Here is a 57,671-nt window from a genome sequence, read left to right as displayed (position 1 = left end):
GGTCGGTGCGCGTCGGCCCCGGACCGCTGGACATCCGTCCTATGTTACGTCGCCCCCTTCGCCGCCGCCGCCCACCGGGTCGTACAAAAGTGTGAGATCCGACCGAAATCCACGTGCTGGGCGGGGCAGGGCCCCGCCCAGGGGTGCACGTATAGGCTGGTGGAGCAACCGACGGCCTGGTGCCCCGGTGGGCACCCCCGAGGGCTTCGACCTCTGGCACCCACCGTCGCGACCGGCCGGTCGCCTGCCCGGCCCCCCGCTCCGCCTGTGAGCGACCGGGTGCGTGCGACGGAATAGTTCATCGGTTGATCTTTGTTGTTCCGACGATGATCCGGGGCCAGGCTCCGGACGGGAAAGAGGTCCGGTGAACGCGTTCGTTCCTGCCAACCAGCCCCTCGAGTGGTCCCCCCTGGACGACCAGGCTGTCAAGACCATCAAGGCCCTCGCGGCAGACGCCGTCGAGAAGGTCGGCAACGGCCACCCGGGGACCGCGATCTCCCTCGCGCCCGCCGCGTACCTGCTCTTCCAGAAGGTCATGCGCCACGACCCCGCCGACTCGCACTGGGTCGGCCGCGACCGCTTCGTGCTGTCCGCCGGCCACTCCTCGCTCACGATCTACCTGCAGCTCTTCCTCGCGGGCTACGGCCTGGAGATCGAGGACATCGAGGCGCTGCGCACGTGGGGCTCCAAGACCCCGGGCCACCCCGAGTACAAGCACACCAACGGCGTAGAGATCACCACGGGCCCCCTCGGCCAGGGTCTCGCGTCCTCGGTCGGCATGGCCATGGCAGCCCGCCGCGAGCGCGGCCTGCTCGACCCCTCCACCGCGCCCGGCGAGAGCCCGTTCGACCACCACGTCTACGTCATCGCCTCGGACGGAGACCTGCAGGAGGGCGTGACCTCCGAGGCCTCCTCGATCGCCGGCCACCAGCAGCTCGGCAACCTCATCGTGATCTGGGACGACAACAAGATCTCGATCGAGGACGACACCGACATCGCGTTCACCGAGGACGTCCTCGCACGCTACGAGGCCTACGGCTGGCACACGCAGAAGGTCGACTGGACCCAGGGCGGCACGGGCTACGCCGAGAACGTCGACGACCTCGCCGCGGCCGTCGCCGCCGCGCAGGCCGAGACCGGCAAGCCCTCGATCATCGCGCTGCGCACGATCATCGGCTGGCCCTCGCCCACCAAGCAGAACACCGGCGGGATCCACGGCTCGGCCATGGGCACCGACGAGATCCGCGGCCTCAAGACCGAGCTCGGCCTCGACCCCGACAAGACGTTCGACGTGCCCGCCGAGGTCCTGGCCTACACGCGTGCCGTGGGCGAGCGCGGAGCCGAGCTGCGCGAGCGCTGGGACACCGCGTTCGAGGCCTGGAAGGTCGCCAACCCCGCAGGCCACGCGCTCCTGCAACGCCTCGAGGCCCGCGAGCTGCCCGCCGGGTGGACCGAGTCCCTGCCGACGTTCGAGGCCGGCAAGGACGTCGCGACGCGCGCCGCCTCGGGCAAGGTCCTCTCGGCCCTGGCCGACACGCTGCCCGAGCTCTGGGGCGGCTCGGCCGACCTCGCCGGGTCGAACAACACGACCATGGACGGCGAGCCCTCGTTCGTGCCCGCCGAGCACGCGACCAAGAAGTTCCCCGGTCACGAGTACGGCCGCACCCTGCACTTCGGCATCCGTGAGCACGCGATGGGCTCGATCCTCAACGGCATCGTCCTGCACGGCGGCACCCGCGCCTACGGCGGGACGTTCCTCACGTTCTCCGACTACATGCGCCCCGCAGTCCGCCTCGCGGCCCTCATGGAGATCCCGTCGACGTTCGTCTGGACGCACGACTCGATCGGCCTGGGCGAGGACGGCCCCACGCACCAGCCCATCGAGCACTTCGCCGCGCTGCGCGCCATCCCCGGGCTCGACGTCGTCCGCCCCGCGGACGCCAACGAGACCGCGTGGGCCTGGCGCACGATCCTCGAGCACACCGACCGCCCGGCCGGCCTCATCCTGACCCGCCAGAACGTCCCGACGTTCCCCCGCGGCACGGACGGCTTCGCCGACGCCTCGGGCACCGCGAAGGGCGGCTACGTGCTGCTCGACACCGAGGACACGCCCGACGTGATCCTCATCGGCACGGGCTCCGAGGTCCAGCTCGCGGTCGAGGCGCGCGAGCAGCTCGCGGCCGAGGGCATCGCGGCGCGCGTCGTCTCGCTGCCGAGCCGCGAGTGGTTCGACGCACAGGGCCCCGAGTACCGCGAGAGCGTGCTCCCGGCCGCCGTCAAGGCCCGCGTCTCGGTCGAGGCGGGCATCGCCCAGGGCTGGCGCGACCTGGTCGGCGACGCCGGCCGCTCCGTGAGCCTCGAGCACTACGGCGCGTCCGCGGACTACAAGATCCTCTACCGCGAGTTCGGGATCACCTCCGAGGCAGTTGCGGCCGCCGCGAAGGAGTCGATCGAGTCGGCTCGCACCGGCGCCGCTCCCGGCGGTGTGGCGATCCCCTCGGTCGGTGGCACTGGCGACCAGCTCTGACCATCCGTAGATTCCAGGAGGGGGCGGGTCCCGCCCGCCCCCTCCTGGGACGTCCGTGAGGACGGACGCCAGACGACGAGAGGGAGAACCGTGACCGTGCACCACAGCGCAGCACCAGCACCCGTCCGCGAGCTGTCGGAGGCAGGTGTCTCCATCTGGTTGGACGACCTCTCCCGCGAACGGTTGCGCAGCGGTGGGCTCGCCGACCTCACCACCTCACGCGCCGTCGTCGGCGTCACGACCAACCCCACGATCTTCGCGGGCGCGCTCGCGACGGGCGACGCCTACGACGCCCAGCTCGCCGAGCTCGCTGCCGCCGGGACCGACGTCGAGGCCGCGGTCGAGCAGATCACGACGGACGACGTGCGCGCCGCGGCCGAGGTCCTGCGGCCCGTGCACGACGCGACCGACGGCGTCGACGGCCGCGTGTCGATCGAGGTCGACCCTCGCCTGGCGCGCGACGCCGACGCCACCGTCGCGACCGCCGTCCGCCTGTGGCGCACGGTCGACCGCCCCAACGTCCTCATCAAGATCCCCGCGACCGTCGAGGGGCTCGACGCGATCGAGCGCACGCTCGCGCAGGGCATCAGCGTCAACGTGACGCTCATCTTCTCCCTCGCCCGCTACCGCCAGGTCATGGACGCGTTCCTGTCCGGCCTCGAGCAGGCGCGCGACGCCGGGCACGACGTGACACGCATCGCGTCGGTCGCGTCGTTCTTCGTCTCGCGCGTCGACTCGGCCGTCGACTCGGCGCTGACCGCGATCGGCACCCCCGAGGCCCTCGACCTGCGCGGACGCGCCGCGATCGCCAACGCACGGCTCGCGTACGAGGCGTACGAGCAGGTCGTCCAGACCGACCGCTGGCGCGCACTCGAGGCCGCGGGCGCCCACCCGCAGCGCCCCCTGTGGGCCTCGACGGGCGTCAAGAACCCCGACTACCGCGACACCATGTACGTCGACGAGCTCGTCGCCCCCGGCGTCGTGAACACCATGCCGCAGGCCACGCTCGACGCGTTCGCCGACCACGGTGTCGTGCTCGGGAACACCGTCGCGGGCACCTACACGGCCTCGCGCTCGGTCCTGGAGACCATCGAGTCGTTCGGGGTCTCGCTCGTCGAGGTCACCCAGCGCCTCGAGGACGAGGGCGTCGAGAAGTTCGAGGCGAGCTGGTCCGACCTGCTCGCGACGGTCGACGACGGCCTGGCCCGCGCGGCCCGCGGCGCGTCGTGACCCGCACCCTCCACCCAGGCCCCTCGACGGTGGACACGGTCGTGGACGCCCACGGACCACGTACCGACCACCGCCTAGGCTCTGTCCCGGTCCCTCGGACGGACCTTTCGACCATTCCAGCCCACGCCGACGAGAACGGTGACATCAGTTGAGACCGGCAAAGATCAGCGCAGAGCACAACCCGCTGCGCGACCCGCGTGACCTTCGACTCCCCCGCATCGCCGGGCCCTGCGGCCTGGTCATCTTCGGTGTCACGGGTGACCTCGCCCGCAAGAAGCTCATGCCCGCCGTGTACGACCTCGCCAACCGCGGGCTCCTCCCGCCCGGCTTCGCGCTCACGGGGTTCGCCCGGCGCGACTGGGAGGACCAGGACTTCGCCCAGGTCGTCCACGACGCCGTCAAGCAGTACGCGCGCACGCCGTTCCGCGAGGCGACCTGGAAGCAGCTCGCCGAGGGCATCCGGTTCGTCCAGGGCGAGTTCGACGACGAGCAGGCGTTCGAGCGCCTGCGCGCCACGGTCGAGGACCTCGACAAGGAGCGCGGCACGGGCGGCAACCACGCGTTCTACCTGTCCGTCCCCCCGAGCGCGTTCCCGCTGGTCTGCGAGCAGCTCTCGCAGTCGGGCCTGTCGCGCTCGAGCGAGGACGCCTGGCGTCGCGTCGTCATCGAGAAGCCGTTCGGTCACGACCTGCACAGCGCCCGCGAGCTCAACGACGTGGTCTCGAAGGTCTTCGACCCCGACTCGGTCTTCCGCATCGACCACTACCTGGGCAAGGAGACCGTCCAGAACATGCTGGCGCTGCGGTTCGCCAACCAGCTCTACGAGCCCATCTGGAACGCGCACTACGTCGACCACGTCCAGATCACCATGGCCGAGGACATCGGCATCGGTGGCCGTGCGGGCTACTACGACGGGATCGGCGCCGCGCGCGACGTCATCCAGAACCACCTCGTCCAGCTCCTCGCACTCACCGCGATGGAGGAGCCCGTGTCGTTCGACGCCGAGTCGCTGCGGGCCGAGAAGCTCAAGGTGCTCTCGGCCGTGCGCCTCCCGCGCGACCTGGGCCGTCACACCTCGCGCGGCCAGTACTCGGCTGGGTGGCAGGGTGGCGAGGAGGTCGTCGGGTACCTCGAGGAGGACGGCATCTCGCCCGACTCCGCGACCGAGACGTTCGCCGCGATCCGCGTCGACATCGACAACCGTCGCTGGGCCGGCGTGCCGTTCTACCTGCGCACGGGCAAGCGCCTGGGGCGGCGCGTGACGGAGATCGCCGTCGTCTTCAAGTCGGCCCCGCACCTGCCGTTCGAGTCCTCCGCGACGTCCGAGCTCGGCAAGAACGCGCTCGTGATCCGGGTCCAGCCCGACGAAGGCGTCACGATCCGCTTCGGCGCGAAGGTCCCCGGCACCGCCATGGAGGTCCGCGACGTCACGATGGACTTCGGCTACGGGCACGCGTTCACCGAGTCCTCCCCCGAGGCCTACGAGCGCCTCATCCTCGACGTCCTGCTGGGCGACCCGCCGCTCTTCCCGAGCCACGAGGAGGTCGAGCTCTCCTGGAAGATCCTCGACCCCATCACGGCGTACTGGGAGTCCAAGGGCTCGCCGGACGCGTACCGCTCCGGGACGTGGGGTCCCGAGTCGGCCGACGAGATGATGGCCCGCGACGGACGCACCTGGCGGCGACCGTGACAGTGAACGCACCGACCTCCCGCCTGTCCCGGATCCCCGGCCGGACCTCGAACTGGAGCCTCACCCCATGATCATCGATCTCCCCGAGACGACGACCAATGCGGTCAACAAGCGCCTCGTGAAGCTGCGCGACGAGGGCGGGGCCGTGGCCCTCGGCCGCGTCCTGACCCTCGTCGTCCTGGCCGAGGAGGCCGACGTCGAGGACGCGGTCGCCGCGGCCAACGGCGCCTCGCGCGAGCACCCGTGCCGCGTCGTGGTCGTCGCGCCCGCGAACAAGCGCACGTCGGCCCGGCTCGACGCCCAGATCCGGATCGGCGGCGACGCGGGTGCCAGCGAGGTCATCGTCCTGCGCCCGTCGGGCCCGCTCGTCGCGCACACCGACACGCTCGTGATGCCCCTCCTTCTGCCCGACGCACCGATCGTGGCCTGGTGGCCCCGGGAGACGCCCGACAACCCGTCCGCGGACCCGGTCGGCCAGATGGCCCACCGCCGCATCACCGACGCCGTCAACGCGGGCAAGTCGCTCCAGACGCTCCAGCGGCTGAGCAGGAGCCACCACCCGGGCGACACCGACCTCGCCTGGACCCGCGTGACCCTGTGGCGCGGCCTCATCGCGGCAGCGCTCGACCAGCCGCCGTACGAGTCCGTCACGGCCGTCGAGGTCGAGGGCGAGGAGCACCACCCCTCGGTCGACATCCTCGCCGCGTGGCTCGCCCAGCAGCTCAAGTGCCAGGTCAAGCTGGTCCGCCGCCGCGGCGTCTCGGGCATCACGAAGGTGACCCTCGAGCGCAAGGGCGGCCCGATCGTGCTGTCCCGGCCCGACGGCCGCATCGTGACGCTGACCCAGCCGGGCCAGCCCGACCGACGCATCTCGCTGCCGCTGCGCCAGCTCGAGGAGTGCCTGACCGAGGAGCTGCGCCGCCTCGACCCCGACGAGGTCTACGGCGAGGTCCTCACCAAGGGTCTCGCGAGGATCGTCGAATGACGGCCGGCGCAGGGGCCGACGCTCGCGCGCACGGGGCGCGCCTCGTCGTCGTGCACCCCGACGCGGGTGTCCTCGCCGAGGCCGTCGCGGCCCGGCTGCTGACCCGCATCCTCGACATCCAGTCCGTCCGCACGCCCGTCCACGTCGTCCTCACGGGCGGCACGGTCGGGATCCGCTCGCTCGCGGCGATCGCGGCGCACCCCGTGCGCGACGCCGTCGACTGGACCGGCGTGCACCTGTGGTGGGGCGACGAACGCTTCCTGCCCACGGGCGACCCCGAGCGCAACGAGACGCAGGCGCGCGAGGCCCTCCTCGACCACCTGCCGACCCTGCCCCCGCACAACGTGCACGTGATGCCCGCGCCGGGCGACGGCGTCGGGACCCCGGAGGAGTCGGCCGCGCTCTACGCGGACGAGCTCTCGCGCTTCACGCCCGACGGCGGCGCGCACCTCGCGTTCGACGTCCTCCTGCTGGGCATGGGCCCGGACGGGCACGTCGCGTCGCTCTTCCCCGGGAACGCGGCGCTCGACACCGACGGGGCGACGACCGGGGTGCACGACTCCCCCAAGCCGCCGCCCGAGCGCGTCTCCCTGACGTTCTCCGCGATCCAGGCGGCCCAGGAGGTCTGGGTCGTGGCCGCAGGGGCCGAGAAGGCCCCCGCGGTCGCCTCCGCCCTGGCGGGCGACCCCGTGACGACGACCCCGGCCGCCGGGGCCGTGGGCACGCAGCGCACGCTGTGGCTCGTCGACCTCGCGGCGAGCCAGCACCACGCGCTGAGCCGCTGAGCCGCGGAGCCGCTGCCGGCGCTGCGCAGGGCAGCAGACTCAGCCGGAAGCACAGCGGGCCCCGTCCGGGAAGGACGGGGCCCGCTGTGCTGTCACACCTGCCCCGGAGGGCTGTTGCTGTGGGTGCAGACCGTTCACGGCCGCACGGGCGTCCTAGCGGCCGCGTCGCGCCCGGAGCGCGGCGAGCGCCTCGTCGAGGAGAGCCACCCCGTCCTCGTCGCTGCGACGCTCCTTCACGTAGGCGAGGTGCGTCTTGTACGGCTCGTTGCGCAGCGCGCTCGGCGGGTTCGCCGGATCCTGCCCTCCGGGGAGCCCGCAGCGCGGGCAGTCCCAGGTCTCGGGCGTGACGATCTCCACCTCGGACGAGAAGCTCGGACGCGTCTCGTGTCCGTTGGCACACCAGTAGGAGACCCAGGTACGCGGGGCGACGTCGCCCCGCTCCGTCTCTCCCAGCGGGCCGGCACCGACGCGCGACCCCTTGATAGCACTACCACCAGCCACGACTTCACTCCCCTGACTTCCGACCGCCCGCGTACCGGAACGGTTCCACACCCTGTGCCGACGGCGTCGGCGCCGGGTCAGCTGACCTTCTGGATGAGCCCCAGAAGGACGATCACGACGGTCCAGGTGATCGCGAACGTGATGGTGATGCGGTTCAGGTTGCGCTCGGCCACGCCGGAGCTGCCGGCGCTGCTCGAGATGCCGCCACCGAACATGTCGGAGAGGCCGCCGCCCTTGCCCTTGTGCATGAGCACGAGGAGGGTCAAGAAGCCGCTGGTGATGACCAGCAGGATCTGAAGGATGATGCGCAGCGCGTCCACGAGTACGTCCTTGGCTCTGGGTCCACGCCCGAGAAGTCGAGGGCGGACCGCAACGGGTGTCCTGGACCGACCTGAGGCACAGGTACGGCACCGAGGACAAGGGTAGGCGACGCGGGCCCGATCCGACGAACCGTTCCGCCCGGTGGTCGATGCTGCCGGTCGGGACAGCCCGCCGGACGGGCTACCGCGAGAAAAGGCCACCGCTCGCGCGGTGGCCACGCTGCCGGGCCGCGCCGTGCGGCGCGACCCGGCAGCAGAGGGACTCAGGCCCCGTGGTGCGACTGGAAGCGTGCGATCTTCGCGAACTCCTCGGGGTCGAGGCTCGCGCCGCCGACCAGAGCACCGTCGACGTCCTGCTCCTTCATGAGCTCGGCGATCGACGAGGACTTGACCGAACCGCCGTAGAGCACGCGGACGGCGTCGGCCACCTCGGCCGAGTACAGCTCGGCGAGACGGGCACGGATCGCGCCCGCGACCTCCTGCGCGTCCTGCGGCGTGGCGACCTCACCCGTGCCGATGGCCCAGACGGGCTCGTACGCGATGACGACCTTGGCGGCGTCCTGCGCGGACAGACCCTCGAGGGCACCGTCGACCTGCGCGAGCGTGTACGAGACCTGCTCGCCCGCCTTGCGGATCTCCAGGGCCTCGCCGACGCAGATGATCGGGACCAGGCCCTGCGCGAGCGCGGCCTTCGACTTGGCGTTGACGAGCGCGTCGTCCTCACCGTGGTACTGGCGACGCTCCGAGTGGCCGATCGCGACGTAGGTCACGCCCAGCTTGCTCAGGAACACGGGCGAGATCTCACCCGTGTAGGCGCCCGAGACGTGCTGCGAGACGTCCTGCGCGCCGTACGTCAGCTCGAGCTTGTCGGCGTCGACCAGCGTCTGCACGCTGCGCAGGTCCGTGAACGGGACCAGGACGGTGACCTCGACGGCCGAGAAGTCGTGCTTGGCGTCCTTGAGGGCCCAGGCGAGCTTCTGGACCGTGTGGATGGCCTCCTGGTGGTCCAGGTTCATCTTCCAGTTGCCCGCGATGAGCGGGGTACGTGCATCAGTCATGGTGTGTCTACCTTCTGTGAGCCGAGAGGCTGCGGTGGTGGGGTCAGGCCTCGAGGACTGCGAGCCCCGGGAGGGACTTGCCCTCGAGGAACTCCAGGCTCGCGCCGCCACCGGTCGAGATGTGGCTGAAGCCGGCCTCGTCGAAGCCGAGGATGCGCACGGCCGCGGCGGAGTCGCCACCGCCGACGATCGTGAACGCGCCGTTCGCGGTCGCATCGACCAGGGCCTGCGCGACGGCACGGGTGCCGCCGGAGAACGCCTCGAACTCGAAGACGCCCGCCGGGCCGTTCCAGACGACCGTCTTGGCGTCCACGATCTTGCTCGCGAAGAGCTTGGCGGACTCCGGTCCGATGTCCAGACCGATCTTGCCGTCGGGGATGGCGTCCGCAGGCACGACCTCGTAGGGAGCATCGGCGGCGAACGAGTCCGCGGCGAGGATGTCCGTCGGCAGGACGATCTCGACACCCGCCTTCTCGGCGTCCGCGAGATAGCCCTTCACGGTGTCGATCTGGTCCGTCTCGAGGAGCGAGTTGCCCACCGAGTACCCCTTGGCCGCGAGGAACGTGAAGACCATGCCACCGCCGATGAGCAGGCGGTCCGCCTTGGTCAGCAGGTTGGCGATGACGCCGAGCTTGTCGGAGACCTTCGACCCGCCGAGCACGACGACGTAGGGGCGCGCGGGGTCCTCGGTCGCCTTCTTGAGGGAGTCGACCTCCTTGAGGACCAGCTCGCCGACCGCGGACGGCAGCACCTTGGCGATGTCGTAGACCGATGCCTGCTTGCGGTGCACGACGCCGAACCCGTCGGACACGTACGCGTCCGCGAGGGCCGCGAGGTCCGCGGCGAGCGACTCGCGCTCCGCGTCGACCTTCGAGGTCTCGCGCGCGTCGAAGCGGATGTTCTCGAGCAGCGCCACCTCGCCGTCGCCGAGCGCGGCGACCGTGGCCTTGGCGGACTCACCGACGGTGTCGCCCGCGAGCGTCACGGGAGCGCCGAGCAGCTCGCCCAGGCGGGCTGCGACCGGGGCGAGGGAGTACTTGGCGTCGGGCTCACCCTTGGGACGCCCGAGGTGCGCGGTCACGACGACCTTCGCGCCGGCGTCGGTCAGCCGCTTGAGCGTGGGGAGCGCGGCGCGGATGCGGCCGTCGTCCGTGATGGTCGTCCCGTCGAGGGGGACGTTGAAGTCCGAGCGGACGAGCACGCGCTTGCCGCGCAGGTCGCCGAGGGAGTCGATGGTCTTCATGAGCACACTCCTGGTCTGAACAGGGTCGAAACAGGTCACGTCACACATGACTGCGTCCGCGTGCATGGGCGGCCAACCGGGCCGGCCACGCACGCGGACGCAGAATTCACCTCACGTCACGAAGGACGGAGATCAGAGACGAGCACCCACGTACTGCGTGAGCGAGACGAGCGAGCTGGAGTAGCCCCACTCGTTGTCGTACCAGGCCACGACCTTGACCAGGTCGCCGCTCACCTTGGTGAGCTTCGAGTCGAAGATCGAGGTGTGCGGGTCCGTGACGATGTCCGAGGACACGATGTCGTCGTCGACGTACTTCAGGACGCCCTTGAGCGGGCCCTCAGCGGCAGCCTTGACCGCAGCGTTGACCTCCTCGACCGTGACGGTCTTCGAGGCGGTGAACGTGAGGTCCGTGGCCGAACCGGTGATGACGGGGACGCGCATCGCGAAGCCGTCGAGCTTGCCCTTGAGCTCGGGGAGCACGAGGGCGACGGCCTTGGCCGCACCGGTCGAGGTGGGGACGATGTTCTGCGCGGCCGCACGGGCACGACGCAGGTCCTTGTGGGGGCCGTCCTGGAGGTTCTGGTCACCCGTGTACGCGTGGATCGTGGTCATGAGACCGCGCTCGATGCCGATCGCGTCGTTGAGGGCCTTGGCCATCGGGGCGAGGCAGTTCGTGGTGCACGACGCGTTGGAGATGATGTGCTGCGTCGCGGGGTCGTACTGCTCGTGGTTCACGCCGACGACGAAGGTGCCGTCCTCGTTCTTCGCCGGAGCGGAGATGATGACCTTCTTGGCGCCGGCCTCGATGTGAGCCTTGGCCTTGGTCGCGTCGGTGAAGAAACCGGTCGACTCGATGACGATGTCGGCGCCGAGCTCGGCCCAGGGCAGGTTCGCGGGGTCGCGCTCCTCGAGGGCACGGATGGCCTTGCCGTCGACGATGATGTTGTTCTCGTCGAAGTCGACGCTCAGCGGGAAACGACCCAGGACGGTGTCGTACTTCAGCAGGTGCGCGAGCGTCTTGTTGTCCGTGAGGTCGTTGACACCCACGATCTCGATGTCCGCCCCCGACGCGATGATGGCGCGGAAGAAGTTACGTCCGATACGACCGAAGCCGTTGATACCGACGCGGATGGTCACAATGCCCTCCTCAGGGCGCGCCGGTGTTTCCGACGCACACGGTTGATGCCGAACGATCACGTACTACGGCGTACGTAGGTGGTAACGGCGAAGTACTCCCCCACTGGATGCCTCGCGGCGTGGACTCCGGGGATCTCGCAGGGTCACAGCGACAGCTGCGACTCAACAGGGTCCCGAAGACCTCAGTGAAGGAGCACGTCTTTGTCACCTGACATCCCCGATCCTATACCCAATGCTCCCCATCCCGTGACCTGGAGACGGATCTGAGACGCCCCTGGACGCACCGTGGGAATGTGACCGGGGTCAGAGATCGACGTCACACGGGGGCACCGGTCGCGACCGCACGAGGGGCGCGCGCCGTGCGGCGCGCGCCCCTCGTCGGCGTGTCGTCCGGGCCTCCTCGCGTCGGCGTACAGCCGGCGGACCTGGGCTCGTGCGTGGCTCGTGCGTGGCTCGTGAGTGCCGAGCAGTCAGACGTCGAGCAGGTCCGGGCTCAGGCCTGCCTCGGTGTCCGGGATCCCGAGCTCGGCCGCCCGCTTGTCCGCGGTCGACAAGAGCCTGCGGATGCGGCCCGCCACGGCGTCCTTGGTCAGCGGCGGCTCGGCGAGCTGCCCCAGCTCCTCGAGCGAGGCCTGCTTGTGGGCGAGCCGCAGCTCTCCGGCCTCGCGGAGGTGGTCCGGCAGGTCAGGGCCCAGGATCTCGAACGCCCGCTCGACGCGGGCCCCGGCAGCCACCGCGGCACGCGCCGACCGGCGCAGGTTGGCGTCGTCGAAGTTCGCGAGGCGGTTGGCCGTCCCGCGCACCTCGCGGCGCTGGCGCCGCTCCTCCCAGACGACAACGGTCTCGTGAGCCCCCAGCCGCGTCAGCATCGCGCTGATGGCCTCACCGTCCCTGATCACGACCCGGTCCACGCCACGGACCTCGCGCGCCTTCGCGGCGATCCCCAGGCGCCGCGCGGCGCCGACGAGGGCGAGCGCGGCCTCAGGCCCGGGGCACGTCACCTCGAGGGCCGACGAGCGACCGGGCTCGGTCAGCGAGCCGTGCGCGAGGAAGGCGCCGCGCCACGCCGCCTCGGCCTCCCCGACCCCGGCGGAGACGACCTGCGGAGGCAGCCCGCGCACCGGACGGCCACGGTTGTCGAGCAGGCCCGTCTGCCGGGCGAGCGACTCGCCGTCCTTGACGACCCGCACGACGTACCGGCTGCTGCGGCGCAACCCTCCGGCCGAGACCACGATCAGCTCGCTCGTGTGTCCGTACACGTCGCTGATCGTCTGCCGGAGCCGTCGGGCCGCGATCGCCGTGTCCAGCTCCGCCTCGATCACGATGCGCCCCGAGATGATGTGCAGCCCTCCCGAGAACCGCAGCATGGCGGAGACCTCCGCCTTGCGGCAGGAGGTCTTGTCCACCTTGAGTCGCGCGAGCTCGTCCTTCACCTGTGCCGTCAACGCCATGCCGACATCCTCCCATCAACGAGCAACGATCGTGACCGCCTTCTGCCAGGCGCCGCACCGCGGCACGGCGCCACGCCGACCGCACGGCCGACCGCTCGGACACCTGCATAGGGTGCCGGGGGCCCTGTGGTCTGACGAGGCCCGGTGGTCGTGGCAGCGGCCTGCTCGGAAGGGTTCGCGCGTCCGGGCGAGTCTCAGCGCGACGCGGGCCCCACGTCCCCCAGGACCCCGTCGAACACGTCGCGCAACGCCGCCGCGAGCCGCAGCGCGTCGTGCCGCGGCGTGCCGTCCGAGCGCCCCACCTGGCGCAGCAGCAGCCGGGCGCCGGTCCGGGCCGACTCGTCCGCGAGCAGGCCGATGTCGTCGACCGCGCTCGGGTCCGTGAGCACCGCGTCGATGCGCAGGCTGGGTGCGTGCTTGTGCAGCGCCTCGAGGTGGTCGGTGGCGGTCATCCCGTAGGTCTCACCCGCGGTGTTCGAGAGGTTGAGGACGACGCAGCGCCGGGCCGTGGTCTCGTGCAGTGCGCGCGCGAGCTCGGGCACGAGCAGGTGCGGCATGACCGAGGAGTACCAGGACCCCGGCCCGAGGACCACCCAGTCGGCCCCCATGACGGCTTCCACGGCTTCGGGGCAGGCCGGCGGGTCGGGGGGCACGAGACGCAGCTGCTCGATGCGGTCGTGCGTCACCGCGACCTTGCTCTGCCCGACGATCGTCGAGAGGCCCTCGTCCGTCCGGACGTCGACCTCGATGCCGAGGGGCACCGCGGCCATGGGTAGGACGCGCCCCCGGGCGCCGAGGAGCTTGCCGACCCAGTCGAGACCTGCGACCGGGTCGTCGAGCAGCTCCCACAGCGCGACGATCAGGAGGTTGCCCACCGCGTGCTGGTCGAGGTCGCCGCTCGAGGAGAACCTGTGCTGCAGGACCGAGCTCCACGTCCGTCCCCACTCCGAGTCGTCGCACAGCGCGGCGAGCGCCATGCGCAGGTCCCCGGGCGGGAGCACGCCGAGCTCGGTGCGCAGCCGACCGGAGGACCCGCCGTCGTCGGCGACCGTCACGACGGCCGTGATGCGGTCGGACATGAGACGCAGCGCCGAGAGCGTCGCGGACAGACCGTGCCCGCCACCGAGCGCGACGACGGCCGGGTTGACGAGGGTCACGACTACTCCTTGCCGAGGTCGCGGGCCGTCACCGTGACGCGTTGCCCCGCGGCGCGCAGCCGCTGGGCGAGCACCTCGGAGATGGCGACGGACCGGTGCTTGCCGCCGGTGCAGCCCACGGCGATGGTCACGTACCGCTTCTCCTCGGCCAGGTATCCGGCCAGGACGGGCTCGAGCGCGCTGACGTACCGGTCGACGAACTCGAGGGCCCCCGGGCGGGCCAGCACGTAGTCCCGTACGGCGCGGTCTCGTCCCGTGAGGTGTCGCAGCTCGGTGATCCAGTAGGGGTTGGCGAGGAACCGCATGTCGACGACGTGGTCCGCGTCGAGCGGGATCCCGTACTTGAACCCGAAAGAGACCACGTTGATGCGCAGCGTGTCGGGCGTCCCCTGGGCGACGGCGGCGCGGACCTCTCGGGCGAGATCGTGGACGTTGAGCTCCGAGGTGTCGATCACGACGTCGGCGCGCTCCTCGACGCTCGCGACCAGCCGCCTCTCCTCCGCGATCCCGTCCAGGATGCGCCCGTTGCCCTGCAGCGGGTGCGGACGACGGACCTGCTCGTAGCGACGCACGAGGACCTCGTCGGACGCGTCGAGGAACAGGATCCGGTAGAACACCCCGGCGTCCCGCAGATGCTTGAGGACGTCGAGGAGGTCCGTGAAGAACCCGCCCCCGCGCACGTCGACGACGGCCGCGATCCGCTGCACGCTCGACCCCGCGCGGGTCATCATGTCGACGAGCGGCACGAGCATGCGCGGCGGCATGTTGTCGACGACGTACCAGTCCAGGTCCTCGAGCACCGCGGCCGCTCGCGAGCGACCGGCGCCCGACATCCCGGTGATCACCAGGACCTCGGCGTCGGACCGCTCGGGGGCGTGCGTGGTCGCCTCGATCGCGGGGATGCCCTGCGGGACGGTCGTCGGGGAGGGTTCGCTGCTCATGTCACCAGCATGCCAGCCCGGTCGCGGAGCCCTGGTCCCGTGGGCCGTGGTGCGCGTCCCGGGCGTGTCCGGACGTGTGTTCGGGCCCTGCCTCCGGCCCGACGACGTCGCGCACCCTGCGCGGAGCGGTCCCCGCGGACGAGGACGCGCCCTGAGCCGTCACGCCGGCGCCGTCTCCCCCGACGTGCCGGTCACGGGGGCAGCCTCGGAGCTGTCGGTCGGGGCGTCGCCGGACGTCGCATCGGCGGGCGACGGCGTCGCGGGCCCGAGCGCGGACACGACGGCCGCCGCGGTCGCGGCGCCCATCCCGGGGACGGTCGCGATCTCTTCCGCCGACGCGGCACGCAACCGCTTGAGCGACCCGAAGTGGGTGAGGAGCGCCTTCTTGCGCGCGGGCCCGAGGCCCGGGACGTCGTCCAGCACCGAGGCGGTCATGGCCTTGCCGCGCTTCTTGCGGTGGTAGGAGATCGCGAACCTGTGGGCCTCGTCCCGGACCCGCTGCAGCAGGTACAGCCCCTCGGAGCTGCGCTGCAGGATCACGGGGTAGTCCTCCCCCGGGAGCCAGACCTCCTCCAGCCGCTTCGCGAGACCGCAGAGCGCGACGTCGTCGATGCCGAGCTCGGCGAGGGCCCGGGCGGCCGCGGCGACCTGGGGCGGCCCACCGTCGACCACCACGAGGTTGGGCGGGTAGGCGAAGCGGGCGGCGCGGCCCGCAGGGGCGTCCGCGCCCACCTCGCCCGAGCGCGGGACGTAGCCTGCGGCGACGGCGTCCGCGTCGCTCGCGGTGTCGTCGTCGGCGCCCAGGTCCATCTCGACGTCCGTGGCCTGGGAGCGGTCGGCGAGGTAGCGCTTGAAGCGACGCGTGATGACCTCGTGCATGGCTGCGGTGTCGTCGCGCGCTCCCAGCCCCTCAGGCCCGCGGACAGCGAAGTGGCGGTACTCGCTCTTGCGCGCGAGCCCGTCCTCGAAGACGACCATGGAGGCGACCTGGTGCGTGCCCTGCGTGGTGGACACGTCGTAGCACTCGATGCGCAGGGGCGCGGTGTCCAACCCCAGCGCCTCCTGGATCTCGCGCAGCGCCTGGCTGCGTGTGGTCAGGTCGCCCGCGCGCCGCGTGCGGTGCAGCGCGAGGGCGTGCTCGGCGTTCTTGTGCACGGTCGCGGCGAGCTCGCGCTTGTCGCCCCGCTGGGGCACGCGGACGTCGACCTTGGCGCCCCGCAGGCCAGTGAGCCACGCGACGACCTGCTCGGTGTCGGGCGGCAGGACCGGGACGAGCACCTCTCGGGGGACGACGCTCGACGACGGGGTCGAGGAGTCGCCGAGGGCCTCGTCGACCGAGCCGTAGACCTGCTGCAGGAGGTGCTCGACGAGCTCGGCGTCGGTCACGTCCTCGACCTTCTCGACGATCCAGCCGCGCTGGCCGCGGATTCGACCTCCGCGCACGTGGAAGACCTGCACCGCGGCCTCGAGCTCGTCGCCCGCGAGCGCGAAGATGTCCGCGTCCGTGGCGTCGCCGAGCACGACGGCGTTCTTCTCCATGGCTCGTTCGAGAGCCAGGATGTCGTCGCGCAGGCGGGCGGCCTGCTCGTACTCCATGGCCGCTGCCGCTTCCTTCATCTTCGCCTCTACCCGGCGGATGAACTTCGCGGTGTCGCCCGCCATGAAGTCGCAGAAGTCCTCGGCGAGCGCGTGGTGGTCCTCGGGCGTGATGCGTCCCACGCAGGGCGCCGAGCACTTGTCGATGTAGCCGAGCAGGCACGGGCGTCCCGTCTGCTGGGCCCGCTTGAAGACGCCCGCCGAGCACGTGCGGACCGGGAAGACCCGCAGCAGCAGGTCGAGCGTCTCGCGGATCGCCCACGCGTGCCCGTAGGGGCCGAAGTAGCGGGTCCCGGGACGCTTGGCACCACGCATGACCTGGGCGCGCGGGAACTGCTCCCCCAGGGTCACCGCGAGGTACGGGTAGGACTTGTCGTCGCGATACTTGACGTTGAACCGCGGGTCGAACTCCTTGATCCACGAGTACTCGAGCGCGAGGGCCTCGACCTCGGTGCCCACGACCGTCCACTCCACCGAGGCGGCGGTCGTGACCATCGTCTGGGTGCGGTAGTGGAGGTTCGTCAGGTCCTGGAAGTAGCTGCCGAGGCGTGCTCGCAGGTTCTTCGCCTTGCCGACGTAGATGACGCGGCCGTGCTCGTCGCGGAAGCGATAGACGCCCGGTGACGTGGGGATCTCCCCCGGTGCGGGGCGGTACGAGGACGGATCAGCCATGTCCGCCAGCCTAGGACAGCGCACCCACAGTCAGGGACCTCGGAGGCCCGCCTCGCGTGACGCCGGTCACACGCGGGAGCCCGACCGCCGCTAGGGTGACCGCATGGGCGCTCTTCACTCCTACGCCGCGACGGTCCGCTGGACCGGCGCAGGCCAGACCGGAACCACCACCTACACCGCGTACAGCCGCGACCACGACGTCGCGCTCGCCGGTCGGCCGACGATCCCTGGCTCGGCCGACCCCGCGTTCCGCGGCGACCCGGGCCGGTACAGCCCCGAGGAGCTGTTCGTCGCGAGCCTGTCGCAGTGCCACATGCTGTGGTTCCTGCACCTCGCGTCGGCTGCGGGGGTCGTCGTGCGCGACTACACGGACGAGGTGACCGGCACGATGCGGGTCGAGTCCGCGGGGGCCGGACAGTTCACGGACGTGACGCTGCACCCGCACGTCGTGGTCGACGACGGGCCTGGGGTCAGCGAGGCCGCCGTCGCCGAGATCCACCGCCGCGCGCACGACCACTGCTTCCTGGCGCGCTCGGTGAACTTCCCCGTGCTCCTCGAACCCGCACCGCTGCGCACGCACGCGGCCTGAGGAGCCCCCGGCGCCCGGGTCCCGGGCTCCGACGGGAGCGGGTCCCGGGCCCCGTCGGGCATGGTTCCTGCGGGTGCTCGACGGGCGGGCTCAGTCACTCGCGGGCGCAGCCTTCTTCAGGGCGGCCGCGGCCGTGACCGACGAGGAGCCCTCCGTGGCCGCCGCTGTCGTGGACGACTTGCGCGCAGCGGTCTTGCGGGGGGCCTTCGCCGCCGTCGCCTTGCCCGTCCCGGCCTTGGCGGCGGGCGACTTCTCGGGTAGGGGCGCGACCGGGATGGGGTCGCCCGTGAGGACCTCGGCGAGGAAGCGCCCCGTGTGGCTCGCGGGGACCGCAGCCACCTGCTCGGGCGTCCCCTCCGCGATGACCCGACCACCGCCGGACCCGCCTTCCGGCCCCATGTCGATGACCCAGTCGGCGTTCTTGATGACGTCAAGGTTGTGCTCGATCACGAGCACCGAGTTGCCCTTGTCGACGAGCGACTGGAGCACTGCCAGGAGCTTGCGGATGTCCTCGAAGTGCAGCCCAGTCGTCGGCTCGTCCAGGACGTAGATGGTCCGTCCCGTCGAGCGCTTCTGCAGCTCGCTCGCGAGCTTGACGCGCTGGGCCTCACCACCCGAGAGCGTGGGCGCCGGTTGCCCCAGGCGCACGTACCCGAGGCCGACCTCGGACAGCGTCTTGAGGTGCCGCGAGATCGTCGGGACCGCGGCGAAGAACTCCGAGGCCTCCTCGATGGGCATGTCGAGCACGTCCGCGACCGTCTTGCCCTTGAAGTGCACCTCGAGCGTCTCGCGGTTGTACCGGGCGCCGTGGCACACCTCGCACGGGACGTAGACGTCCGGCAGGAAGTTCATCTCGATCTTGATGGTGCCGTCGCCCGAGCACGCCTCGCAGCGGCCGCCCTTGACGTTGAAGGAGAACCGACCGGGCGTGTAGCCGCGGACCTTGGCCTCGCTCGTCTCGGCGAAGAGCTTGCGGACGTGGTCCCAGACGCCCGTGTAGGTGGCGGGGTTGGACCGCGGGGTACGCCCGATGGGCCCCTGGTCGACGTGGACCACCTTGTCGAGGTTCTCGAGTCCTGTGATCCGACGGTGACGCCCCGCGACCTGGCGTGCGCCGTTGAGCTCGTTGGCGAGGACGGTGTAGAGGATCGAGTTGACCAGCGTGGACTTGCCCGACCCCGAGACCCCCGTGACCGCGGTCAGGGTGCCGAGCGGGAAGCTCACGTCGATGCCCTCGAGGTTGTGCTCGCGGGCACCGATGACCGTGACGCGACGGTCCTTGTCGACGGGGCGACGCGCGGCGGGCAGCGGGATGCTGCGGCGTCCGGCGAGGTAGGCGCCCGTGACGGACTCCGGAGCCTCCAGGAGGCCCGCGTAGTCGCCCGAGTGGATCACGCGCCCACCGTGCTCGCCGGCGCCGGGCCCGATGTCCACGATCCAGTCGGCAGCCCGGATGGTGTCCTCGTCGTGCTCGACGACGATGAGGGTGTTCCCGAGGTCCCGCAGGCGCGTGAGAGTGTCAATGAGCCGGCGGTTGTCCCGCTGGTGCAGACCGATGCTCGGCTCGTCGAGCACGTACAGGACGCCGACGAGGCCAGAGCCGATCTGCGTCGCGAGCCGGATACGCTGCGCCTCGCCGCCCGAGAGGGTCCCGGCGGGGCGTTCGAGGGACAGGTAGTCGAGGCCGACGTCGAGCAAGAAGCCGAGACGCGCGTCGATCTCCTTGAGGACCTCGGTCGCGATGGCCTTCTGGCGTGCACCCAGCTCGAGCGACCCGAGGAAGGCCGCGGCCTCGCGCAGAGGGAGCCGGCAGACCTCGGCGATCGACTTGTCGCCCACCTTGACGGCGAGGACCTCGGGCTTGAGCCGTGTGCCCTGGCACACCGGGCACGGCGTCTCGCGCATGTACGCCTCGTACTTCTCCTTGGACCACTCGGACTCGGTCTCGCCGTGGCGCCGCTCCAGGAACGTCACGACCCCCTCGAAGCCGGTCGAGTACTGGCGCTCGCGCCCCCAACGGTTCTTGTACCGGACGTGCACCTCGTGGTTCTGCCCGTACAGCACGGCCTGCTGGGCGCGCTGGGGCAGCGCGCGCCACGGCACGTCCATGGAGAAGCCCAGGTCCGAGGCCAGGGCCGTCAGGACACGGGTGAAGTACTCCGACGAGATCTGCGCCCACGGCGCGACCGCGCCCTCGGCGAGGGACTTCTCGTCGTCCGGGACCACGAGGTCCGGGTCCACCTCGAGACGGAAGCCGATGCCGGTGCACTCGGGGCACGCACCGTAGGGGGCGTTGAACGAGAAGGTGCGGGGCTCGATCTCGTCGAGCGTGAGCTCGTGGTCGTTGGGGCACGCGCGCTTCTCCGAGAACCGCCGCTCGCGCTGCGGGTCGTCCGCGTCCGCGTCGACGAGCTCGACGAGGACGAGTCCTCCCGCGAGCCCGAGCGCGGTCTCGACCGAGTCCGTGAGCCGGCGCTGGACGCCGTCGCGCGAGACGAGGCGGTCGATCACGACCTCGATGTCGTGCTTGAGCTTCTTCTCGAGAGCGGGCGGATCCGTGAGCTGGACGACCTCCCCGTCCACGCGGGCACGCGCGAAGCCCTTGGACTGGAGCTCCTTGAAGAGCTCGCCGTACTCCCCCTTGCGCCCGCGCACGACGGGCGCAAGGACCTGGTACCGGGTCCCCTCGGGCAGCTCCAGGAGGCGGTCGACGATCTGCTGCGGAGTCTGCGCCTGGACCTTCTCCCCGCAGACCGGGCAGTGCTGCGTCCCGGCACGCGCGAAGAGCAGGCGCAGGTAGTCGTAGACCTCGGTGATGGTGCCCACGGTCGAGCGCGGGTTGCGGTTGGTCGACTTCTGGTCGATCGAGACCGCCGGTGACAGCCCTTCGATGAAGTCGACGTCCGGCTTGTCCATCTGCCCGAGGAACTGGCGGGCGTACGCGGACAGCGACTCGACGTAGCGGCGCTGCCCCTCGGCGAAGATGGTGTCGAACGCGAGGGAGGACTTTCCGGACCCGGAGAGTCCCGTGAAGACGATGAGCTGGTCCCTCGGCAGGTCGAGGTCGACGTTGCGGAGGTTGTGCTCACGGGCACCAGCGATGACAAGGCGGTTGCTCACCGAAGCATCGTATGCCTCACCTCTGACATTCGCACACCTGTTCGACCAGGATCCCGTCGGTCGCCACGTCGCTGGACCCCAGGGCGTGTCCTTCTCGTCCGCATCACACCGTTCTGGACGGTGCCAGGCACCGTCCCCGGCGTGCGAGACTCGGCACGAGAGGCTCGTCACACCGGCGACCGGCCGCCCGCGGACGCCGACCAGCACAGCGAGGAGATCGGCGTGGGATACACCGGAGACGTCACGGTCGCAGGCCCGAGCGACCTGCGGGTCCTGGACGAGGTCGAGGTCCGCAAGCTCGCCGTCGGGCCGTCGGGGAACAACGCCTATCTCCTGACGTGCCGCAGGAGCGGCGCCCAGCTCCTCGTCGACGCGGCGGCCGAGCCCGACCGCCTCCTCGAGCTCGTCCGGGACGGCTCCCCGACCGCCCGCCTCGACCTCGTCGTCACGACGCACCGGCACCTCGACCACATCGGGGCGCTCGCCTCGATCGAGGCCACGACCGGCGCGCAGCTCGCTGCCGGGGCCCCCGACGTCGACGCCATCACCGAGGCGACCGGCGTCGGCATCTCACGCCCCCTGCACGACGGCGACACGATCGTCCTCGGTCATCTCACGATCGAGGTGATCGCCCTGCGCGGCCACACCCCCGGGTCGGTCACGCTCGTCTACCGCGAGCCCGAGCACGCGAGCGCCCCGGGCGCGGTGCCCGGCCGCGCCCACCTGTTCACGGGGGACTCGCTGTTCCCCGGTGGGGTGGGGAGCACGTCGAACGACCCGGAGCGCTTCGCCCAGCTCTACGCGGACGTCACGACCAGGCTCTTCGACAGGTTCGACGACGCCACGTGGGTGTACGCGGGCCATGGCGCGGACACCACGCTCGGGGCCGAACGCCCTCACCTCGACGAGTGGCGCGAGCGGGGCTGGTAGCACTCGTCGCTCCGTGGCGTCGCGGCGGCGACGTCCGCGTCCTGCACGGTCCGCGGGCGGACCTGCGGCGGAGCCCGCGCCGGATGGTGCTTGAATGTGCGCCATGCCGATCTTCGCCGTGACCTACACCTACGCCGACAAGCCCGCCGTCCTGGACGAGTTCCGTCCGGAGCACCGCGCGTTCCTGCGCGGCCTGCTCGACGCGGGCACGCTGCTTGCCTCCGGGCCCCTCGCCCAGGACGCGGCGAACCCTGCCGGCGCGCTGCTGCTCGTCGACGCCCCCGACGAGGCGGCGGTCGCGTCGACGTTCGACGCCGACCCGTTCGCCCGGGAGAACGTCATCACGCGCCGGACGGTCCGACCGTGGGCGCCCGTGATCGGGCCCTGGGCCGACCGCGCCTGACCGCTCGCGGGATCCCCGACCGGCGTCCGTCACCGACGTCCGCGAACGCACGACGGCCCGTCTCCCCGGAGGGAGACGGGCCGTCATGCGTCACGGGGCGAGCAGCGCCCGCCGCGAGGGACCTACGAGGCTGCGTCGACGTCGTCGGGCACGGAATCGTCCTTCTGCCGCCCCCGCGTACGCAGCAGGCTGGCCGCGGTCGTGACCCCGAGCGCACCCAGGATCACCACGAGCGAGAGCCAGACCGGGACCGTCGGGACGGCCTCGATGTGCTGCCCCCCGTTGACGAACGGCAGCGTGTTCTCGTGCAGCGCCTCGAGGATCAGCTTGATCCCGATGAACCCCAGGATCACGGCGAGCCCGATCGGCAGGTACACGAGCCGCTCGAGCAGTCCGCCCAGCAGGAAGTAGAGCTGGCGCAGCCCCATGAGGGCGAACACGTTCGTCGTGAACACGATGAACGGGTCGTGCGTGAGCCCGAAGATCGCCGGGATCGAGTCGAACGCGAACAGCAGGTCCGTGCTGCCGATCGCGAGGAACACGATCAGCATGGGCGTGAACAGCCGCTTGCCGTCGACCACGGTGCGCAGCCTGCCGCCGTCGTAGGTCGGCGACAGCGGCAGCACGCGACGCAACGACCGGATGAGCCGGTTCTCCTGGTACTCCTCCGGCTCGTCCCCGCCTGCGACCAGCTTGACAGCGGTGTAGATCAGGAACGCCCCGAAGAGGTAGAAGACCCACACGAACTGGGCGATGATCGCTGCGCCCGCGAGGATGAACGCCCCCCGCAGCACGAGGGCCACGATGATCCCCACCATGAGCACCTTCTGCTGGTGCTCCCGCGGCACGGCGAACCTCGTCATGATGATGACGAACACGAAGAGGTTGTCGACCGACAGGCTGTACTCGGTGAGCCAGCCCGCGTAGAACTCGACCGCGGGAGCGCTGCCGCCCACGAGGGCGACGAGGCCGCCGAACACCAGTGCCAGGGCGACGTAGAACGCCACCCACAGGCCGCTCTCCTTCATCGACGGCACGTGCGGGCGACGGCCCACGATCACCAGGTCGACGAGCAGGAGGACGACGAGGGTCGTCAGGGACGCCGCCTCGAACCAGAACGGCAGCTCGTGCTGCATCAGTAGGTTTCCTTCTCCAGACGACGACGGTCGCTCTTGTCCTTGGCGAGGCTCGCGATCGTCGTGACGGCGAGCGTGACCACGATGAAGCTGAGCGAGACGGCCGTCGAGATCTCAGGGATGACGGTGATGTGCTCGCCACCGTTGATGAACGGGACCTCGTTCTTGTGCAGCGCGTGGATGAGGAGCTTGATCCCGATGAAGCCGAGGATCGCGGCCAGTCCCCAGGCGAGGTACACGAGCCGGTCGAGCAGTCCGTCGATCAGGAAGTAGAGCTGGCGCAGCCCCAGGAGCGAGAACGCGTTGGCCGCGAAGACGAGGAACGTCTCCTGCGTGAGACCGAAGATGGCGGGGATCGAGTCGACCGCGAACAGCAGGTCGGCGCTGCCGATGGCGATCATCACGATGAGCATCGGCGTGATGTAGCGCTTGCCGCCGATCCTCGTGAACATCTTGTCCTCGACGTACGCGTCCGTCGTCGGGAAGAGGCGACGCGTCAGGCGCAGGACGCCGTTCTCCTTGTACTCCTCGTCCTCGTGCTCTCGCGCGCTCTTGATCTGCGCGTACGCGGTGTAGATGAGGAACGCACCGAAGATGTAGAAGACCCAGCTGAAGTTCTCGATCAGCGCGGCACCCAGGAAGATGAAGACCGTGCGCAGGACCAGGGCGATCGTGATGCCGATCAGCAGGACCTTCTGCTGATACAGCCGCGGCACCCGGAAGCTCGTCATGATGAGGACGAACACGAACAGGTTGTCGACCGACAGGCTCTTCTCGGTGATGTACCCGGCGAAGTACTCACCGCCGTAGACCGCGCCGAAGTAGGCCCAGACCCCGACCCCGAAGAGGATCGCGATGCCGACGTAGCCGGCCGACCACCACGAGGCTTCCTTGAGCGTCGGAGCGTGCGGGGTGCGGACGTGGCCCACGAAGTCGAAGGCCAGCATCGCGACGATCATGCCGACCGTCGCGACCCACATCCAGACAGGAACATCCATCACACATACCTCCGGTACGTAGTGTCGAGTACCGAAGGTCTCTTCCGCCCTCTCGGCCACCGATGCGCCGAGGGCGCTCGCAAGAGGTGACCGTGCAGGACCGGTGACACCGGGCCGACGACTGCGCCGACCGTGATGACGACATCACCGTTTCGGGAATACTCCCCTTCAACTGAGCAAGCATAGGGCATGGCACGAGGCGAGCCCCCACGCCTCCCACAACGGCCCGGCGGACCGGATCCATCCCCGAGGCGGCGGTCCTGCGTCGCCCCCGGGCCTCACTGCACGCAGAACTCGTTGCCCTCCGGGTCCTGCAGGACGATCCAGAACTCGCCGTTCTCGTCCATCTCCTGGAGCAGGGAGGCCCCCAGCGCGACGAGACGCTCGGCGTGCTCGCGGACGTTGCGGACCCGTTCGGCCCCTTCTCCCTCCACGCCGACGTCGATGTGCATGCGGTTCTTGGCCGTCTTCGGCTCGGGGACCTGCTGGATGAAGATCCGTGGCCCCACGCCGTCCGGGTCCACGACCGCGTAGAACGCGTTGTACCTGTCCGGGCTCATGCCCCACGCAGCCATGGCCGACGCCCAGTCGACGAACCCGTCCGGCGGTGGCTGCTCGACGTACCCCAGCGCGACGCACCAGAAGGCCCCGAGGCCTCGCGGGTCCGCAGCGTCGAACGTGATCTGGACCGTGCGTGCCATGGCATCCCTCGTTCCGTCGCGGCCACCGGACCGACGTCGTCGGCCCGGTCGTGCACGTGCTCAGGCGGTGGCCGACTGCATCTGACGCAGCTCCTTCTTGAGCCCGGAGATCTCGTCGCGCAGGCGAGCAGCGAGCTCGAACTGGAGCTCGGCCGCCGCCGCGTGCATCTGGTCGCTGAGCTCCTGGATGAGGTCCGCGAGCTCGCCCGCGGCGACCCCTGCCAAGCGGTTGGCCGTCGTCGCACCCCCCTGGGGGGCACCAGGGACCGGCGCTCTCCCCTTGCCAGGTTGCCGGTAGCCGCCCGCCAGGAGCTCCTGGGTGTCGATGTCCTCACGGGCGAGCATGTCCGTGACGTCGGCGATCTTCTTGCGCAGCGGGGTGGGGTCGACACCGTGCTCCAGGTTGTAGGCGACCTGCTTCTCGCGGCGCCGGGTGGTCTCCTCGATCGCCTGCGCCATGGCCGGCGTGATCTTGTCGGCGTACATGTGGACCTGGCCCGACACGTTGCGCGCCGCACGCCCGATCGTCTGGATGAGGGACGTGCCCGAACGCAGGAAGCCCTCCTTGTCCGCGTCGAGGATCGCGACGAGCGAGACCTCGGGGAGGTCGAGCCCCTCACGGAGCAGGTTGATGCCCACCAGGACGTCGTACTCGCCCATGCGCAGCTCGCGAAGCAGCTCGACACGCCGCAGGGTGTCGACCTCCGAGTGCAGGTACCGGACGCGCACGTCACGCTCCAGGAAGTAGTCCGTGAGGTCCTCGGACATCTTCTTCGTCAGGGTCGTGACCAGCACGCGCTCGTTCCGCTCGACCCGCTCCCGGATCTCGTGGAGCAGGTCGTCGATCTGCCCCGTCGTCGGCTTGACGACGATCTCCGGGTCGACCAGCCCGGTGGGTCGGATGATCTGCTCGACCACGCCGTCCGACATCGAGAGCTCGTACTTGCCCGGGGTCGCCGAGAGGTAGACCGTCTGCCCGATCCGCTCGACGAACTCCTCCCAGCGCAGCGGCCGGTTGTCCATCGCGCTCGGCAGCCGGAAGCCGTGGTCGACCAGGTTGCGCTTGCGAGACATGTCTCCCTCGAACATCGCCCCGATCTGCGGGACGGTGACGTGGGACTCGTCGATCACGAGGAGGAAGTCCTCGGGGAAGTAGTCCAGCAACGTGTGCGGCGCCGTGCCCGCCTCGCGGCCGTCGATGTGCCGCGAGTAGTTCTCGATGCCCGAGCACGAGCCGATCTGGCGCATCATCTCGATGTCGTACGTGGTCCGCATGCGCAGACGCTGCGCCTCGAGGAGCTTGTTCTGCCGCTCGAGCTCGGCCAGCCGTTGCTCGAGCTCGGACTCGATCGAGGTGATGGCACGTTCCATGCGTTCCGGACCCGCGACGTAGTGCGTCGCGGGGAACAGGTTGACGCTCGCCTGGGACCGGACCACGTCGCCCGTGAGCGGGTGGAGCAGGTGGATCGCCTCGATCTCGTCGCCGAAGAACTCGATCCGGATCGCGAGCTCCTCGTAGACCGGGATGATCTCCACGGTGTCCCCGCGCACCCGGAACGTACCGCGCGTGAAGGCCAGGTCGTTGCGCGTGTACTGCATGGTGACGAACTGCCGCAGCATCGCGTCGCGCTCGACCTGGTCGCCGACGTCGAGGCGGACCATGCGGTCCACGTACTCCTGCGGCGTACCCAGGCCGTAGATGCACGACACGGACGCCACGACGACGACGTCGCGCCGCGTCAGGAGCGAGGACGTCGCGGAGTGCCGCAGGCGCTCGACCTCGTCGTTGATCGACGAGTCCTTCTCGATGTAGGTGTCCGTCTGCGCGATGTACGCCTCGGGCTGGTAGTAGTCGTAGTAGGACACGAAGTACTCGACGGCGTTGTTGGGGAGCAGCTCCCGGAACTCGGTGGCCAGCTGGGCCGCGAGGGTCTTGTTGGGTGCCATGACCAGGGTGGGACGCTGCAGCTCCTCGATGAGCCAGGCCGTCGTCGCGGACTTCCCGGTGCCCGTCGCCCCGAGCAGCACCACGTCCTTCTCGCCTGCCCGCAGCCGCTGCGAGAGCTCGGCGATCGCGGTGGGCTGGTCCCCTGACGGCGTGTAGTCGGAGATGACCTCGAACGGGGCGACGGTGCGCTGAAGATCGGTGACGGGACGCATGGTTCCACGGTACGGCGAACCACCGACAAGAGGACTGTCGACCGTCGCTAGCCCACGGTCGACGACGGCGCGACCTGAACGCGCACTTTCACCCGGCGAGGGATTTGGCGTGTCGCGACAGGGCCCAATACTGTGCCGATGATCCTCGCGCATCTCCTGATATCCCCTGACAAACCAGACGTCGGGCCATCCTGGGGCGCGGATTAGTACGTAGACCTTACTTTCGGCCTCGACCCCGGAGACATCGATGTTCCTCAGCTCCACGCGCAGGACACCCCAGCGCACCCTCCTCGGCGCGCTCGCCGCCGGCGCCCTGACCACCGGTCTGCTGGGCCTCGGCGCGGCCCCCGCGCTCGCCGTCACCCCGCTGCCTGCGACGGCTCTCGGGTCCGAGTGCCCCGACTTCACCGGTGGCCTCACGAACACGCCGCTGTTCACCGACAAGGGCGTGGCCGTCTTCGTCGGCGGCGACTACACCGCGCTGGGCGGGGCCAAGGAGTCCGAGGGCGTCCTCGTCTCCCAGGGCTCGGTGACCATCGACACGGGCGACCTGATGAACCTCGGGGTCGTCGGGGCGGGTTCCCAGTTCACCCCGCCGAGCGGCAGCGACATGGTCCTGGCCGCCGGAGCCGTCACGGTCAAGTCCGGACGGGTCGAGGTCGCGCACCGCCTCGAGGAGGGGGGGAACGTCGTCGCGGGGAGCACCATCGACGGGACGTTCGAGCTGAACGGCGGGAAGAAGACCCCGCACTCGCCCGTCCCCGCACCGCAGGCCAAGGCGCTCGGGACCGAGCTCGGCAAGGTCTCGGCCGACCTCGCGAGCAAGCGTGCGACCGGGAGCCTCGCCGGCAAGGTACTGACCGGTGACGGTACGTCCGCGGTGCAGGTCTTCGACGTCTCCGCGGAGCAGCTGGCGAGCCTCCGCGGCGAGGTCACCTTCGAGAACGTCGGGGCGTCCGCACCGATCGTCGTCAACGTCTCGGGCAAGACGCCGAGCCTCTCGCTGAACTACATCGCCGCAGGAAGCGACCGGATCGACGCGGGGGCAGCCCTCGGCAAGTGGGCCCCCCGCATCCTGTGGAACTTCCCCGACGCCACGAAGCTCACCATGACGAGCAGCAGCCAGACGGTCGGTTCGATCCTCGCACCGCGGGCGGACGTCGCCCAGAAGACCCACACCAACGGTCGTCTGTACGTCGGTGGCGACCTGACGTTCGGTGGCCCGGGCGCGAGCGCCGGCCTCGAGCACCACAACTTCCCGTGGATCGGTTCGTCGACGCTCGGCTGCGACGTGCCGCCGACGACCGTGATCCCGCCGATCACCGAGACCCCCGAGACTCCTGAGCCCGGTGAGGAGACCCCCGAGACCCCGACCACCCCGGTCGTCCCGCCCACCACCACGACGCCGACGCCCCCCACGACCCCCACGGTCCCTGCGGACGACGACACGCCCACCGCCGACCCCGAGCCGGCCCCGAGCGCCACCGACCCCGCGAAGGCCGACGAGACGCCCCCCGGCCAGGAGGAGGGCGGCCTCGCAGCCACCGGCGCCCAGACCGCGCTGATCGTCGTGGTCGCCGGGGCCCTGCTCGCGGGCGGTACCTGGCTCGTCCTGCTGGCACGACGCAAGCGCGCCACGAGCTGACGTCCCGCTGACGAGCGGCCGAGGCTCCCGGGGGAACGTCCCTGGGGGCCTCGGCCGTCGTCGCGTCAGTGCTCGACGCCCGCCGACACGGTGCGCGCAGCGTCCGAGGCGAGACGACCGTCGAGGTCGGCGAGCGCCGTCTCCACGACGACCCGCAGCGCCCGGACGAGGGCAGCGAGCGGCAGGGACCCGCCGTCGGGCGCCCCGCCCTGCGGCCCGCTCACCGCCGGCACGTGCACGAACCCCGCGCGCACGTCGGCACGGCCGTCGGCCCAGCGTGCGAGGTCGTAGAACGTCGCGTTGCACACGTACGTCCCGGCGGTGCTCGACACCGTGACGGGCACCCCGGCCTCGCGCACCGCGACCAGCGACGGCTTGAGGGGCAGGGTCGTGAAGTAGGCGGCCGGGCCAACCTCGACGACGGGGACGTCGACAGGCGCCGATCCGGCGTTGTCGGGGATGCGCGCGTCGATCACGTTGATCGCTACCCGTTCGAGGCGGACGGCGTTCGTCCCGCCCGCGAGGCCCACGGCCACGACGACCCGGGGCCGATGCTCCTCGATCGCGGCCTCCAGGGCGGGCCACGCCCCGGCGAACGTGCACGGCAGCTCGACCGCGACGAGCGGCTCGGCCCCGTCCCACACGTCGCGCAACGCGCTCACGGCCTGCCAGGAGGCGTTGGTCACGGCGCCGTCGAACGGCTCGAAGCCCGAGAGCAGGACGGTCACGCGAGCTCTTCCGCGGTCTCGCGCACGACGCGCTCCCACAGGGCGTCGACCTCGGCGCGCAACGCCTCGGGCGTGCCGCTGCCGTCGAGCGTGACGTCGGCGACCGAGACCCGCTCGACGTCGGTCGCCTGCGCCGCGATCCGTGCCCGGGCCTCGTCCTCGCTCATGCCTCGCGAGGTCACGAGGCGCTGCAGCCGTACGTCCTCGGGGGCGACGACCACGGCGACGAGGTGGAACGACTCGGCCTGTCCCGTCTCGACGAGCAGCGGGATGTCGTGCACGACGACGGCACGCGGGTCACGCGCGGCGACGAGGGCCTCGCGCTCGGCCGACAGGCGACGGACCTCCGGGTGGACGATCCCGTTGAGCCGGCGCCGCGCCTCGTCGTCGCCGAACACGATGGTCCCCAGACGTGCACGGTCGAGCGACCCGTCGGGCGCGAGGACGCCGTCACCGAAGGCCTCGACGACCTCCTCGAGGCCCACGGTGCCGGGCGAGACGGCCTCTCGGGCGAGCACGTCGGCGTCGATGACGCAGGCCCCGAGCTCGGCGAACCGATCGAGGGCCACGGACTTTCCTGCTGCGATCCCGCCGGTCAGGCCTACGCGAAACATGGGTCCATCCTGCCAGTCATGCCCCGTGCGCACGCCCTGAGGAGGTTCCGCCCTCCCCTGCCACGACGCGCAGCAGGCGCAGGAGCTCGTGCCGGTCGTCGGGGTCGAGGCGCGAGAGCAGGGTGCCCGCGCTGGTCTCGCGCTCGGCGGCGACCGCCGCGAGGGTCTCGCGACCCTCGTCGGTCAGCTCGACGAGGGTCGCACGCCGGTCGGTCGGGTCCGGCAGCCTGCGCACGAGCCCGGCGGCCTCGGCGTCGTCGACCTTGGACGTCACGGACCGGGGGGCGACGTCGAGGATGCCGGCCAGCGCGCCGGGCCGCTGCGGGCCGTCGCACCGGTCGAGCACCCGCAGCATGCGGTACTGCCCGGGCGTGGTCCGCGCGCGCTCGAGCCGCTCCCCCGCCTCCCGCCGGACGGCGCGCATCGCGGCGTGCAGCAGGGTGAGGAACTCGGCGTTCTCGGCGTCGAAGTCTGTCGTCACAGGCACGAGACTAGCCGCCCGACGCCCTCTTGTGAACCAACTCATGGTGAGGTAGGCTCACTAACGGCGTCGAGGCCCCTCCTCCGCCGACCTCCCCCTCCGAACCCCAGGAGGCTCCATGTCCTTCCCCTCGTCCTTCGGTGGCGGCTCCGGCATGCGCACCTTCCGCCAGGACTCGTCCGTGGCCAAGCAGCGGCTCCACCGCGGCACGGTCCGGCGCATCCTCGCCTTCGCGCGCCCCTACAAGGCGCAGCTCGCGGTGTTCCTCGTGCTCATCGCCCTCAACGCCGCAGCCGGCGCCGTGACCCCGCTCCTGTTCAAGTCGCTCATCGACAACGGCATCACGGCCGGCCGCGTCGACGTCGTCGTCGAGATCTCGCTCGTCGTCGCCGGGATCGCCCTCGTGTCCGGTCTGCTCAGCATCGGCGAGCGCTGGTTCTCCGCCCGGGTGGGCGAGGGACTCATCTTCGACCTGCGCACCGCGGTCTTCGACCACGTGCAGCGCATGCCGCTCGCCTTCTTCAGCCGGACGCGCACGGGAGCGCTCGTCCAGCGCCTCAACGGCGACGTCCTGGGCGCCCAGCAGGCCTTCACCTCGACGCTGTCCAACGTCTTCTCGAACCTGCTCACGGTCGTGTTCGTGCTCGCCGCGATGCTCTCGATGTCCTGGGAGCTGACCCTCATCGCGCTCGCGCTGCTCCCCGTGTTCGTGCTGCCCGCCCGGTGGGTCGGCCGCAAGCTCGCCGGCATCACGCGCGAGAGCTACGCGCTCAACGCCGACGCCGCGCAGATGATGAACGAGCGCTTCAACGTCGCCGGCGCGCACCTCGTCAAGATCTTCGGCCGTCCCGAGCAGGAGTCCGCGACCTACGCCGAGCAGGCCGGGCGCGTGCGCGACATCGGCGTGACCTCGGCCATGTACGCGACCGTCTTCCGCGTCGCGCTCACGACGGTCGCCTCGGTCGCCGTAGCGATCGTCTACGGGCTCGGCGGCGTCATGGCCATCCGGGGCACGCTCACGGTCGGCGTGGTCGTGGCCCTGACCGCGTACCTCGCACGCCTGTACGGCCCCCTCACCGCCCTGTCCAACGTCCAGGTGGACGTCATGACCGCGCTCGTGAGCTTCGAACGCGTCCTCGAGGTCCTCGACCTCGAGCCGTCCGTCACCGACGCGCCGGACGCGCGCGACCTGTCCGACGACGTCGCCCACCACGGCGCGTCCCTCGCCCTCGAGCACGTCACCTTCCGCTATCCCGGCGCCGCCGACGTCTCGCTCGCCTCGCTCGAGGCCGTCGCGACCGTGAGCTCGGACCCGACGAACGACACCCTCACGGACGTCTCGTTCGACGTCCCGGCCGGCGCGATGGTCGCGGTCGTCGGCCCCTCCGGCGCAGGCAAGACCACGATCTCGCAGCTCGTCACGCGCATGTACGACCCGACGGGCGGGTCCGTGCGCATCGCGGGCCGCGACCTGCGCGAGGTGACGCAGCGGTCGCTGCAGGACACCGTGGGAGTCGTCTCCCAGGAGGCGCACCTGTTCCACGACACCATCGCCGGCAACCTGCGCTACGCACGGCCGGACGCCACGGACGCCGAGCTGTGGACGGCGCTGCGCCAGGCGCACGTTGCCGACCTCGTCGACTCCCTGCCTGCCGGGCTCGAGACCGTGGTGGGCGATCGTGGCTACCGGCTCTCGGGTGGCGAACGTCAACGGCTCGCGATCGCGCGACTGTTCCTCAAGGCGCCTGCGCTCGTCGTCCTCGACGAAGCGACCGCTCACCTCGACTCCGAGTCGGAGGCCGCCGTCCAGCTCGCGCTCGACGCCGCCCTCGACGGTCGGACGTCGCTCGTCATCGCCCACCGGCTGTCCACCATCCGCCAGGCCGACATGATCGTCGTGCTCGACCAGGGGCGGGTCGTGGCAACCGGCACCCACACCGACCTCCTGCTCGGCGGAGGGCTCTACGCCGAGCTCTACCGGACGCAGTTCGCGACGGACGACTCGGCGAGGCCGACGTCCGACGACACGCTCAGGAGCCAGAACGACGAGGAGACCGTCACGGTCTGACGGCCGCCAGGGTCAGGCGAACCGGCCCAGCCAGAGCCCCGCGAGAGCGAGGGCCGCGATCGTCTCCCCGTCACGGATGGTCCCTGCCGAGATCATCGTCAGCACGTCGGCGAACGGGACGGCCTCGACACGCGAGATCCCCTCCTCCGCCTGACTGGACGACGGCCCCTGCACCGCGCGCCCCGGTGCGCCGCGCCCGCCGGTCACCAACCGGTCCAACGCCCCCGACAGCCCTCGAGCCACGAACACGTGCTCAGGGGCCTTCGCGACCCCGATGAGAGCATCCATCCCGCCGACCCGCACCCACTCCCGGGCGCGGAGCCCCGTCTCCTCGAGCAGCTCTCGCTGGGCGGCGACCAGAGGGTCCTCACCGTCGCTCGCCCCGGCCGGGACCTCGATCGAGAGGGTGTCGGTGGTGTAGCGGTGCTGCGTCACGAGCACCACCTCGTCAGCGTCCGTGAGGGCCACGACGAAGACCGCAGGCCAACGGAGCTCGACGACCCCGTAGATGCCCGGCGCCCCGTCGGGACGGGTCACACGATCCTCCCGCACCCTGATCCAGGAGTTCTCGTAGGCGGTGCGGGTGCTCTCGGTGGTCCACGGCATCGTCACAGCCTAGGGGGAGCTACGGCACGCCGGCCCCTCGTCCGCGACGGGAAGGAGTCGTCTCCGGGGACGACGAAGGCCCGCCACCCGAAGGTGGCGGGCCTCGTCATGACATCACCCTGGCTGTGAGGCCAGGAGGAGATCAGTTACCGGTGAGCTTCTCGCGCAGAGCGGCGAGCGCCTCGTCGGAAGCCAGCGTGCCGGCAGCCTCGTCCTGGACCGGGGTCGAGGAGTAGGTGGCAGCGGAGCTGGCGGACTCGCCCGAGGTCGCAGCCTCGTCGTCGGCCTTGAGAGCCTCGGCGACCTGCTTGCGGTGAGCCTCCCAGCGCTCGTGAGCCTTCGCGTACTGCGACTCCCACGTCTCGCGCTGCGCCTCGAAGCCCTCGAGCCACTCGTTGGTCTCGGGGTCGAAGCCCTCGGGGTACTTGTAGTTCCCCTGCTCGTCGTACTCGGCAGCCATGCCGTACAGCGCGGGGTCGAAGTCGTCCGACTCCGGGTCCACGCCCTCGTTGGCCTGCTTGAGCGACAGCGAGATGCGGCGACGCTCGAGGTCGATGTCGATGACCTTGACGAAGACCTCGTCACCGACGTTGACGACCTGCTCGGGCAGCTCGACGTGACGGACAGCCAGCTCGGAGATGTGCACGAGGCCCTCGATGCCGTCCTCGACGCGCACGAACGCACCGAACGGGACGAGCTTCGTGACCTTGCCCGGCACGACCTGACCGATGGCGTGCGTACGAGCGAAGGTCTGCCACGGGTCCTCCTGCGTCGCCTTCAGCGACAGGGAGACGCGCTCGCGGTCGAAGTCGACGTCCAGGACCTCGACCGTGACCTCCTGGCCCACCTCGACGACCTCGGAGGGGTGGTCGATGTGCTTCCAGGACAGCTCGGAGACGTGCACCAGACCGTCGACGCCGCCGAGGTCCACGAACGCACCGAAGTTGACGATCGAGGAGACGACACCGGGGCGCACCTGGCCCTTCTGCAGGGTCTGCAGGAAGGTCGAGCGAACCTCGGACTGCGTCTGCTCGAGCCACGCACGACGCGACAGGACGACGTTGTTGCGGTTCTTGTCGAGCTCGATGATCTTCGCCTCGATCTCCTTGCCGACGTACGGCTGGAGGTCGCGGACGCGGCGCATCTCCACCAGCGACGCGGGCAGGAAGCCGCGCAGACCGATGTCGAGGATGAGGCCGCCCTTGACGACCTCGATGACGGTGCCGGTGACGACGCCGTCCTCTTCCTTGATCTTCTCGATCGTGCCCCAGGCACGCTCGTACTGAGCGCGCTTCTTGGAGAGGATCAGGCGACCTTCCTTGTCCTCCTTCTGGAGGACGAGGGCCTCGACTGCGTCACCGACCTTGACGACGTCCCCGGGGTCCACGTCGTGCTTGATGGACAGCTCGCGGGAGGGGATGACGCCCTCGGTCTTGTAGCCGATGTCGAGGAGAACCTCGTCACGGTCGACCTTGACGATCGTGCCTTCGACGATGTCACCGTCATTGAAGTACTTGATGGTGGCGTCGATGGCGGCAAGGAAGTCCTCTTCGGTGCCGATGTCGTTGATGGCAACCTGAGGTGCGGACTTCGCGGGGGTGGAGATGGTCATTGAGTTCGATGCTCCGATGCGGACAGGAAGTAGTTCGGATAGGGATGCTGCTGTGGTGGTCACCACCGGTGACCTCCGCTCCGAGCACGGAACGGCCCCGCCACGACGAAGACGACGGACGCGTCACGTCTCAGGCAGGAGGTAGGGCGGTAGGCGCACTGCACCGTCAGACATCTTATCGACGGAAAGGCGACGCGGTCAAAGGGAGCCGGACCGGTGCACGCGCTCTCACCCGCTCGCCGCGGCGACGCCCGTCCGACCACCGCCCCGGGTCCCGTGCGCTGCCTGGAGCACGGGCGCGCGAAGGCCGCCCGCGGGGTCCACGGGCGGCCTTCGCAAGTTCGCCGTCGAGGCAGGGGCCAAGGTCAGGACAGGGCGTGCGCGACCCGCAGCAACTCGGCGGGAACGTGCTTGACCTTGCCGGCGATCTCGTCGAGCGGGACGAGCACGACGCTCTCCCCGCGCAGCGCCGTCATGACCTTCGACTCGCCCCGCGAGATCGCGTCGACCGCGGCCACGCCGAACCGGCTGCCGAGGATACGGTCCGTCGGGGTCGGCTCCCCACCGCGCTGGACGTGACCGAGCACGGTCAGACGCGTGTCGAACCCGGTCCGCCGGGCGATCTCGGCCGAGACGCGCTCCCCGATCGACCCCGCGATGATCTCGCCGTACTTGCCGAGCTCCTGCGTGAAGTTCATGCTGCTTCCCTCACGCGGCACGGCCCCCTCCGCGACGACCACGATCGAGAAGTTGGCGTGCGCGCGGTGACGGTGGCGCAGGAACTTCTCGATGGCGTCCATGTCGAACGGGTCCTCGGGAGCGAGCACGACCTCGGCACCACCGGCGATGCCGGCGTTCACGGCGATCCAGCCCGCGTGGCGCCCCATGACCTCGACGACCATGACGCGGTTGTGGCTCTCCGCGGTCGTGTGGACGCGGTCGATCGCCTCGGTCGCGATGTTGACTGCCGTGTGGAAGCCGATCGACAGGTCGGTGCCCTCCACGTCGTTGTCGATCGTCTTGGGGATCGCGACGATGTTGACGCCCGCGTCCGCGACCTTGCTCGCGGCGTGCAGCGTGCCGTCGCCGCCGATGCAGATCATGGCGTCGAGACGCTCGGCCTCGACCGTCGCGAGGACCGCGTCGATCCCGCCGTCGGAGGCGTGGGGGTGGAAGCGAGCCGTCCCCAGGAGCGTCCCCCCCACGGGGAGCACGTTGCGGATGTCCTGACGCCCGAGCGGGATGATGTCGCCGTCGACGACACCCTTCCAGCCGTTGCGGAACCCGATGATGGTGTGTCCGTACTCGCCCATCCCCTGCTTGACGACGGCCCTGATGGCCGCGTTCAAACCGGGGCAGTCCCCGCCACCTGTGAGCAGACCGATGCGCAACTCGAACCTCGTCTCGTGATGAGTGATCGTCGGAAGGCGGACCAGCGCCATCGCTCGACCGACCAGCCCCCACCCTATCGACCACCTGGGGCGATGCCGCGGAACGACCCTCCTCGCGAGACGATGGATGCATGACGGATGAGACGATCGGGTCGGTCGGGTACCGCGACGTGCCTGCCGAGCAGGGCGGAGCCGCGGGCCGCACGTGGTGGGACGCGAACGCGGAGGAGTACCTCGACGAGCACGGCGACTTCCTCGGGGCGGTCGACTTCTGCTGGTGCCCCGAGGGGTTGCGCGAGTCCGAGGCGCACCTGCTGGGCGACCTCGACGGCCGCCGGGTGCTCGAGGTCGGCGCGGGCGCGGCTCAGTGCTCGCGCTGGCTCGCGTCACGCGGCGTCGAGGTGGTCGCGACGGACGTGTCGGGCGGAATGCTCGCCACAGGAGCACGGCTCAACGCCGCGACGGGCGTCGCCGTGCCGCTCGTCCAGGCCGACGCGCGCAGGCTCCCGTTCGCGGACGCGAGCTTCGACGTCGCGTTCACGTCGTTCGGCGCCATCCCCTTCGTGCCCGACGCCGCCGCGATCCACCGGGAGGCCGCCCGCGTCCTGCGCCCCGGCGGGGTCTGGGTGTTCTCGGTGACCCACCCGTCGCGCTGGGCGTTCCCCGACGACCCGAGCGAGCACGGGCTGACGGCGAACCGCTCCTACTTCGACCGGCGCCCCTACGTCGAGACCGACACGGGCGGTCGCGTGACCTACGCCGAGTACCACCGCACGTTCGGAGACCACGTGCGTGAGGTCGTGGGCGCCGGACTCGTGATCGAGGACGTGGTCGAGCCCGAGTGGCCCGTCGACAACCAGGAGGTCTGGGGTGGCTGGGGGCCGGTGCGGGGAGCATACCTGCCGGGCACGGCGATCTTCCGGGCGCGGCGGACCGCCTGAGCTCCCGCGCCGACGGCGCCGGGCAGGGACTCGCGGACCCTCCCGGCGCCGGGTCTGCGGCTCAGTGGCCTGCGTCGTGCCAGGTACGCCCTGCCCCCACGGAGACGTCGAGCGGCACCGAGAGCTCGGCCGCGGCGCCCATCTCGTCGCGAAGGAGCTTCTCGACGGCGTCCCGCTCCCCCGGGGCGACCTCGACCACGAGCTCGTCGTGGACCTGCAGGAGCAGGCGCGAGCGCAGGCCCTGGGCGTCGAGCGCGCGCTGGACGCCCAGCATCGCGACCTTGATGATGTCGGCTGCGCTGCCCTGGATGGGGGCGTTGAGCGCCATGCGCTCGGCCATGTCGCGGCGCTGGCGGTTGTCGCTCGTGAGGTCGGGCAGGTAGCGACGGCGACCCAGGATCGTCGCGGTGTAGCCCGTGACCCTGGCCTCGTCGACGACGCCCGTGAGGTAGTCGCGCACGCCGCCGAAGCGCGTGAAGTAGTCCTCCATGAGGCCAGCCGCCTCGCCGACGGAGATGTTGAGCTGCTGCGAGAGGCCGAACGAGGACAGGCCGTACGCCAGGCCGTAGGACATGGCCTTGATCTTGGAGCGCATGGCCGGGGTGACCTGGTCGGTCGGGACGTCGAACACGCGCGAGCCCACGTAGCTGTGCAGGTCCTCGCCCGAGTTGAACGCCTCGATGAGGCCCTCGTCGCCCGACAGGTGCGCCATGATGCGCATCTCGATCTGGCTGTAGTCGGCGGTCAGCAGCGTCTCGTAGCCCTCCCCGACCACGAACGCCCGGCGGATGCGGCGGCCGGCCTCGGTGCGGATGGGGATGTTCTGCAGGTTCGGGTCCGTCGAGCTCAGCCGCCCGGTCGCCGCGATGGTCTGCTGGAACGTCGTGTGGATCCGACCGTCCGCGGCGACCGACTTGAGCAGGCCCTCGACGGTCTGGCGCAGGCGCGTGGCGTCGCGGTGCGCGAGCAGGTGCTCGAGGAACGGGTGGCCCGTCTTGGCGAACAGGTCCGCGAGTGCAGCGGCGTCCGTCGTGTAGCCCGTCTTGATCTTCTTGGTCTTGGGCATACCCAGCTGGTCGAACAGGACCTCCTGGAGCTGCTTGGGCGAGCCCAGGTTCACCTCGCGGCCGATCACGTCGTAGGCCTCGGACGCCGCGGTCGCGACGAGCTCACCGAAGTGCTTCTCGAGCTCGGTGAGGTACTCGACGTCCGCGGCGATGCCGCGCGCCTCCATGCGAGCAAGCACGTCGACGAGCGGGAGCTCGAGGTCCCTGAGCAGGTGGTCCGCGCCGCGATCGCGCAGCTCACCCACCAGGACCTCCGACAGGTCGAGGACGCCGGTGGCTCGCACGGCGTCCCGCTTGTCCTCGCCCGAGCCGTCGAGCGACAGGTCGAGCGCACCCTGGGGCTCGTCGACCTCCTCGACGCGCAGCTCGCGCTTGAGGTGCCGGATCGCGAGGTCGCCCAGGTCGTAGCCCCGCTGATCCGGGTGGCACAGGTAGGCCGCGAGCTCGGTGTCGAACACGACACCCTGCAGGTCGAAGCCGCGAGCGGCGAGCTCGTGCCAGGTCGCCTTGGCGCCGTGGACCACCTTGGGCGCGTCGGCGTCCGCGAGCCACGCCGACAGTGCCTGCTCGTCGACGACCGCGACGTCGGCGAGGTCCACGGCGACGGCAGCGGCGCCGTCGTCCGCCACCGCGAGCGACCACGCGTCACCGCCGACCGGGGCGGCCTTGCCCGCGACCACGAGGCCCACGGGGCGCTCCTTGCGGGCCGTGAGCCAGCCGCCGAGCTCGCCCTGCCCGAGCGTCGCGAGCGAGACGTCGAAGCCCTCCTCGACGTCCTCCTCCCCCTCGGGGGCGAGCGCGAACAAGCGCTCGCGCAGGGCCGTGAACTCCAGGGCGTCGAACACACGGTGCATGGCCTCGCGGTCCCACGGCTGGGCCAGCAGGTCGTCCGGACCGAGCGGGAGCTCCATGTCCGTCAGCAGGGCGTTGAGCTGCCGGTTGAGGCGCACCTGGTCCAGGTTGGCCCGCAGGTTCTCCCCCGCCTTGCCCGTGATCTTGTCGGCCGAGGCGAGCACGCCGTCCAGGCCGTCGTACGCGTTGATCCACTTGGCGGCCGTCTTGGGACCCACGCCCGGGATCCCGGGGAGGTTGTCGCTCGTCTCCCCCACGAGGGCCGCGAGGTCCGGGTAACGCTCGGGCGGGACGCCGTACTTCTCGAGCACCGCGTCAGGCGTCATGCGCGCGAGCGTCGAGACGCCCACCTTCGGGTAGAGCACCGTGACGTCGTCGCGGACGAGCTGGAACGAGTCGCGGTCCCCCGAGCAGATCAGGACCTCCATGCCCACGGCCGCGGCCTGGGTCGCGAGAGTCGCGAAGATGTCGTCCGCCTCGAAGTTCTCCTTCTGCAGGACGGGGACGTTGAGCGTCGCGAGGATGTCCTTGATGAGCGGGACCTGCCCCTTGAAGGGCTCGGGGCTCGCGTCGCGCGTGCCCTTGTACGTCGGAAGGACCTCGGTGCGGAACGACGCGCGCCCTGCGTCGAACGCGACCGCGACGTGCGTCGGCTTCTCGTCGCGCAGCAGGTTCGTCAGCATCGAGACGAACCCGTAGACGGCGTTCGTCGACTGTCCGGTGGTCGTCGAGAACTTCTCGACCGGCAGGGCGAAGTAGGCCCGGTAGGCCATCGAGTGTCCGTCGATCAGCAGGAGGCGAGGTCGCGCAGTGGTGGTCACGAGTGCAAACCTATCCGCTATGACTGACACGTACGGAGCCGAGAGCCCGACCACCTCCCCTGACGACGCGGCGCTCGAGGCGCTGCGTGCGAGCACCGTGGGCACCCTCATCGAGCGCATGGGCATCACGCTCGACGACGTCGCCCCGAACCGTGTGGCAGGCAGCATGCCGGTCGCCGGGAACACCCAGCCTGCGGGGCTGCTGCACGGCGGCGCGTCGGTCGTGCTCGCCGAGACCCTGGGCTCGATCGCGGCCCAGATCCACGCGGGCGAGGGCCGCGCGGCGGTGGGCATCGAGATCAACGCCACACACCACCGCGGGGTGCGCTCGGGCACGGTGCACGGCGTCGCGACCGCGCTCCACCTCGGGCGCACCACCGCGAGCTACGAGATCGTCGTGGTCGACGACGAGGCCCGACGCGTGTGCACCGCACGCCTGACGTGCATGGTGCTCGACGGGCGCTGACCTGCTGTCGCGCGCGCACGTCCAGGGGCCCGCCCGGCCACGACGCCACGGCGTCCGGACGACGAGGAGCCCGGCTCATGGGTCGAGCCGGGCTCCTCGCGGGACCGGGGTCAGCGGGCCGCGGGCTCGCTCACGAGCGGTGCGTCGAGACCTGCGGCGGCCTCGCGACGGTAGTCGTCCTGGAAGGCCCGGAGGTCGACGGGCCCCGTCTGGCCGTCGGTCCGCGCCTTGCGGCGACGCGCGATGAGGTCTTCGAGGCTACGGGCGCCCCGACGCAGCGTCCCCGAGTCGGCGGCGAGCCGGCGCTGGAGCACCGACGTCGAGACCACGCGGTGCCCGGCGGCCGGCGCGAAGCCGAGCCGAGCGAGGAAGCGCTGCACGCCCCGCGAGCCCGGGATCGGCACCGAGAAGACGTCGATCGCGCCGTGCTCGGCCGCAAGGTCGGCGGTCGCCGTGAGCAGTGCGTGCCCGACCCCGCGACGTCGCGCGTCCTGTGACACGTAGAGCGCCTCGATGTACAGGCTCGGCTCGTCGTTGAAGAGGTGCGGGTCGAGCACGCGGGCGAGGAGGAAGCCGACCGGGACGTCGTCGTGGAAGGCCACGAGGGCAGTGCCGCCGGGGACCGACAGCAGGACCCTGAGCTGGCGGACCAGCTTGGACTCGTCGGAGAGGCAGACCTGAGGACCGGCCGCGGACTCGCGCCTCGCCTCGGCACAGAGTGCAGCGACACCAGGGAGGTCGTCACCGACCGCAGGCCTGACCACTACTGCTGCACGCACGTGGAACCTCCTCGTAGGATCCTCCGACCTCGGAGCACCCCGGCGGCAGCAGGGCTGTCTGCCACCGACGAGCGCCCCTGGTCATCGATCGACTGGTGCTTCGTGGGAGTCCGGATCGTCGAATCCGTCGTCCTGGACACCCGTCCACGACGATAGCCTTCTTGAGCGTCCCGAACAAAGGGGCTGTTCACGACCCGGTCCACGCCGCGATGCGCCGGATCAGGCGCCGCCGACCTGCTCGATGACGGCGTCCGCGACCTCTCGCATGGTCAGGCGACGGTCCATGGACGTCTTCTGGATCCAGCGGAAGGACTCGGGCTCGGAGAGGCCCATCTTGGTCATGAGGAGGCCCTTGGCGCGGTCGACGCGCTTGCGGGTCTCGAACCGCTCTGCCAGGTCCGCGACCTCGGCCTCGAGCGCGCTGATCTGCGAGTAGCGGGAGATCGCGATCTCCACGGCAGGCAGCAGGTCGGCGGGGCTGAACGGCTTGACGACGTACGCCATCGCGCCGGCGTCGCGCGCACGCTCGACCAGCTCGGTCTGCGAGAACGCCGTCAGGAGCACCACGGGGGCGACGTGCGCCTTGCCGATGCGCTCGGCCGCCGAGATGCCGTCGAGCTCGGGCATCTTGACGTCCATCACGACGACGTCGGGCTTGAGCTCGAGCGCCAGCTTGACCGCGGTCTCACCGTCGCCCGCCTCGCCGACGACGTCGAAGCCCGCCTCGCGGAGCGTCTCGACGACGTCCATGCGGATCAGCGCCTCGTCCTCCGCGACGACGGCACGGCGCGCAGGGCGAGCGCCCGACGGCGCAGCGGGGGCCTCGGGCTCGGCGCTCGGTTCGGGCTGGATCAAGGGGGGCAGGTCGAGCGGTGCCGTGGCATCGGGCTGCGCGTTGTCGTCACTCACGTCCCTCATCGTAGTGGGAGAACACCCCTGTCGCCCTGCGCCACGGGTGTGATTCTCGTTTCGTCCGAGTTCTGTGGTTCGATGGTCCACGCACCGCAGCGGACTCCTCGAGGTCCCTGACGGCCCGTGCCCCGGTAGCCCAACCGGCAGAGGCGTTCGGCTCAAACCCGATCCAGTGTGGGTTCGAATCCCACCCGGGGCACCCATAGATGCAGGTCAGAGCGTTTCCGCCTGGCCTGCATCGTCGCGTCTGGGCTCCACATCGCGTGGACTCACCACAAGCTCACCGTTCTCGCGCAGAGAAAGACGACAAACGTCGGCAGGCGTCGAGCAGCGATGCGGCTTCGCCCGGCGGGGCCACTCCTCACCAGGAACGCTATCCACATACTGTGGACGACCTTGTCCACAGGCCCCAGGTCCTTCTGGCGGGCGCCCACCCAGCGGTCAGCACGACCCACTCCAGGCCAGCCTGGGAGCGGATGTCGCGCCAGGCACGGCGGATGTTGTGCGCCGAGACCCACGTGCCGTTGCGGGTGACGAACACGGCGTCCAGGTCGTTGGGACCCAGCTCCTCAAGGTGACCTGCCGAGCGCGCAAGCCTCGTGGGACGGGGCGACGCTGCGGTTCGCGGTTGCCGCGGTGAGCGCGCCGGAGTTCCGGATGGACCCCGAGCTCGTCGGATGGACTCACGTCGCGGGTTCGGTCACCTGCTGACACCCCGTCGGTGGCCCGCACATCTACCCTGCACGATGACGACCTCCATGTGCGCTCCACCCGCCTGCCTCGGCGGTGCTCGGTGACGCCCGAGCGGGCCCGGGTCGCTCCGGGAGCGCGCGCTGGCCGGCAACTCGCCACGAGCGCGCGCGCTGAACCGAACCTCGCCATCCATAGACACAATCCTTGCGCAGGCGATAGGTTTGTGTCTATGCCAGGGATGTCCGTGCCGGAAGCAGCCGCCGAGCTGCACGTCAGCCCTGCCCGCGTGCGCCAGATGATCGCCGCCGGACAGCTCGACGCCGAACGGATCGCAGGCCGATGGATTGTCGACGCCGGATCCCTACGTCGCAGCCCCCAACGGGCCGGCCGGCCGATGAGCCCACGGGTAGCCTGGGCGCTGCTGCTCGATCCCAGTCCCGAAGACCAGTGGCTCGGCCCCGACGAGGCGTACAGGCTGCGGTCCCGAGCACGGCGCTTGCGGTCCGCCAACGACTCACTGGCGCTCCTGCGCGCGTGGATGGCCAACCGTGCGGAGGTCCACCACATGCAGGTACAGGACGCCGTCGCGCTCGTGGCCGACGAACGCGTGGTTCCGTCAGGGGTCTCCGACCCGCGCTCAGGCACGTCTGCGGCCGGTCACGCCGAGGGCTACGTCCACGCTGATGACCTCGCGGACGTCGAAGCCGACCACCTGCTCGTACCCGCGCCCCGCGCCCGCGCCAACGCAGTACTGCGCGTCTCCCCCATCCTGCCGCCCGACCCCGTCCCCGACCTGCTCCTGGTCGCTGATCTCGCTGACGCTGACAGCCCTCGCGAGGAGGCGCGCGCCTGGGACCTCCTCCGCCGATGGCTCGCCAGCCAAGCCTCCGCAGACCCCGACTCATGAGCGTCGCCATGCCGGCCATGACCGACGCGCAGACCGTCGGATGGCTCGCGCTCCTCGACCTGTACGACCGCAAGCCGACCGGCTGGCCCTCGTGGGCGGCCAGATGGTCCACCTGCGCTGCGCCGAGCGCGGCTCCAGCCCGACCCGGAATCGACTGTGTCACCCCGAGCCGGGTGCAAAGGTCGGCGTAGGCCTTTGAGCAGTAGACCGAGCCGTGGTCGGAGTGAAAGATCGCCCCGTCGAGGCTGCCACGGACGGCGCGTGCCATCCTCAGCGCGTCTTCGACGAGGTCGGTGCGCATGTGGTCGGCCAACGCCCAGTCGGCGAGCTTGCGCGAGTGCAGGTCGATCACAGTCGCCAGGTACCAGTTCGTACCGTCGGCGACCGGGACGTAGGTGATGTCCCCGACGTAACGGCAGTTGATCTGCTCGGCGGTGAAGTCGCGGCCGAGCAGATCAGGATGCTGACGGCCCGAGGGGTCGCCGACCATGGTCCGCACCCGGCGCCGTAGCCGGATCCCGGCCAGGCCGTGGGCTCGCATGACGCGCGCGACGCGCTTGTGGTTCACCCGCTCGGACTCGGGCGCGCCATCGTTGAGCTCGCCGATCACCCTGGGGGCGCTCATCGCGCGGTCCCCGCCCTTCTTCGGATCCTGGGCAGCGCGGATGCGCACGGCCAGCGCCGCGTCCCGCGCCACCCTGGCCTGCGGCCTCCCGGCGGCACCTACCCAGTCGTAGAACGACGAGCGGGCGACCTCGACGACCTGGCACAACCGCTTCACCTCGAAGGTGTCGGATTGGTCGGCAACGAACTGGAAGCGGTTCACCAGCGCGTCTCCCCAGCGAGATGCTTCGCCGCCGACCGCAGGATGTCCCGCTCGGTCGGCAGTTTGCGAACCTCGGCCCGCTCCGCGGCCAGCTCGGCCTCGAGCCGGGCGGTCCTCGCCGCATCCGACTCCGGTTCTGCCACGAGCTCAGCCCCCGGGCCACGGGCCGTCTTGATCCCTGACCCCAGGGCCCGCACCCACAGCCGCAGCGTCTCGCGCGGGACCCCCAGATCGGTCGCGATCCCCTGGATCGTCGCGTCAGGGGTCGACTCGTACAGGTCGACCGCCCGACGCTTGAACTCCTCGTCGTAGATATTCCCAGCAATCCTCAGATTCTCGCTTCCCCGCCCCACGGCGGATTCAGCGTGCCCGAGATCCGGGGTCAAGCCCCTACCTACCACGTCTCAATGTTGAGGCGAATAGGTGCCGAATCCTCATTCGGCCGGCACGACCGAGCACGAGCTCGAAACTTCACCCGCATAAACGGACCTGGACTCTGCGCGTTCTGGTAGAAAAGACCCACCATCCATCAGCTCCGATGAGGGGGTCGAAGTATGAGACATCACGCACAGCGCACACTGGTCACAAGCGCAATCGTCGCGGCAGTCATGGCCACGCTAGCCGTGGTCCCAGCCGCGGGAGGGGTCGAGCGAGAGGGCATTGCAGCAGCTCCTGCAGCACCCCAGGGCGACGCCATCCCCACCACGGTAAAGCTCCCCCATTCCGTGACAATCGAAAACGCAGTCTCCCTCAGCGCCTCGCTGAGCGCACCGACGTTGGGATACCGCTTCGAGCAGGCAGGAATCGAGGGGGAGGTGTTCCCATCCGAGGAATACACCGTCGACCAGTTCGTGGCGGACTTCGCCGAGGACTTCGGAACGGTCCCCCAGATCGTGGGACTCGTCGCTGAATCACCCCAGGCCGCGAGTCGGGCTCGCGCCGAGGTCTCACGCGTGGAGAAGGCCGACCCGTTCACCGCTCCGCTGCCGTCAGCTGACGGTGACCTCGTTGCACGAGCTCAAGCGTCGAGTGAGAACGTGAGACCCGCCACGAGCCCGGTGGCCCGGGCAGCGGCGACCACCAAGTCCGTGTGGGCCCCCGGCTACACGGAGGTCGCCGGACTCGTCGACGGCAACCAGGCCGTCATCGCGACCTACAACACGTGGACCGGTGACCGAAGCCCGAAGAAGATGCCCGAGGGGTGGGGCATGGAGATCGACGTCGCTCAGTACAACAACAACATCACCGGATCGAGCCGGCCGATCTGCGAGAACGGTTACCTCAACAGGTTCTGGGCAGCTCGGGCCAACTCGCACAACACGGGCATCAACTCCTGGGCGATCTTCAACGCGACGAGCGAGATGTCTCACAACCTGATCGGCGCGTACTGGGACTGGGACGACGCAAGCGACCCCTGCACCCGTCAGAGCATGGGGATCGGCGTCGGCCTGCCGAAGAACCTCAGCTCCGTGAGCGGGCAGTTTACGGTCCAGACAGTGATCCGCGCCCCGCGCGGCACGCTCACGAGCAACCCCGCGAGCGGATACCACCAGGCCGTCTACAACGACTGCGCGACCACGTTCAGCACCCCGTCGAGTTGGTGCATGGGGCTGTCGACCAACAAGTCCTTCCCGTTGGGATCGACGAACCAGAGCCTGCTGTTCATGAGCGACTCCAAGGGCTGGCTGCCAGGCTGCCGGTCAGCGGCGTACCCGGACCCCTCCCAGCCCGACGCCCCGTGGCTGTGCGACCTCTCCTGACCGGAGGTTTACCGGCGCACGAATCGCCAGGTGGCGAGGGCGGCAAGGACGATCCCCGCAACCACTAGCAGCAGCGAAACCGCATCTGTTCCAGGGTTGAGGCGGTACACCTGCGAGATCAACGCACCATTCGCCCCCTCTTGCCAGTCACATGTCAGGCGAGAGGGGGCGATCGCGTACTCCGCAGCGACCAACTGATCCTGCGTTGCCCCTTCCGGCCATGTGCGCAAGAGGCAATCGAGCCCCGCGTCGCCGCCGCTCTGCCAAGCGGCAAGGAACACCGCCCCAGCGCCTATCATCGCGCCAACCATCACGAGCACCACGGCGGTGACGTAGAGCACCGCAACGCCCCGACGCCGTTCGCTCGCCATCACCGGAGACAGACCCTTCATAGGTCCTGAGTATCACAGCACCGGTACCGATCAAGGGTGACATTCCACATCCGTCCCCGAGAACCTAGTTCACCCGCTTTCCTGATGTCACTGCCTCTCCAGGCAGGCCCCCACTTCCTGGCATCATCGCGCGACGGAGCTTGCCGCACATGTACTCCCCATGAGCACCTCAACCCGTGACCGCTTCGCCTACCTCGACGCCCCGACCCGTTCGCTGTCGTGGGCATCATCGCCGCGCCACCGCTCCCCGCCGAGCCTCCGGTCGAGACCGCAGAGCAGCCTGCCCCGCAGGCCTCGACGCGGACCGTGAGCCTGGCCCGTACGGGTACCGGCCGCGGCTCCGTCGTCCCCACCTCGCCCCTCGTGATCGACGAGACCCTCGAGCCGCTGGCTGCCTACGATCAGGCCAAGCGTGAGCAGGCCGAGCAGCACGGCGAACCGACCGACCGCTCCACCGCCCCCGGGGTGCTGCCGGGACAGGTGGAGGAGGAGACTGGCCCGCTCACGCCGCTTGTTGCGCCCCGGGTCTGATGGAGGCTCTCAATCCACTGAAGGATGAGAGTCATGGCTGCACCGAGGAAGTACCCGGACGAGCTGCGTGAGCGCGCGATCCGGATGGCTGTCGACTTACGGCGCGACCCTGCGACGAAGACCGGAGCGCTGCGCCGGGTCGCGGACCAGCTCGGGATCAACCCCGAGACGCTGCGCAACTGGGTGCCCCAGGCCGAGGTCGATGCTGGCGAACGCCCCGGGACGACGACGGCGGAGCAGGCGCGGATCGACGAACTTGAGCGTGAGGTCCGCGAACAAGGGCGCGCTAACGAGATCCTGCGGACCGCGTCAGCGCTTTTCGCCGCGGCAGAGCTCGACCGCAAGATCAAGTGAGTACCACGGTGCTGGTCGACTACATCGACCAGCACCGCGAGGTGTTCGGAGTCGAGCCAATCTGCAGGGTCCTTGCCGGTGCAGGGATGCAGATCGCTCCGAGCACGTACTACGCGACCAAGACGCGGGCGCCGTCGCGCAGGTCGGTCACCGACACGGGCACCACGGCGCTGATCGAACGGGTCCACGAGGAGAACTACGGCGTACACGGTGCCCGCAAGGTCCACGCCGAACTGCGCCGCCGCGGGCACCGAGTCGCGCGCTGCACGGTCGAGCGACTCATGCGGGCGGCCGGACTGCGGGGCATCACCAGGGCGAAGGTGCCGCGCACCACGATCGGAAGCCGCAGGCCGGAGACCCGCCCGGACCTGGTCGAGCGCAACTTCACCGCCGAGTCCCCGAACCGGCTGTGGGTCTGCGACATCACCTACTGCCGCACGTTCTCCGGCTGGGTGTATGCCGCCTTCGTCACCGACGTCTTCTCCCGCCGCGTGGTCGGCTGGCAGCTGTCGAAGTCGCTGCGCACCGATCTCGCGCTGGACGCCCTGGAGATGGCGATCTGGACCCGCACCCGCGACGGGCACGACGTGACCGGACTGACGCACCACAGCGACAAAGGGTCCAGTACGTCGCCATCCGCTACACCCAGCGTCTGGCCGAGGCCGGCGCGGTCGCCTCGGTCGGCTCGACGGACGACTCGTATGACAATGCCGCCGCCGAGGCGTTCAACTCGTTATTCAAGGCCGAGCTCGTGCGCAACAAGGGGCCATGGAAGTCGATCGACGACCTTGAGATCGCCACCGCGGAGTACGTCGACTGGTCGGGCCACCGGCGCCCGCACAGCGAGATCGGCACGGTCCCGCCCGCCGAGCTCGAGGACACCTACTATCATCACAACACCGCGCCGACTACCGTCGACGCGTCAGTTCCGAGCCTCCACGGAACCCGGGGCGCAACAGTGTCACCTATCCATACAGCAGACCCGACACCACTGACCGGCGCTGGTCAGCCCCGTAAATCGTTGAGATTCTGCGGCAACGGCAGGGCATGGCAACCAACGACAAAGGCCCGAGCCAACCCGATCCAGTGTGGGTTCGAATCCCACCCGGGGCACCCGTAGATGCAGGTCAGAGCGTTTGCGCCTGGCCTGCATCGTCGCGTCTGGGCTCCACATCGCGTGCCTGGCGTCGTCGCGCGACGGATCTCCCCCCTGCAGCCGGAACTGGACTCGGCGACCGAGGGCGAGAGCAGCTGCCGTGCAGGACCGCGTCCGGGTCGACGCCCGCGGCCCGCAGGGCCGGCTCTCGCGGCCCCACCGTCGTCATCACCCGACGTCTTCACTCGACGTCCACCGCTGCGGGCGAGGACGCGCCCCGTACGAACCAGTCCAGGGCGAGCGCGACCACGGCGTCCGGGGCATCGTCCGTGACGAAGTGGGCGGCGTCGTCGATGAACGCGAGCTCGAACCGGTCGGCGTGACGTCCGTGGTTCCTGCAGATGCGCCGGGCGGTCGGTTCGGCGAACGGTCCGTCGTGCTGCCCGAAGGCGGTCAATGTCGGCGGGCGCAACCGCAGGCGCCGGTACACGCCACGCACGAGCCGCACCGACACCGGGACGACCATGCCGCGGTACATCGCCGCGACCGCGTTCTCGACCTCGCGCCGCTGGTGAGCGCACAAGTACGCCGCGATCAGGTCCTCGGCCATCGGTTTCGCCACGTACCGCGGGCCGAACAGGTAGCGCAACGAACGGCTCCTCCGGTGCGTCAGCAGCGCCGGCATGTGCGCGAACGCAGGCATCATCTTCGGCGTGAGGTCCATGAAACCCGGCGGGACGGAGAGCTGCAGCATCGTTCGCACCCGCCCCGGGTCGCGGTAGGAGAGCTGCATGCCCGAGATGGCGCCCATGTCGTGGCACACGAAGTGTGCCCGGCCGACCCCGAGGGCATCGAGCACGGCTATGACGTCGTCCAGCTGTGACTCCGGTCCGAACCGTGGATCCGCGGCTTCGGTCCAGCCCGACCCCCGGAGGTCCGGGCAGATCACCCGGTACCCGTGCGTGGCGATCGCCGGCGCGATGTGGCGCCACTGCCACCAGTGCTCGGGGAAGCCGTGCAGCAGCACGACCGGATCCCCTCGCCCGATCGAGGCGACGTGCGTGCGGAGGCCCGGCGTCTCGACGAACGCGTGCTCGAACCCGTTCGCCTCGGGGAGCGGCGGAGACCAGGCCGCGGCCCTCGTGTCCCGAGGTCCCAGCTCGTTCATGAGGAGCCTCCCGTGTCGGCTCGACGAACTACGGTCAACTATGTTCGTAGTGCCATTGTGGACCATCCGCCACTAGATTCATAGTCCCCTAGGCTGGGGATCATGAGCGAGACGAGGCGACGAGCCCTGGACGCCGCCGTAGAGCTCGTCGGCAACGGCGGCGTCCGAGCGCTGACGCACGGCAGGGTGGATGCGGCGGCCGGGATTCCGCCAGGCTCGACGTCGAACCACTTTCGCACCCGTGCTGCGCTCGTCGCCGGGGTCATCGAGTGGATCGCCGACGGCGAACGCCAGGACGGCGGCGCACCTGAAGGGATCCGGACGGCTGAGGACCTCACCCGGATGCTCGTCGAGATGATCGAGGTGCAGTCGGGTCCCCTGGCTGCCCGCACCCGGGCCAGGTACGCCTTGTTCCTCGACGCGACCGACACGGACGCTCTGGCCCCTCTGCTGCGGCAGCGCGCGATCTTCGAGGACTGGATCCGCCGACTCCTCGTGGGGATAGGTGGGGCCGGCGCCGACGCCGGAACGCTGCTGCTGATGGCCTCGTGCGACGGTCTGCTCCTGCACCGGATCACCGTCGACCCCGACGCCCCCGTCGTCGCATCCGTCACCACCGCGGTGGAGACGGCGCTCCGACCGCGAGCCGGCTGACCGGCAACCGTGCGGACGGTCGGCGGAGCACGCGGACGACGTCGGTGCTCGGGTCCCCTGGGTCAGGGTGGTGGAGCCACCGCCGCCGTTCACGCGGAGGATCCACCGACGCGGGCACGCCGGGCACGCCTGCGCGGGAAAGCGCTTCGCCCCCTTCCGAGCAGCGGCAGGGGGCGGCTGCTCGGAAGGGGGCGAAGGTCGGTCGTCAGGAGTCGGCGCCGACTGCCACCCGCTCCGGGGTGGCGGTGGGAGCCTCCGCCCTGCGGTGGCGCAGCACGCGACGGGTCACCATGAACCCGCCGGCCAGCACCAGGAGGCCGATCAGCACCGTCGCCCCGATCTGGATGTAGACCCAGGTCGGCGGCGTGTAGGTGACCGTCGCCCCGGGCGCGAGCCCGTTCATGGCGTTGGAGTTGGCGACCGTGAACAGGATGTTGTGCGTCGCCTCACGGATGTCGCTGACCGCCTTGGCCGACGTGGTGTCCCCGAGGGACTTCGACGGCTGGAAGGTCAGGGTGAGGTCCGTGCCGGCGCTGATGCTCTGGTTCGGGTTCATGTACGGGTACAGGTTGAAGTCCGAGATCGCGAAGCCCTCGAAGCCCCACTCGGTACGCAGGACGTTCGTCATGAGCGCCTCGGAACCACCGGCCCACGTGGCGCCGATGCGGTTGAACGAGCTCATGATGCTGCCCGCACCGATCGTCGTCTCCGAGATCGTGCCCTCGTCGTCGGACACGTACTGCACGTCCATGGTGATGCCCTTGACGGCCATCTCGAACGGCTTGAGGTAGATCTCACGGATCGTCTGCTCGGTCGCCCACGTCGCGATCCCGTTGTTGACGCGGTTCGTCTCCTGCTCGTTGAGCGCGAAGTGCTTGAGCGCGGTGTAGACGCCCTTCGTCGCGGCGCCGTTGGCCACCGAGGTCGCCATCGCGCCAGAGAGGAACGGGTCCTCCGAGTAGTACTCGAAGTTGCGACCGCCGAACGGCGAACGGTGCAGGTTCATCGCCGGCGCGTACCAGCCGTTGATGCCCTTGAACATCGCCTCGTTGCCGAGCATCTCGCCCATGGCCGCACCGAGCTCGACGTCCCACGTCTGCGCGATGAGGAACTCCGAGGGGTAGGCCACCCCGTTGATCGAGGAGTTGATGAACGAGGAGAACCCCGCGGGTCCGTCGGGCTCGACGGTCTGCGGCTTGGCGATCGAACCGATCGCGGCCGTCTGGTAGGCGCCGTTGAGGAGCATGGACGTCATGTCACCGACGGACACCGCGTCGAGCAGCTCGTCCCACTTCGGGTCGTCCTTGGGCAGTCCGCGCATGTCGACGAGGGTCAGGTCCGTCTGCGCACCGGTCGTGGGCTTCTCGCCGTCGAACGCGGCAGCCGCCGCCTCGAGGTCCCAGGGCTCGAAGCCCTTCTGGACGGCCTCGTCGGCGACGAGCATGTCAGCGGTCGGCGCCGTCGGGAACGTCCCAGCGAAGTCCGCGCGGGACATCGACAGGATCTTGCCCTCGGTCGGCTCGGCGCTGAACTGCGCCGAGACGTCGTCGAACTGGTTCGTGACCTCGGCGAGGTCGCTCGCGCGGTGGTCGTCACCCGAGTACACGACGTCGGAGTCGACCGTGTAGACGATGGGCTCCGTGCCCGGAGCGACCGTGTGGGAGTCGGTCCGCAGCGAGATGCTGTAGTCGCCCGCCTCCAGGACGTACGCCTTGTTGCCGAGGTGGTCGTAGGACGCCATGTCCTCGACGGCGAGGTCGATCGTGACCGTCTCGCTCGCGCCGGGCTCCAGGAGCCCCGTCTTGGTGAAGCCGCCGAGCACGACCTCGGACTTCTCGATGCCGCCCGCCGTGTAGGGGGCGGAGTAGTAGAGCTCGACGACGTCCTTGCCCGCCGTCGTGCCCGTGTTCGTGACCTCGACCGTCACGGAGATCTTCCCGTCGACCTCACCGGCCTCGGAGCTGACGACCTTCCAGGCGAAGTCGGAGTAGCTCAGGCCGTACCCGAAGGGGTAGACGACGGCCTCGTCGTAGTCGATGAAGCCCTCGGCCGCCGCGGTCTCGTAGTAGCGGTAGCCGAAGTAGATGCCCTCGGCGTAGTTCACGAACGGGGCGTCGGACGTGAGCGTCGCGTTGGAGGTGGCCTTCTCGATCGCGGGGACCGGGAAGGACGCCTCGATGTTGTCGTAGACGAACCCGCCGAAGTTGGCGAACGTCGGGTCGGCCGTGAAGTCGGCGGCCCACAGGTCCGCGGTGCGGCCGGACGGGTTCACGTCGCCCGCGAGGATGCGCCCCAGGGCGCTGAGTCCCGTGGCGCCCGGCGAACCGGCCAGCAGGATCGAGTCGATCTCGGGGTCGTCCTGCAGGGCGCCCATCTCGATGGTCGTGGAGGAGTTGACGACGACGACCACGTTCTCGAAGCTCGACTTCGCGAGCTCGATCATGTCCTTCTCGTCCTGGTTCAGCTCGAGCTGGTGCTGACCGGGTGCGGCGTTCTCGTCCCAGCCGGTCATGTCCTGCGTGAGGTCGCCGCCCTCACCACCGGGCCGGCCGACGAACACGACGGCGGCGTCGGAGTAGTCGGCGAACGACGCGGACTGCGCCTCGTACTCGCCCACCGGCAGCTCACCGATGTAGTAGGTGGAGATGTCGGGGCGGTCCATCTCGATGTAGCCCCGAGGGTTCTCCGCAGCGAACGCCTCGATCGTGGTGAAGACCTGGTCGTTCACCTCGAAGCCGGCGTTCTCCAGCCCGGCGCGGGCCGTGACCGCCGAGTTCGTGTCGACCGAGCCGGAGCCCGAGCCCCCGAACACCGGGTCCGCGGCCGCGCGGCCCAGCATCGTCACGCGCGAGCTCGTCGTCAGGGGAAGCGTGCCCGCCTCGTTCTTGGCCAGGACGATGCCGCCTGCCGCGATCTCCTCGACGAGGGACTTGGCCGCCTCGTCGACCTCCTCGATGCTGCCGAAGTCGGACGTGTAGTACTCGGTGTCCCAGCCCGCGGACTCGGCCGCGTTCGTGAACTCGTACGTCCCGGAGCCGAACTGGGACGCGACCCAGCCGCCGGCGACGTTGAGCGCCACGTTCGCGACGACCGTCACCACCGTGACCGTGGCGAGCGCGGGGGCCCAGATCCACAGGTACTTCTTGTTCGACATCGGCTTCTTCTGCCGGTCGGCGTTGTTCGCCTTGGCGTTCACTGCATTCCTCCTCGAGTGCGGGCAGCGATCAGGTCAGGTGGATCGCCGGCTTGCGCCGCGGACGTGACGCACTGCCAGCGTCTCGTCGTGATGGGTCGACGGCCCGGTCCCGCGGACGTCGTCTGGCCAGGGACCGGGCGGTGCTCGGTGGAGCTACTCCGAGACCTCGGAGATCTTTCCGTCCTGGTCGATCTGCCAGGTCTGGCCCGTGGCGGCCGAGTCGCCCTCGATCGTGAACTTGCCGTCCTTGATGTCGACCGTGCCCTGCACACGCGACGCGGCGTCCGAGGGCGTGTAGGGCACCACGAGGAGGCCGTACTTCACGGTGGGGGCCTTGACGTCGCTGGCAAGCATAATCTGGGCCCAGGAGTCGTCCTCGGCCAGGGCGTCCGCCACTGCCGTCTTGGCGTTCTCGAGGTCGTCCTTGATGTCGACGTCGACGGCCTGCTCGGCGGAGGCGTTCGCGCCCGAGTCGCCGTCGCCGCTGCCGCAGGCCGTGAGCCCGAAGAGCCCCGTCAGGCCCAGCACGACGCCGAGGCCGGTGGTCAGCACCTTGTTCTGCTTCACTTCTGCTCCTTGGAGAGTTCTGGCCGCGAGCACGTCCCGCGGCCTTACGGGTGTACCGGGGCGTCCGCGGGACGCCCCGGTACCGGGTGGCCGACGGCGTGAGCCGCCGGCCACCCGTGCGTTGCCGTCAGTCGGTGATCGGCCCCGCGTAGTTCAGGCCGAAGCCGTAGTCGTACGAGCTGCCCGCGGCGTCCGTGTAGGGCGTCATGTCCTTCGAGACGTCCTCGAGCTGAGCCTCGACCGTGTCCATGTCCTTCGGGAACTGGATCGGCAGGCGGCCCTTCGGCTCGTAGAGGCCGAGCGCGACCTCGATGAGAGCCTGGTCGCTGGTGCCGAAGCCCACGACGATGGCGTCGGACTTGCCCTCGAACTCGGCCGGGACGACCGGGTTGATCGCCTTGAGGACCGTGATCACGGGGATGTCCTTGCCGGTCGCCTCGACGGCAGCCGTGGCGCGCTCGAACGCGTCGAGGTCGGACTCGTTCGCGATCTTCGAGGTGTTGCCGAAGTACGAGCGGTTCTGCTTGGTGCCGTCCGCCAGGATGTCGCCCGAGAGAGAGACCTTGCGGACGTTCTCGCCGTCAGCCGTGTACGGGCGGTACTGCAGCGACAGCGGGTACCAGGTGTCGTTCTCCAGGTCGTGACCGATGTTGGAGAAGTTGCCGCCGTTGTCCGGGGAGTCCATGCCCACGAGGACGACGTCGACGTCGGTGAGGTCGGGAGCGGTGTAGCTCGTCACGACGCCCTCGGCGTCGGTCACGGCCTCGTCGGTGACGACCGTGCCGAAGTACTTCTCGGCGGTCTCGATGTCGATGCTCGGTGCCTCGGTGTACTCACCGGGGCCGAACGCGCTGGCGAAGCCGGTGTTGTCGTTGCGCGGGATGTAGACGGTCTTGTCCTTCCAGTCCGCGGCGTCCGCGGCCGAGATGGTCTCGCCGTCGTTCTTCAGCATGACGACCGAGTCGAGCTGGGCCGCGTAGCCCGCCTCGACCTTGTCGTCGCTCGCGAGGACCGACTTCGACTGCTCGAGGTCGAGGAACGGGTTCTCGTAGAGCCCCGGGTTGAAGAACATCGTGAGGATGCGAGCACCGGACTCCTGGAAGCGGGTCTGCGCGTCCTCCTCGAGCTCACCGGCCTCGAACTTCTGCTGCCACAGGTCGGCGGCCTCGAGGATGTGCGTCGCGTCGTTGACGCCACCGAACATGTCGTGGCCCGTGCCCAGCACCTTGAGGTAACGCTCGGCCGGGGTGAGCGCCTCGGCACCCCACGCCATGCCGAACATCTCGCCCTCGTCGCCGGCGCCGCTCATGACGCCCCAGTCGGTGACCACGACCCCCTCGTAGCCGGCTTCCTTGCGGAGCTGGTCCATGCGGTCCTGGTCGTACGCCGTCCCCATGCGGTCGGTGAACTTCGGGTCACCGTTCGCGTCGAGGGCGATCGAGTAGGCGGTCATGACCGCCGCGGAGTCGAGCGAGCCGAGGAACGCCTGCTGCTGCGCCGCGATGTTGTCACCCGGGTACACGCCGTACTTGCCCGCGTCGGTGTGCCCCTCGCGACCACCCTCGCCCGGACCGTCACCGGACCAGTGCTTGATCATCGCGTTGACGGACTCGGGGCCCCACTCGTCCGTGCCCTCGCTGCCCTGGTAGCCGTCGACGTACGCAGCGGCCAGCTCGGTGTTCTGGTCCGCATCCTCGCCGAACGTCCCACCGACTCGCAGCCAGCGAGGCTCGGTCGCGAGGTCGATCTGCGGCGACAGGGCCGTGGTCAGGCCGAGCGCACGGTACTCCGCCGAGGACATCTCGCCGAAGTTCTTGGTGTGCTCGGGGTTGAAGGTCGCGGCGAGGCCCAGGTTGGACGGCCAGCGCGAGATGTCCGCGCCCTCGGCGTTGTAGCCGCCGGAGCCCGCGGTCGAGCGTGGGTCGGACGCGAAGTTCACCGGGATGTACGGGGTTCCCTCGGCCGCGAGGGTCTCCGTGTACGCCTGCATCGCGTTCGCCCACTTGACCGTCGCCTCGGCGTCGCTCGCGCCGGCGTGCAGCACGTTGCGCAGGTTCGAGTCCTTCAGGTACTCCTTCTGCGCGTCGGTGAGCCCGTCCGCCTGGGAACGCTCGTGCGAGCTGAAGAGCATCAGGCCGGCGATCTGCTCGATCGTGAGCTCTTCGCTCAAGGCGGCCGCACGGTCCTGAGAGGTCTCGCGCCAGTCCTCCCAGGTGTCGAGCTTGCCGTTGCCGTTCATGTCCTTGAACGCGGACTTCTTGCCGTCGACCTCCTCCGTCAGGAGCTCCATCCCGCTGTCGGCGCCGTAGGACAGCACGGGCCCGTCACCGGGGTTCGTGACGACGACGAAGTCGGTCTTGCCGTCGGTGACCTCACGGGTGGTGAAGGCGTTCCCGCCCTGGGACTCGTTCTCGTCCGAGGTGCCGCTGGTGCAACCCGCAACCGCGATCAGGGCGATCGCCGAGAGCGCTGCTGCGCCCCTGACCCCTCTGGTCTTCATCTGGCCTCGTCGTGCCGTAGCCGTAGTCTTCATCGACATCCCATTTCGTCGCGCTTGCGGGTGTACACGTGTGTCTCCTTCGACTCTTCAAGTGCTGCCGCGCCCTAGATGCCCCCTCGTGGCAACATCGGTCGTGCAGGCCTGGTCGACATCGGAGTCGAGTCCAGCCCGGACGACGCTGCGCTACGTATGGCACACGCGGTGTCCCATCGGCGGAGCCCAGCGGACTCATCACAGCGCGCTTCACGACGGCCTCCGGCCCGTTCTGCACAACCTGTCGATTTGAGAGCACAAACTGTCGCCCGAGGCGGTTCGTGGGCCGTCGGCGAGGGAGTTCCGAGCGACCGTGTCACGCACCTGTCGGCGTACCGGGGCGAGCCACGGGCGCCCGCACCTCGTCGCGGCAGGGCTGGGCAGCCGGTCGGGAGGCCCCGGGGCGCGACGCGTCCGCCGGTCACCCGGCCGGGCCCGGGCGGCACGCCGAGCCGTCTGCCCGGGTCTGGCGGTGAGCGTGCCGAAAGGGCCCGGCACCGTGGTGGTGTCGGGCCCTTTCAGGGGTCTGGTCGAAGTGTCTAGTTGAAGCCGATGACGCGTTGTGCGGCTTTGTAGGCCAGAACGGACAGGTGGCGTCCGGGTCTGCCGGGGAGGTTGGAGATCTGGTGCAGGGTGGTGCGGCGTAGTCGGCGGTACAGGGCGGGGTCGTAGGCGCGGGCG

Annotated in this window: 44 protein-coding genes, 1 tRNA gene, 2 pseudogenes and 1 other annotated feature; of the genes and pseudogenes, 18 read left to right on the top strand and 29 right to left on the bottom strand. The window is 70.1% G+C overall.

Translation table 11 applies throughout. The annotated features are described in order from the left end of the window. The first annotated feature begins 364 nt into the window (after positions 1-364). From tkt to pgl, 5 genes are all read left to right on the top strand, one after another. On the top strand, positions 365-2,527 hold the full coding sequence (tkt, locus tag IE95_RS0115220) for a transketolase (protein ID WP_030152472.1): 2,163 nt from the start codon (positions 365-367) through the stop codon (positions 2,525-2,527). Positions 2,528-2,617: 90 nt separating this feature from the next. Then, positions 2,618-3,757: a transaldolase gene (gene tal / locus IE95_RS0115215; RefSeq protein WP_240666409.1), complete on the top strand. Its 1,140-nt coding sequence runs from the start codon at positions 2,618-2,620 to the stop codon at positions 3,755-3,757. Positions 3,758-3,905: 148 nt separating this feature from the next. Further along, positions 3,906-5,447 (top strand): glucose-6-phosphate dehydrogenase, encoded by a 1,542-nt coding sequence (gene zwf / locus IE95_RS0115210; protein ID WP_030152470.1) that lies wholly within the window; start codon positions 3,906-3,908, stop codon positions 5,445-5,447. A gap of 67 nt (positions 5,448-5,514) precedes the next feature. Further along, on the top strand, positions 5,515-6,432 hold the full coding sequence (gene opcA / locus IE95_RS0115205) for a glucose-6-phosphate dehydrogenase assembly protein OpcA (protein ID WP_030152469.1): 918 nt from the start codon (positions 5,515-5,517) through the stop codon (positions 6,430-6,432). Next, positions 6,429-7,217 (top strand): 6-phosphogluconolactonase, encoded by a 789-nt coding sequence (gene pgl / locus IE95_RS0115200; protein WP_030152468.1) that lies wholly within the window; start codon positions 6,429-6,431, stop codon positions 7,215-7,217. Before opcA ends, pgl begins: the two co-directional genes overlap by 4 nt. A gap of 153 nt (positions 7,218-7,370) precedes the next feature. On the opposite strand, the gene IE95_RS0115195 is transcribed toward pgl, so the two are convergent. From IE95_RS0115195 to uvrC, 9 genes are all read right to left on the bottom strand, one after another. Continuing rightward, complete coding sequence (locus tag IE95_RS0115195) at positions 7,371-7,718, bottom strand: RNA polymerase-binding protein RbpA (RefSeq protein ID WP_036572236.1); 348 nt, start codon at positions 7,716-7,718, stop codon at positions 7,371-7,373. Between the two features lie 77 nt (positions 7,719-7,795). Continuing rightward, a complete protein-coding gene (gene secG, locus IE95_RS0115190; RefSeq protein WP_030152466.1) occupies positions 7,796-8,038 on the bottom strand; it encodes a preprotein translocase subunit SecG in 243 nt (80 codons plus the stop codon). Between the two features lie 263 nt (positions 8,039-8,301). Then, on the bottom strand, positions 8,302-9,096 hold the full coding sequence (tpiA, locus tag IE95_RS0115185) for a triose-phosphate isomerase (RefSeq protein ID WP_030152465.1): 795 nt from the start codon (positions 9,094-9,096) through the stop codon (positions 8,302-8,304). 43 nt (positions 9,097-9,139) lie between these two features. Continuing rightward, entirely contained in the window at positions 9,140-10,339 is a 1,200-nt protein-coding gene (locus IE95_RS0115180; protein ID WP_030152464.1) for a phosphoglycerate kinase, read from the bottom strand. Between the two features lie 132 nt (positions 10,340-10,471). Further along, on the bottom strand, positions 10,472-11,476 hold the full coding sequence (gap, locus tag IE95_RS0115175; protein WP_030152463.1) for a type I glyceraldehyde-3-phosphate dehydrogenase: 1,005 nt from the start codon (positions 11,474-11,476) through the stop codon (positions 10,472-10,474). Between the two features lie 470 nt (positions 11,477-11,946). Beyond that, the gene (whiA, locus tag IE95_RS0115170) at positions 11,947-12,927 is read right to left on the bottom strand and encodes a DNA-binding protein WhiA (RefSeq protein WP_030152462.1); all 981 of its coding nucleotides are present in this window, start codon (positions 12,925-12,927) and stop codon (positions 11,947-11,949) included. A 194-nt stretch (positions 12,928-13,121) separates the two neighbouring features. Further along, positions 13,122-14,084: a gluconeogenesis factor YvcK family protein gene (locus IE95_RS0115165; RefSeq protein WP_036572233.1), complete on the bottom strand. Its 963-nt coding sequence runs from the start codon at positions 14,082-14,084 to the stop codon at positions 13,122-13,124. 2 nt (positions 14,085-14,086) lie between these two features. Beyond that, the gene (gene rapZ, locus IE95_RS0115160; protein ID WP_030152460.1) at positions 14,087-15,025 is read right to left on the bottom strand and encodes an RNase adapter RapZ; all 939 of its coding nucleotides are present in this window, start codon (positions 15,023-15,025) and stop codon (positions 14,087-14,089) included. A 159-nt stretch (positions 15,026-15,184) separates the two neighbouring features. Further along, positions 15,185-17,293 (bottom strand): excinuclease ABC subunit UvrC, encoded by a 2,109-nt coding sequence (uvrC, locus tag IE95_RS0115155; RefSeq protein WP_030152459.1) that lies wholly within the window; start codon positions 17,291-17,293, stop codon positions 15,185-15,187. 103 nt (positions 17,294-17,396) lie between these two features. Between uvrC and IE95_RS0115150 the strand changes: the two genes are divergently transcribed. Next, the gene (locus IE95_RS0115150; RefSeq protein WP_030152458.1) at positions 17,397-17,882 is read left to right on the top strand and encodes an OsmC family protein; all 486 of its coding nucleotides are present in this window, start codon (positions 17,397-17,399) and stop codon (positions 17,880-17,882) included. A gap of 90 nt (positions 17,883-17,972) precedes the next feature. On the opposite strand, the gene uvrA is transcribed toward IE95_RS0115150, so the two are convergent. Continuing rightward, a complete protein-coding gene (gene uvrA / locus IE95_RS0115145; protein WP_084690326.1) occupies positions 17,973-21,002 on the bottom strand; it encodes an excinuclease ABC subunit UvrA in 3,030 nt (1,009 codons plus the stop codon). Between the two features lie 222 nt (positions 21,003-21,224). Between uvrA and IE95_RS0115140 the strand changes: the two genes are divergently transcribed. Further along, on the top strand, positions 21,225-21,932 hold the full coding sequence (locus IE95_RS0115140) for an MBL fold metallo-hydrolase (RefSeq protein WP_030152456.1): 708 nt from the start codon (positions 21,225-21,227) through the stop codon (positions 21,930-21,932). 103 nt (positions 21,933-22,035) lie between these two features. Then, on the top strand, positions 22,036-22,335 hold the full coding sequence (locus tag IE95_RS0115135) for a YciI family protein (RefSeq protein ID WP_030152455.1): 300 nt from the start codon (positions 22,036-22,038) through the stop codon (positions 22,333-22,335). Positions 22,336-22,457: 122 nt separating this feature from the next. Here IE95_RS0115135 and IE95_RS0115130 read toward each other — a convergent pair whose 3' ends face one another. The 4 genes from IE95_RS0115130 to uvrB form a co-directional block, all read right to left on the bottom strand. Then, on the bottom strand, positions 22,458-23,471 hold the full coding sequence (locus IE95_RS0115130) for a TerC family protein (protein WP_030152454.1): 1,014 nt from the start codon (positions 23,469-23,471) through the stop codon (positions 22,458-22,460). Continuing rightward, on the bottom strand, positions 23,471-24,469 hold the full coding sequence (locus IE95_RS0115125; protein WP_030152453.1) for a TerC family protein: 999 nt from the start codon (positions 24,467-24,469) through the stop codon (positions 23,471-23,473). The genes IE95_RS0115130 and IE95_RS0115125 overlap by 1 nt, the downstream gene beginning before the upstream one ends. Positions 24,470-24,747: 278 nt before the next feature. After that, a complete protein-coding gene (locus tag IE95_RS0115120; RefSeq protein ID WP_030152452.1) occupies positions 24,748-25,170 on the bottom strand; it encodes a VOC family protein in 423 nt (140 codons plus the stop codon). Between the two features lie 60 nt (positions 25,171-25,230). Then, positions 25,231-27,330 carry an excinuclease ABC subunit UvrB gene (gene uvrB, locus IE95_RS0115115; protein ID WP_030152451.1) on the bottom strand — a complete coding sequence of 700 codons (2,100 nt, stop codon included), beginning with the start codon at positions 27,328-27,330 and terminating at the stop codon, positions 25,231-25,233. Positions 27,331-27,577: 247 nt separating this feature from the next. On the opposite strand from uvrB, the gene IE95_RS0115110 reads away from it, so the two are divergent. Continuing rightward, the gene (locus IE95_RS0115110; protein ID WP_030152450.1) at positions 27,578-28,975 is read left to right on the top strand and encodes a choice-of-anchor A family protein; all 1,398 of its coding nucleotides are present in this window, start codon (positions 27,578-27,580) and stop codon (positions 28,973-28,975) included. 65 nt (positions 28,976-29,040) lie between these two features. Here IE95_RS0115110 and IE95_RS19115 read toward each other — a convergent pair whose 3' ends face one another. The 3 genes from IE95_RS19115 to IE95_RS0115095 are packed head-to-tail and all read right to left on the bottom strand — an operon-like array spanning position 29,041 to position 30,798. Then, the gene (locus tag IE95_RS19115; RefSeq protein WP_036572230.1) at positions 29,041-29,703 is read right to left on the bottom strand and encodes a pyroglutamyl-peptidase I; all 663 of its coding nucleotides are present in this window, start codon (positions 29,701-29,703) and stop codon (positions 29,041-29,043) included. After that, the gene (coaE, locus tag IE95_RS0115100; protein ID WP_030152448.1) at positions 29,700-30,317 is read right to left on the bottom strand and encodes a dephospho-CoA kinase; all 618 of its coding nucleotides are present in this window, start codon (positions 30,315-30,317) and stop codon (positions 29,700-29,702) included. The genes IE95_RS19115 and coaE overlap by 4 nt, the downstream gene beginning before the upstream one ends. A 16-nt stretch (positions 30,318-30,333) precedes the next feature. Further along, positions 30,334-30,798 carry a MarR family winged helix-turn-helix transcriptional regulator gene (locus tag IE95_RS0115095; protein WP_051703178.1) on the bottom strand — a complete coding sequence of 155 codons (465 nt, stop codon included), beginning with the start codon at positions 30,796-30,798 and terminating at the stop codon, positions 30,334-30,336. Positions 30,799-30,916: 118 nt separating this feature from the next. Here IE95_RS0115095 and IE95_RS0115090 point away from each other — a divergent pair, with 118 nt between their 5' ends. Continuing rightward, on the top strand, positions 30,917-32,866 hold the full coding sequence (locus tag IE95_RS0115090; protein WP_051703177.1) for an ABC transporter ATP-binding protein: 1,950 nt from the start codon (positions 30,917-30,919) through the stop codon (positions 32,864-32,866). Between the two features lie 12 nt (positions 32,867-32,878). Here IE95_RS0115090 and IE95_RS0115085 read toward each other — a convergent pair whose 3' ends face one another. From IE95_RS0115085 to IE95_RS0115075, 3 genes are all read right to left on the bottom strand, one after another. Further along, positions 32,879-33,472, bottom strand: coding sequence for an NUDIX domain-containing protein (locus IE95_RS0115085; protein WP_030152445.1), 594 nt, complete (start codon positions 33,470-33,472; stop codon positions 32,879-32,881). Positions 33,473-33,614: 142 nt separating this feature from the next. Beyond that, positions 33,615-35,084, bottom strand: a complete 1,470-nt coding sequence (rpsA, locus tag IE95_RS0115080; protein ID WP_030152444.1) for a 30S ribosomal protein S1 — start codon at positions 35,082-35,084, stop codon at positions 33,615-33,617. Between the two features lie 365 nt (positions 35,085-35,449). Continuing rightward, positions 35,450-36,475 carry a 6-phosphofructokinase gene (locus IE95_RS0115075; RefSeq protein WP_030152443.1) on the bottom strand — a complete coding sequence of 342 codons (1,026 nt, stop codon included), beginning with the start codon at positions 36,473-36,475 and terminating at the stop codon, positions 35,450-35,452. Between the two features lie 131 nt (positions 36,476-36,606). Here IE95_RS0115075 and IE95_RS0115070 point away from each other — a divergent pair, with 131 nt between their 5' ends. After that, positions 36,607-37,416 (top strand): class I SAM-dependent methyltransferase, encoded by an 810-nt coding sequence (locus IE95_RS0115070; protein WP_030152442.1) that lies wholly within the window; start codon positions 36,607-36,609, stop codon positions 37,414-37,416. A 61-nt stretch (positions 37,417-37,477) separates the two neighbouring features. Here the strand turns inward: IE95_RS0115070 and polA are convergent, their stop codons facing one another. Beyond that, on the bottom strand, positions 37,478-40,108 hold the full coding sequence (gene polA / locus IE95_RS0115065) for a DNA polymerase I (RefSeq protein ID WP_051703176.1): 2,631 nt from the start codon (positions 40,106-40,108) through the stop codon (positions 37,478-37,480). 67 nt (positions 40,109-40,175) lie between these two features. Between polA and IE95_RS0115060 the strand changes: the two genes are divergently transcribed. After that, a complete protein-coding gene (locus IE95_RS0115060) occupies positions 40,176-40,622 on the top strand; it encodes a hotdog fold thioesterase (RefSeq protein WP_084690332.1) in 447 nt (148 codons plus the stop codon). A gap of 110 nt (positions 40,623-40,732) precedes the next feature. On the opposite strand, the gene IE95_RS0115055 is transcribed toward IE95_RS0115060, so the two are convergent. Beyond that, the gene (locus tag IE95_RS0115055; protein ID WP_084690324.1) at positions 40,733-41,401 is read right to left on the bottom strand and encodes a GNAT family N-acetyltransferase; all 669 of its coding nucleotides are present in this window, start codon (positions 41,399-41,401) and stop codon (positions 40,733-40,735) included. 219 nt (positions 41,402-41,620) lie between these two features. Further along, the gene (locus IE95_RS0115050) at positions 41,621-42,319 is read right to left on the bottom strand and encodes an ANTAR domain-containing response regulator (protein WP_030152439.1); all 699 of its coding nucleotides are present in this window, start codon (positions 42,317-42,319) and stop codon (positions 41,621-41,623) included. A 119-nt stretch (positions 42,320-42,438) separates the two neighbouring features. Here IE95_RS0115050 and IE95_RS0115045 point away from each other — a divergent pair. Next, a tRNA-Leu gene (locus IE95_RS0115045) sits at positions 42,439-42,512 on the top strand. Positions 42,513-43,250: 738 nt separating this feature from the next. Continuing rightward, positions 43,251-43,913 (top strand): helix-turn-helix domain-containing protein, encoded by a 663-nt coding sequence (locus IE95_RS21150; protein ID WP_129429645.1) that lies wholly within the window; start codon positions 43,251-43,253, stop codon positions 43,911-43,913. Positions 43,914-44,007: 94 nt separating this feature from the next. On the opposite strand, the pseudogene IE95_RS21145 reads toward IE95_RS21150, so the two are convergent. Next, positions 44,008-45,065 (bottom strand): annotated as a pseudogene (locus tag IE95_RS21145) (IS3 family transposase); the annotation flags it as partial. Positions 45,066-45,776: 711 nt separating this feature from the next. On the opposite strand from IE95_RS21145, the gene IE95_RS0115020 reads away from it, so the two are divergent. Further along, positions 45,777-46,499 (top strand): hypothetical protein, encoded by a 723-nt coding sequence (locus tag IE95_RS0115020; protein ID WP_129429643.1) that lies wholly within the window; start codon positions 45,777-45,779, stop codon positions 46,497-46,499. 8 nt (positions 46,500-46,507) lie between these two features. Here IE95_RS0115020 and IE95_RS0115015 read toward each other — a convergent pair whose 3' ends face one another. Continuing rightward, complete coding sequence (locus IE95_RS0115015) at positions 46,508-46,891, bottom strand: gluzincin family metallopeptidase (protein WP_030152434.1); 384 nt, start codon at positions 46,889-46,891, stop codon at positions 46,508-46,510. Between the two features lie 219 nt (positions 46,892-47,110). Here IE95_RS0115015 and IE95_RS0115010 point away from each other — a divergent pair, with 219 nt between their 5' ends. Further along, positions 47,111-47,422 (top strand): hypothetical protein, encoded by a 312-nt coding sequence (locus tag IE95_RS0115010; RefSeq protein ID WP_030152433.1) that lies wholly within the window; start codon positions 47,111-47,113, stop codon positions 47,420-47,422. Positions 47,423-47,455: 33 nt separating this feature from the next. Then, a pseudogene (locus IE95_RS20195) lies at positions 47,456-48,665 on the top strand (IS3 family transposase); the annotation flags it as partial. Then, positions 47,734-47,877 (top strand) — a sequence feature (AL1L pseudoknot). It overlaps the preceding pseudogene by 144 nt. A 448-nt stretch (positions 48,666-49,113) precedes the next feature. Here IE95_RS20195 and IE95_RS0114985 read toward each other — a convergent pair. Beyond that, positions 49,114-50,040: an alpha/beta fold hydrolase gene (locus IE95_RS0114985; RefSeq protein ID WP_030152429.1), complete on the bottom strand. Its 927-nt coding sequence runs from the start codon at positions 50,038-50,040 to the stop codon at positions 49,114-49,116. Between the two features lie 102 nt (positions 50,041-50,142). On the opposite strand from IE95_RS0114985, the gene IE95_RS0114980 reads away from it, so the two are divergent. Continuing rightward, the gene (locus IE95_RS0114980) at positions 50,143-50,694 is read left to right on the top strand and encodes a TetR/AcrR family transcriptional regulator (protein WP_030152428.1); all 552 of its coding nucleotides are present in this window, start codon (positions 50,143-50,145) and stop codon (positions 50,692-50,694) included. A gap of 205 nt (positions 50,695-50,899) precedes the next feature. On the opposite strand, the gene IE95_RS0114975 is transcribed toward IE95_RS0114980, so the two are convergent. The 3 genes from IE95_RS0114975 to IE95_RS0114965 form a co-directional block, all read right to left on the bottom strand. Beyond that, positions 50,900-53,890: a glycoside hydrolase family 3 C-terminal domain-containing protein gene (locus tag IE95_RS0114975; protein ID WP_030152427.1), complete on the bottom strand. Its 2,991-nt coding sequence runs from the start codon at positions 53,888-53,890 to the stop codon at positions 50,900-50,902. A 153-nt stretch (positions 53,891-54,043) separates the two neighbouring features. Then, a complete protein-coding gene (locus IE95_RS0114970) occupies positions 54,044-54,457 on the bottom strand; it encodes a hypothetical protein (RefSeq protein ID WP_030152426.1) in 414 nt (137 codons plus the stop codon). Between the two features lie 127 nt (positions 54,458-54,584). Next, positions 54,585-56,957 (bottom strand): glycoside hydrolase family 3 N-terminal domain-containing protein, encoded by a 2,373-nt coding sequence (locus tag IE95_RS0114965; protein WP_240666410.1) that lies wholly within the window; start codon positions 56,955-56,957, stop codon positions 54,585-54,587. Between the last annotated feature and the right edge of the window lie 714 nt (positions 56,958-57,671).

This window comes from Oerskovia turbata, from assembly GCF_000718325.1.
GTDB lineage: Bacteria > Actinomycetota > Actinomycetes > Actinomycetales > Cellulomonadaceae > Oerskovia > Oerskovia turbata.
The sequence above is the reverse complement of the archived record's forward strand: the minus strand, read 5'-3'. Positions and strand labels throughout refer to the sequence as shown.

Coding starts and splice junctions, on each gene's coding strand:
- opcA (WP_030152469.1), top strand. CDS start 5,515: ATGATCATCGATCTCCCCGAGACGACGACCAATGCGGTCAACAAGCGC.
- pgl (WP_030152468.1), top strand. CDS start 6,429: ATGACGGCCGGCGCAGGGGCCGACGCTCGCGCGCACGGGGCGCGCCTC.
- tpiA (WP_030152465.1), bottom strand. CDS start 9,096: ATGACTGATGCACGTACCCCGCTCATCGCGGGCAACTGGAAGATGAAC.
- IE95_RS0115180 (WP_030152464.1), bottom strand. CDS start 10,339: ATGAAGACCATCGACTCCCTCGGCGACCTGCGCGGCAAGCGCGTGCTC.
- whiA (WP_030152462.1), bottom strand. CDS start 12,927: ATGGCGTTGACGGCACAGGTGAAGGACGAGCTCGCGCGACTCAAGGTG.
- rapZ (WP_030152460.1), bottom strand. CDS start 15,025: ATGAGCAGCGAACCCTCCCCGACGACCGTCCCGCAGGGCATCCCCGCG.
- uvrC (WP_030152459.1), bottom strand. CDS start 17,293: ATGGCTGATCCGTCCTCGTACCGCCCCGCACCGGGGGAGATCCCCACG.
- IE95_RS0115150 (WP_030152458.1), top strand. CDS start 17,397: ATGGGCGCTCTTCACTCCTACGCCGCGACGGTCCGCTGGACCGGCGCA.
- IE95_RS0115135 (WP_030152455.1), top strand. CDS start 22,036: ATGCCGATCTTCGCCGTGACCTACACCTACGCCGACAAGCCCGCCGTC.
- IE95_RS0115130 (WP_030152454.1), bottom strand. CDS start 23,471: ATGCAGCACGAGCTGCCGTTCTGGTTCGAGGCGGCGTCCCTGACGACC.
- IE95_RS0115125 (WP_030152453.1), bottom strand. CDS start 24,469: ATGGATGTTCCTGTCTGGATGTGGGTCGCGACGGTCGGCATGATCGTC.
- IE95_RS0115120 (WP_030152452.1), bottom strand. CDS start 25,170: ATGGCACGCACGGTCCAGATCACGTTCGACGCTGCGGACCCGCGAGGC.
- uvrB (WP_030152451.1), bottom strand. CDS start 27,330: ATGCGTCCCGTCACCGATCTTCAGCGCACCGTCGCCCCGTTCGAGGTC.
- IE95_RS0115110 (WP_030152450.1), top strand. CDS start 27,578: ATGTTCCTCAGCTCCACGCGCAGGACACCCCAGCGCACCCTCCTCGGC.
- coaE (WP_030152448.1), bottom strand. CDS start 30,317: ATGTTTCGCGTAGGCCTGACCGGCGGGATCGCAGCAGGAAAGTCCGTG.
- IE95_RS0115090 (WP_051703177.1), top strand. CDS start 30,917: ATGTCCTTCCCCTCGTCCTTCGGTGGCGGCTCCGGCATGCGCACCTTC.
- IE95_RS0115085 (WP_030152445.1), bottom strand. CDS start 33,472: ATGCCGTGGACCACCGAGAGCACCCGCACCGCCTACGAGAACTCCTGG.
- rpsA (WP_030152444.1), bottom strand. CDS start 35,084: ATGACCATCTCCACCCCCGCGAAGTCCGCACCTCAGGTTGCCATCAAC.
- IE95_RS0115070 (WP_030152442.1), top strand. CDS start 36,607: ATGACGGATGAGACGATCGGGTCGGTCGGGTACCGCGACGTGCCTGCC.
- polA (WP_051703176.1), bottom strand. CDS start 40,108: ATGGCCTACCGGGCCTACTTCGCCCTGCCGGTCGAGAAGTTCTCGACG.
- IE95_RS0115060 (WP_084690332.1), top strand. CDS start 40,176: ATGACTGACACGTACGGAGCCGAGAGCCCGACCACCTCCCCTGACGAC.
- IE95_RS0115050 (WP_030152439.1), bottom strand. CDS start 42,319: ATGAGGGACGTGAGTGACGACAACGCGCAGCCCGATGCCACGGCACCG.
- IE95_RS0115015 (WP_030152434.1), bottom strand. CDS start 46,891: ATGAAGGGTCTGTCTCCGGTGATGGCGAGCGAACGGCGTCGGGGCGTT.
- IE95_RS0114985 (WP_030152429.1), bottom strand. CDS start 50,040: ATGAACGAGCTGGGACCTCGGGACACGAGGGCCGCGGCCTGGTCTCCG.
- IE95_RS0114980 (WP_030152428.1), top strand. CDS start 50,143: ATGAGCGAGACGAGGCGACGAGCCCTGGACGCCGCCGTAGAGCTCGTC.
- IE95_RS0114965 (WP_240666410.1), bottom strand. CDS start 56,957: ATGAAGACCAGAGGGGTCAGGGGCGCAGCAGCGCTCTCGGCGATCGCC.